The 57,671-nt window shown below is 53.9% G+C and carries 54 protein-coding genes and 2 pseudogenes (1 of these 56 running past the window's edge); 36 read left to right on the forward strand and 20 right to left on the reverse strand.

The genetic code is table 11. The features are described from left to right. Positions 1–38 precede the first annotated feature (38 nt). The 3 genes from benA to Q0775_RS00015 all read right to left on the reverse strand — a co-directional run bounded on the left by benA (position 39) and on the right by Q0775_RS00015 (position 3,563). A complete protein-coding gene (gene benA, locus Q0775_RS00005; protein ID WP_298856900.1) occupies positions 39–1,427 on the reverse strand; it encodes a benzoate 1,2-dioxygenase large subunit in 1,389 nt (462 codons plus the stop codon). Between the two features lie 54 nt (positions 1,428–1,481). After that, a complete protein-coding gene (locus tag Q0775_RS00010; RefSeq protein ID WP_298856903.1) occupies positions 1,482–2,630 on the reverse strand; it encodes a muconate/chloromuconate family cycloisomerase in 1,149 nt (382 codons plus the stop codon). 741 nt (positions 2,631–3,371) lie between these two features. Beyond that, positions 3,372–3,563: a ribbon-helix-helix protein, CopG family gene (locus Q0775_RS00015; RefSeq protein WP_298856905.1), complete on the reverse strand. Its 192-nt coding sequence runs from the start codon at positions 3,561–3,563 to the stop codon at positions 3,372–3,374. Between the two features lie 105 nt (positions 3,564–3,668). Between Q0775_RS00015 and Q0775_RS00020 the strand changes: the two genes are divergently transcribed. From Q0775_RS00020 to Q0775_RS00035, 4 genes are all read left to right on the forward strand, one after another. Next, a complete protein-coding gene (locus Q0775_RS00020) occupies positions 3,669–4,145 on the forward strand; it encodes a hypothetical protein (RefSeq protein WP_260000958.1) in 477 nt (158 codons plus the stop codon). 73 nt (positions 4,146–4,218) lie between these two features. Next, positions 4,219–5,235 (forward strand): hypothetical protein, encoded by a 1,017-nt coding sequence (locus tag Q0775_RS00025; protein ID WP_298856914.1) that lies wholly within the window; start codon positions 4,219–4,221, stop codon positions 5,233–5,235. A gap of 45 nt (positions 5,236–5,280) precedes the next feature. After that, positions 5,281–7,509 carry an AAA family ATPase gene (locus Q0775_RS00030; RefSeq protein WP_298856916.1) on the forward strand — a complete coding sequence of 743 codons (2,229 nt, stop codon included), beginning with the start codon at positions 5,281–5,283 and terminating at the stop codon, positions 7,507–7,509. Positions 7,510–7,903: 394 nt separating this feature from the next. Next, on the forward strand, positions 7,904–9,205 hold the full coding sequence (locus Q0775_RS00035; protein WP_298856917.1) for a Mob protein: 1,302 nt from the start codon (positions 7,904–7,906) through the stop codon (positions 9,203–9,205). Between the two features lie 297 nt (positions 9,206–9,502). Here Q0775_RS00035 and Q0775_RS00040 read toward each other — a convergent pair whose 3' ends face one another. The 3 genes from Q0775_RS00040 to Q0775_RS00050 all read right to left on the reverse strand — a co-directional run bounded on the left by Q0775_RS00040 (position 9,503) and on the right by Q0775_RS00050 (position 12,324). Further along, positions 9,503–10,378: a hypothetical protein gene (locus Q0775_RS00040; protein ID WP_298856919.1), complete on the reverse strand. Its 876-nt coding sequence runs from the start codon at positions 10,376–10,378 to the stop codon at positions 9,503–9,505. 258 nt (positions 10,379–10,636) lie between these two features. Further along, complete coding sequence (locus Q0775_RS00045; RefSeq protein WP_298856921.1) at positions 10,637–11,173, reverse strand: GIY-YIG nuclease family protein; 537 nt, start codon at positions 11,171–11,173, stop codon at positions 10,637–10,639. After that, positions 11,170–12,324 carry a DNA cytosine methyltransferase gene (locus Q0775_RS00050; RefSeq protein ID WP_298856923.1) on the reverse strand — a complete coding sequence of 385 codons (1,155 nt, stop codon included), beginning with the start codon at positions 12,322–12,324 and terminating at the stop codon, positions 11,170–11,172. Before Q0775_RS00050 ends, Q0775_RS00045 begins: the two co-directional genes overlap by 4 nt. A gap of 423 nt (positions 12,325–12,747) precedes the next feature. Here Q0775_RS00050 and Q0775_RS00055 point away from each other — a divergent pair, with 423 nt between their 5' ends. The 7 genes from Q0775_RS00055 (at position 12,748) to Q0775_RS00085 (ending at position 22,982) form a co-directional block, all read left to right on the forward strand. After that, complete coding sequence (locus tag Q0775_RS00055; protein WP_298856925.1) at positions 12,748–14,772, forward strand: AAA family ATPase; 2,025 nt, start codon at positions 12,748–12,750, stop codon at positions 14,770–14,772. A gap of 8 nt (positions 14,773–14,780) precedes the next feature. Beyond that, the gene (locus Q0775_RS00060; RefSeq protein WP_298856927.1) at positions 14,781–16,655 is read left to right on the forward strand and encodes an ATP-dependent helicase; all 1,875 of its coding nucleotides are present in this window, start codon (positions 14,781–14,783) and stop codon (positions 16,653–16,655) included. A gap of 330 nt (positions 16,656–16,985) precedes the next feature. Further along, the gene (locus tag Q0775_RS00065; RefSeq protein WP_298856929.1) at positions 16,986–18,683 is read left to right on the forward strand and encodes a site-specific integrase; all 1,698 of its coding nucleotides are present in this window, start codon (positions 16,986–16,988) and stop codon (positions 18,681–18,683) included. 86 nt (positions 18,684–18,769) lie between these two features. Continuing rightward, complete coding sequence (locus Q0775_RS00070) at positions 18,770–19,960, forward strand: DUF262 domain-containing protein (protein WP_298856931.1); 1,191 nt, start codon at positions 18,770–18,772, stop codon at positions 19,958–19,960. 1 nt (position 19,961) lies between these two features. Next, positions 19,962–21,008, forward strand: a complete 1,047-nt coding sequence (locus Q0775_RS00075; protein ID WP_298856933.1) for an MAE_28990/MAE_18760 family HEPN-like nuclease — start codon at positions 19,962–19,964, stop codon at positions 21,006–21,008. A 428-nt stretch (positions 21,009–21,436) separates the two neighbouring features. Continuing rightward, complete coding sequence (locus Q0775_RS00080; protein ID WP_298856935.1) at positions 21,437–22,558, forward strand: plasmid recombination protein; 1,122 nt, start codon at positions 21,437–21,439, stop codon at positions 22,556–22,558. Between the two features lie 229 nt (positions 22,559–22,787). Beyond that, positions 22,788–22,982 (forward strand): hypothetical protein, encoded by a 195-nt coding sequence (locus tag Q0775_RS00085; RefSeq protein ID WP_298856937.1) that lies wholly within the window; start codon positions 22,788–22,790, stop codon positions 22,980–22,982. A 669-nt stretch (positions 22,983–23,651) separates the two neighbouring features. Here Q0775_RS00085 and Q0775_RS00090 read toward each other — a convergent pair. From Q0775_RS00090 to Q0775_RS00100, 3 genes are all read right to left on the reverse strand, one after another. Next, a complete protein-coding gene (locus Q0775_RS00090) occupies positions 23,652–24,056 on the reverse strand; it encodes a hypothetical protein (protein WP_298856939.1) in 405 nt (134 codons plus the stop codon). 397 nt (positions 24,057–24,453) lie between these two features. After that, positions 24,454–24,831 (reverse strand): MerR family transcriptional regulator, encoded by a 378-nt coding sequence (locus Q0775_RS00095; protein WP_298856941.1) that lies wholly within the window; start codon positions 24,829–24,831, stop codon positions 24,454–24,456. Between the two features lie 11 nt (positions 24,832–24,842). Then, positions 24,843–25,145, reverse strand: a complete 303-nt coding sequence (locus Q0775_RS00100) for a hypothetical protein (RefSeq protein ID WP_298856942.1) — start codon at positions 25,143–25,145, stop codon at positions 24,843–24,845. A 742-nt stretch (positions 25,146–25,887) separates the two neighbouring features. On the opposite strand from Q0775_RS00100, the gene Q0775_RS00105 reads away from it, so the two are divergent. Continuing rightward, the gene (locus Q0775_RS00105; protein WP_298856944.1) at positions 25,888–26,178 is read left to right on the forward strand and encodes a hypothetical protein; all 291 of its coding nucleotides are present in this window, start codon (positions 25,888–25,890) and stop codon (positions 26,176–26,178) included. Between the two features lie 92 nt (positions 26,179–26,270). Further along, a complete protein-coding gene (locus tag Q0775_RS00110) occupies positions 26,271–26,633 on the forward strand; it encodes a VTT domain-containing protein (RefSeq protein WP_298856945.1) in 363 nt (120 codons plus the stop codon). Between the two features lie 50 nt (positions 26,634–26,683). Here the strand turns inward: Q0775_RS00110 and Q0775_RS19950 are convergent, their stop codons facing one another. Beyond that, positions 26,684–26,749 (reverse strand): integrase core domain-containing protein, encoded by a 66-nt coding sequence (locus tag Q0775_RS19950; RefSeq protein WP_366863415.1) that lies wholly within the window; start codon positions 26,747–26,749, stop codon positions 26,684–26,686. Positions 26,750–26,958: 209 nt separating this feature from the next. On the opposite strand from Q0775_RS19950, the pseudogene Q0775_RS00115 reads away from it, so the two are divergent. Next, positions 26,959–27,075 (forward strand): annotated as a pseudogene (locus tag Q0775_RS00115) (integrase); the annotation flags it as partial. 275 nt (positions 27,076–27,350) lie between these two features. On the opposite strand, the pseudogene Q0775_RS00120 reads toward Q0775_RS00115, so the two are convergent. Next, a pseudogene (locus Q0775_RS00120) lies at positions 27,351–28,292 on the reverse strand (PhzF family phenazine biosynthesis isomerase). Positions 28,293–28,336: 44 nt separating this feature from the next. On the opposite strand from Q0775_RS00120, the gene Q0775_RS00125 reads away from it, so the two are divergent. From Q0775_RS00125 to Q0775_RS00155, 7 genes are all read left to right on the forward strand, one after another. After that, positions 28,337–28,651, forward strand: a complete 315-nt coding sequence (locus Q0775_RS00125) for a metalloregulator ArsR/SmtB family transcription factor (protein WP_298856947.1) — start codon at positions 28,337–28,339, stop codon at positions 28,649–28,651. Between the two features lie 54 nt (positions 28,652–28,705). Continuing rightward, complete coding sequence (locus Q0775_RS00130) at positions 28,706–29,758, forward strand: permease (protein ID WP_298856949.1); 1,053 nt, start codon at positions 28,706–28,708, stop codon at positions 29,756–29,758. Further along, a complete protein-coding gene (locus Q0775_RS00135) occupies positions 29,755–30,222 on the forward strand; it encodes a universal stress protein (RefSeq protein ID WP_298856951.1) in 468 nt (155 codons plus the stop codon). Before Q0775_RS00130 ends, Q0775_RS00135 begins: the two co-directional genes overlap by 4 nt. Positions 30,223–30,320: 98 nt before the next feature. Then, positions 30,321–31,016, forward strand: a complete 696-nt coding sequence (locus Q0775_RS00140) for a LuxR family transcriptional regulator (protein ID WP_298856953.1) — start codon at positions 30,321–30,323, stop codon at positions 31,014–31,016. 165 nt (positions 31,017–31,181) lie between these two features. Beyond that, complete coding sequence (locus Q0775_RS00145; RefSeq protein WP_298856955.1) at positions 31,182–31,586, forward strand: nuclear transport factor 2 family protein; 405 nt, start codon at positions 31,182–31,184, stop codon at positions 31,584–31,586. A gap of 44 nt (positions 31,587–31,630) precedes the next feature. After that, positions 31,631–32,011, forward strand: coding sequence for a VOC family protein (locus Q0775_RS00150; protein ID WP_298856957.1), 381 nt, complete (start codon positions 31,631–31,633; stop codon positions 32,009–32,011). 890 nt (positions 32,012–32,901) lie between these two features. Then, complete coding sequence (locus tag Q0775_RS00155) at positions 32,902–33,378, forward strand: hypothetical protein (RefSeq protein ID WP_298856959.1); 477 nt, start codon at positions 32,902–32,904, stop codon at positions 33,376–33,378. Between the two features lie 269 nt (positions 33,379–33,647). Here the strand turns inward: Q0775_RS00155 and Q0775_RS00160 are convergent, their stop codons facing one another. After that, on the reverse strand, positions 33,648–33,938 hold the full coding sequence (locus Q0775_RS00160; protein WP_298856961.1) for a hypothetical protein: 291 nt from the start codon (positions 33,936–33,938) through the stop codon (positions 33,648–33,650). Positions 33,939–34,028: 90 nt separating this feature from the next. On the opposite strand from Q0775_RS00160, the gene Q0775_RS00165 reads away from it, so the two are divergent. From Q0775_RS00165 to Q0775_RS00185, 5 genes are all read left to right on the forward strand, one after another. Next, positions 34,029–34,442 carry a hypothetical protein gene (locus Q0775_RS00165; protein ID WP_298856963.1) on the forward strand — a complete coding sequence of 138 codons (414 nt, stop codon included), beginning with the start codon at positions 34,029–34,031 and terminating at the stop codon, positions 34,440–34,442. Positions 34,443–34,488: 46 nt separating this feature from the next. Next, on the forward strand, positions 34,489–36,606 hold the full coding sequence (locus tag Q0775_RS00170; RefSeq protein WP_298856965.1) for an AAA family ATPase: 2,118 nt from the start codon (positions 34,489–34,491) through the stop codon (positions 36,604–36,606). 1,030 nt (positions 36,607–37,636) lie between these two features. Beyond that, positions 37,637–37,861 (forward strand): hypothetical protein, encoded by a 225-nt coding sequence (locus Q0775_RS00175; protein WP_298856968.1) that lies wholly within the window; start codon positions 37,637–37,639, stop codon positions 37,859–37,861. 33 nt (positions 37,862–37,894) lie between these two features. Continuing rightward, a complete protein-coding gene (locus tag Q0775_RS00180) occupies positions 37,895–38,305 on the forward strand; it encodes a hypothetical protein (RefSeq protein ID WP_298856969.1) in 411 nt (136 codons plus the stop codon). Positions 38,306–38,679: 374 nt separating this feature from the next. Next, positions 38,680–39,162, forward strand: a complete 483-nt coding sequence (locus Q0775_RS00185) for a hypothetical protein (RefSeq protein ID WP_298856971.1) — start codon at positions 38,680–38,682, stop codon at positions 39,160–39,162. A gap of 407 nt (positions 39,163–39,569) precedes the next feature. On the opposite strand, the gene Q0775_RS00190 is transcribed toward Q0775_RS00185, so the two are convergent. Next, positions 39,570–40,775, reverse strand: a complete 1,206-nt coding sequence (locus Q0775_RS00190) for an MFS transporter (protein ID WP_298856973.1) — start codon at positions 40,773–40,775, stop codon at positions 39,570–39,572. Between the two features lie 78 nt (positions 40,776–40,853). Further along, positions 40,854–41,798, reverse strand: coding sequence for a GlxA family transcriptional regulator (locus Q0775_RS00195; RefSeq protein WP_298856975.1), 945 nt, complete (start codon positions 41,796–41,798; stop codon positions 40,854–40,856). Positions 41,799–41,876: 78 nt separating this feature from the next. Here Q0775_RS00195 and Q0775_RS00200 point away from each other — a divergent pair, with 78 nt between their 5' ends. Genes Q0775_RS00200 through Q0775_RS00210 form a run of 3 tightly spaced genes read left to right on the forward strand, consistent with a single transcriptional unit; the run spans position 41,877 to position 45,854 of the window. Next, positions 41,877–43,037 carry an acyl-CoA dehydrogenase family protein gene (locus tag Q0775_RS00200; RefSeq protein ID WP_298856976.1) on the forward strand — a complete coding sequence of 387 codons (1,161 nt, stop codon included), beginning with the start codon at positions 41,877–41,879 and terminating at the stop codon, positions 43,035–43,037. Positions 43,038–43,043: 6 nt separating this feature from the next. Then, positions 43,044–45,059 carry an acetate--CoA ligase family protein gene (locus Q0775_RS00205; protein ID WP_298856977.1) on the forward strand — a complete coding sequence of 672 codons (2,016 nt, stop codon included), beginning with the start codon at positions 43,044–43,046 and terminating at the stop codon, positions 45,057–45,059. Between the two features lie 3 nt (positions 45,060–45,062). After that, positions 45,063–45,854: a carnitinyl-CoA dehydratase gene (locus Q0775_RS00210; RefSeq protein WP_298856979.1), complete on the forward strand. Its 792-nt coding sequence runs from the start codon at positions 45,063–45,065 to the stop codon at positions 45,852–45,854. Between the two features lie 7 nt (positions 45,855–45,861). Here the strand turns inward: Q0775_RS00210 and Q0775_RS00215 are convergent, their stop codons facing one another. Continuing rightward, the gene (locus tag Q0775_RS00215; protein WP_298856981.1) at positions 45,862–46,863 is read right to left on the reverse strand and encodes an aldo/keto reductase; all 1,002 of its coding nucleotides are present in this window, start codon (positions 46,861–46,863) and stop codon (positions 45,862–45,864) included. A gap of 39 nt (positions 46,864–46,902) precedes the next feature. After that, complete coding sequence (locus tag Q0775_RS00220) at positions 46,903–47,850, reverse strand: glutathione S-transferase family protein (RefSeq protein WP_298856984.1); 948 nt, start codon at positions 47,848–47,850, stop codon at positions 46,903–46,905. A 288-nt stretch (positions 47,851–48,138) separates the two neighbouring features. Here Q0775_RS00220 and Q0775_RS00225 point away from each other — a divergent pair, with 288 nt between their 5' ends. The 4 genes from Q0775_RS00225 (at position 48,139) to Q0775_RS00240 (ending at position 52,292) form a co-directional block, all read left to right on the forward strand. Next, complete coding sequence (locus Q0775_RS00225; protein ID WP_298856986.1) at positions 48,139–48,834, forward strand: phosphatidylserine decarboxylase; 696 nt, start codon at positions 48,139–48,141, stop codon at positions 48,832–48,834. Continuing rightward, positions 48,831–49,565 carry a phosphatidylcholine/phosphatidylserine synthase gene (locus tag Q0775_RS00230; RefSeq protein WP_298856988.1) on the forward strand — a complete coding sequence of 245 codons (735 nt, stop codon included), beginning with the start codon at positions 48,831–48,833 and terminating at the stop codon, positions 49,563–49,565. The genes Q0775_RS00225 and Q0775_RS00230 overlap by 4 nt, the downstream gene beginning before the upstream one ends. A gap of 101 nt (positions 49,566–49,666) precedes the next feature. Further along, positions 49,667–51,052 carry a DUF1800 domain-containing protein gene (locus tag Q0775_RS00235; RefSeq protein WP_298856990.1) on the forward strand — a complete coding sequence of 462 codons (1,386 nt, stop codon included), beginning with the start codon at positions 49,667–49,669 and terminating at the stop codon, positions 51,050–51,052. Between the two features lie 4 nt (positions 51,053–51,056). Beyond that, positions 51,057–52,292: a DUF1501 domain-containing protein gene (locus Q0775_RS00240; protein WP_298856992.1), complete on the forward strand. Its 1,236-nt coding sequence runs from the start codon at positions 51,057–51,059 to the stop codon at positions 52,290–52,292. Between the two features lie 57 nt (positions 52,293–52,349). Here Q0775_RS00240 and ndk read toward each other — a convergent pair whose 3' ends face one another. Then, positions 52,350–52,772 (reverse strand): nucleoside-diphosphate kinase, encoded by a 423-nt coding sequence (gene ndk, locus Q0775_RS00245; protein WP_267166556.1) that lies wholly within the window; start codon positions 52,770–52,772, stop codon positions 52,350–52,352. 104 nt (positions 52,773–52,876) lie between these two features. On the opposite strand from ndk, the gene Q0775_RS00250 reads away from it, so the two are divergent. From Q0775_RS00250 to Q0775_RS00260, 3 genes are read left to right on the forward strand one after another with little or no spacing between them, the layout of a single operon-like run. Next, positions 52,877–54,739, forward strand: coding sequence for an ABC-F family ATP-binding cassette domain-containing protein (locus Q0775_RS00250; protein WP_298857000.1), 1,863 nt, complete (start codon positions 52,877–52,879; stop codon positions 54,737–54,739). Next, entirely contained in the window at positions 54,736–55,386 is a 651-nt protein-coding gene (locus Q0775_RS00255) for a MarC family protein (protein WP_298857002.1), read from the forward strand. Before Q0775_RS00250 ends, Q0775_RS00255 begins: the two co-directional genes overlap by 4 nt. Positions 55,387–55,429: 43 nt before the next feature. Beyond that, positions 55,430–56,011 (forward strand): TIGR02281 family clan AA aspartic protease, encoded by a 582-nt coding sequence (locus tag Q0775_RS00260; protein ID WP_298857004.1) that lies wholly within the window; start codon positions 55,430–55,432, stop codon positions 56,009–56,011. Positions 56,012–56,018: 7 nt separating this feature from the next. On the opposite strand, the gene Q0775_RS00265 is transcribed toward Q0775_RS00260, so the two are convergent. The 3 genes from Q0775_RS00265 to Q0775_RS00275 all read right to left on the reverse strand — a co-directional run. Then, on the reverse strand, positions 56,019–56,369 hold the full coding sequence (locus Q0775_RS00265) for a DUF6614 family protein (RefSeq protein WP_298857006.1): 351 nt from the start codon (positions 56,367–56,369) through the stop codon (positions 56,019–56,021). Positions 56,370–56,446: 77 nt separating this feature from the next. Next, a complete protein-coding gene (locus tag Q0775_RS00270; RefSeq protein WP_298859884.1) occupies positions 56,447–56,905 on the reverse strand; it encodes a DNA polymerase III subunit chi in 459 nt (152 codons plus the stop codon). 5 nt (positions 56,906–56,910) lie between these two features. After that, a protein-coding gene (locus Q0775_RS00275) for a leucyl aminopeptidase (protein WP_298857008.1) crosses the window boundary here: on the reverse strand, positions 56,911–57,671 show its 3' portion. Its footprint extends 715 nt past the window's final position; 761 of the gene's 1,476 nt are visible here — the last part of the coding sequence; its start codon lies off the right edge, out of view — the gene reads right to left on this strand; its stop codon occupies positions 56,911–56,913.

Genomic DNA, 57,671 nt, shown 5'->3' on the forward strand with positions numbered 1-57,671 from the left:
GTCTTCTCGAGTGTTGCAGTTGTCATGATCTTATCTCCTCATTCAGCCGCAACTTGGACGCTGGCTGCGTTTTCGCGCTCCTTGGCAACGGCTGCTGCCATGCGCTCGGCCCATTGAGTGTGCTGGATCACGAACAATCCCTCGTCCTCGGTGCGCGCACCTGACATGATCGGGTTGATCCCCAATGCCTTTGCATCCTCGTCCGGACCCTCGATCCACTGGGTTGCACCCCGGCAGATGTCGTTCCATTTTGCATGTGCAGCGCCCGCATACCCGCGCTGGGTCGCACGGAATTCTTCGGTATCATCCGGTGTCGCCATGCCGGAAGCGTTGAAAAAATCCTCATATTGGCGAATGCGCAAGGAGCGTGACGCCTGATCTTCGCCCTTTGGCGCGATGCAATAGATCGTGACTTCGGTCTTATCGACACTGATCGGGCGAAATACTCGGATCTGGCTGCTGAACTGGTCCATCAAGAAGACGTTGGGATAGACGCAGAGGTTGCGCAGCACGCCGACCATCCATTCGGCCTTGGCCTTGCCGTAGGTCTCGCTCCATTCGTCCAGACGGGCATAATTCGGGCGTGTGGTTGGGTTGTCCCATGTGGTCCACAGCAGCAAATGGCCGTTCACATAGGAATGAAAACCACCCTTCTGCTTGGCCCATTTGGAGGCATCAGTCGCTTTGATGTTGTCTTCTTTGCCGTCCACGGTGCGGTGCGATGTGGTGGCAACATAGTTCCAGTGTACCGCCGAGACGTGATAGCCGTCCGCGCCGTTCTCGGCCTGAAGCTTCCAGTTGCCATCGAAGGTATAGGTGGAGGAGCCGCGCAGCACTTCCATGCCGTCCTCGGACTGGTCAACGATCATGTCGATCATCTTGCAGGCCTCGCCGAGGTATTCCTCAAGCGGTGCAACATCAGCATTAAGCGAGCCGAACAGGAAGCCGCGATAGTTCTGGAACTTCGCCACTTTTGTCATGTCGTGGCTGCCGTCTTTGTTGAACTGCTCGGGGTAGCCCGCGCCTTTGGGGTCTTTGACCTTCAGAAGCTTACCCGTGTTGGCAAAGGTCCAGCCGTGGAACGGGCAGGTAAATGTCTTCTGGTTGCGGCGCTTGAACCGGCACAGCATGGCACCGCGGTGCGAGCAGGAGTTGACCAGTGCGTTCAGCTCACCGTCTTTGTCTCGGGTGATGACAACGGGCGTGCGGCCCATGTGCAACGTGAAATAGTCACCGGGGTTCGGGATCTGACTCTCGTGGGCCATGTAGATCCAGTTGCCCTCATAGATGTGCTTCATCTCCAGCTCGAACAGTTCTTCATCTGTAAACATGTCACGGCGGGCGCGGAAAACTCCCTTTTCTGGGTCGTCTTGCACGATGCCGTCAAGGCGGCTTTCAAGCTCGTCGAGATTTGAATGGGTAAACATATTCAGTCCTCCTCTGGGTGCCGCGCCTTTGTGGCTGTCGGCGTTTTGATGGTGTTAAACTTCCGCGAGATGCTTTTGCGGGGTGCTCCTGTTACGGTCGAAATAGGCGACCTTGTCGTCGTCGAGCGCCACGCCGATGCCCGCGCCTTGCGGAACCTCAACGCAGAAATCACTGTATTTTATCGGCTCTGCCAGAATATCGTCGGTCAGCAGAAGTGGGCCAAATAGCTCGGTGCCCCAGCGCAGTTTCTCGACGGTGCAGAAGAGTTGTAGCGCCGCCGCCGTGCCCAATCCCGTCTCCAGCATGGTGCCTGCGTAAAGGCCAAGGCCCGCCGCCTGCCCGATGGCGACAACCTCGGAGGCGCGCTTGATCCCGCCCGACTGCGCAACTTTGACCGCGAAAACATCCGCCGCCGCATTGGCAGCAATCTCAAGCGCGTCCTCGGGGCCGTTCAGCACCTCGTCCGCCATGACGGCAATCTCGTATTTCGCTGTCAGCTCGCGCTGCGCCTCGACATAGCGGCCCTGCACTGGCTGCTCGACCAGCTCGCATCCGGCATCCTGCAATCCCTTGAGGCCCCAGCGCGCATCGTGCAACGACCACGCCTGATTGATGTCCACCCGCACGGAACCTGCATCGCCCACAGCGCGTTTGATGGCGGCAACATGGGCTACATCATCGCGAACAGAACGTTTGCCGATCTTGAGCTTGAAAATGTTATGGCGGCGTGTCTCGATCATCTCCAGCGCCTCGGCGATATCGGTATCGGAGGAGCCGGACGCCAGCGTCCATGCAACCGGCATACGCGTATGGACCTGCCCGCCAAACAACTGCGAAACCGGGACACCAAGGCGCTTGCCCAGCCCGTCCCATAACGCGATCTCGACTGCCGCTTTGGCAATCCGGTTGCCGCGCACGAGTTTGTCCATCAGCTGTATCGCGGCGTTCACATCATCCGCTGCTTTGCCTTTCAGCGCAGGTGCGATGTAGGTATCGATGGCAGACTGAATGCTCTCCGGGCTTTCGACACAGTATGTCAAACCACCGATCGTCGTACCCTCACCGAGTCCGACAGACCCGTCCGAGAACCTGATCCGCACCAGAACGGCCGTCTGCGAACGCATCGTCGCCATCGACAGAACATGACCACGAATGGTCGGGACATCGACAACGACAGTTTCAATCTGGTCAATCTTGGTCATGCAGCGTCCTCTGGTAGCAATGATGCTTCGAGGATCAGAATGCGCAGGAGAATGGATTTTCGGCGATACACGGACAGGTCTTGGTTGATACCCTTTGCGGCAATGCCGCCTGCCAAAGCTCGCGCCTGCGCCGCATCATTGCTCGGACCATCAGCTGATCAGTGAGCATTGCACAGTCTTGTGAATGTCAGCTTTCGAAATCGCGAAGTATCTCGTTTTTGGCCACAGCGAATGACCGGTTCCCGCCCTTGCTGTTCTTCGCTGCTAATACGGCATGCGAATAGCAGCCATTCGTCGCAAATCGTCAATTGTCGGCTTGGTCCGCATTGCAGACCTCAATACCTCAATAATGCTGCGGCAACGTATCAATGTCTGCTTCTGGGAGCTGCGCCGCAGCGTACGGGGCTAACTGGAACGGTAGTTTTGGGCCGTTCGCGCGACTTTGCAAAGTACACTAACTGCGCATAGCGGACCTTGGTGCGCAGCGCAGCATGGGGGCTTTGGTCTACTACGGCTTGAACGGCCGCTTTTGCAATTCTGGCACAGGACCTTCGCAGACGCAGCTAAGGTCCGGTTTCCGCCCTTATTGTCGAGTGCTGCCTGTTCAAGGTAATAGAGTTTGCAACCGCAGCGAATGGCAGAAAGGTCCCTCATAGGCGACGAGGTACGCCTAATACCCGCCTTCTGATCAAAAATTATCGTTCGGTCAAAAGACATTTCTTATGAATCACAAAAATTCGATTATTCAACCTTCTTCGGGTTCTCTTCAGCATGCCGGTCCAACCAATCATCAATCATCCTGCGGATCATCTCCGGCCTGCTGGGCAGATCATCCTCTGATCTGCGCGCTGCATCTATGGCTTCAATAGTATTGACCAGCAGTCTCACAGTGACCTGCTCGGTGTTTTTTGATGGGCGCCCAATTTTTTTCATATCACCGATTGACTTTTTAAATTTATAAAGTTAATTATAGCGTGTGAGAGACGGAGGTGCAACTCCCTCTCCCACACTTGTCACAACGATCCTTAGGAGATCCTCATGCCTATCAACACGATTACCACGCGCGCCGCGCATTCCGCCACCCCCTCCCCGTTTTCTCTCAAGGCTTTTGAGGAGGTGCTGCATCATATGGAGCGCACCATCGCGCTGGACCAGGATGTGAAGCACATGCCGCATCTCGACTACTCCGCCGTCGAGAGTGCGGGTGAAGCGACGGCCGATGCCTGGGTCGCGACCGAAGCGTCCGCTTTTGCGTTTCTGCGCGCGCATGCAGGTGCCACTGCTGTTCCCCTGCTTATCGAGACGGTGAAGGAGCTGGTGTCACTGCTCGATATCGAGACGGGCGATCACCCCACGCTGAGTGAGACGATGGAAGCGGCAATCGCTCGTCGCGCATCTGCGCCGCGCGGCACAGACCTGCGCAACCTGTTGGACCGGGCGCTTCCTCTGTTGTTCGGGATCGCGTCTATGCAAGCCGCGTTTTTCGAGCGGGATCACACCCTGCACGCTGCCTGATCTCAAGCACACGGACCGCGTCTGACGCGGTCCTGACCCTCCCTTTTCAAATCACATATAGGAGCGCCTCATCATGATGCTGCCCCCCGTCACCCCTATGCCTGCCGAGCACACATCCACCCATGCCGCACTGTTTCCCGACTATGTCCGGCTTTCTCGCTCCGCCACCCCGACTTACGCCCCTTTCGACGGAAAGGTCCCAGCAAAATGGCGGAAGGCCGCGCGCAAAAAGGGCTTCACCATCGTTGATCGCGTCAAAGACCGACTGCATGTTGCACTGCTCTGTCATGACTGCGGCTGCACACATGCAAAACGCGTGAGTGTCGTTCTCGGGCATAGCCCCGAATGCCCCCATTGCATCAAGCACCAGCGCATTGAGCATGCACGGACAGTAGGTGCAGTGCTCTTGGGGCGTGCCCCCAAACGCCGCCACTATGGGTTTTACCAGCTCTCCTGTGGGCATCAGGTGCGGCGCCAGTTCCACCGGGTAGCACTCGCGGCTGACGGAGGGCACGGTCTCGGCTGCAAGACATGCCGCGAAGAGCGCTATCGCGCGCAAGCACGCAAATTCGGCTGGGACCTCGTTGGTCCCGCCTCCAGCGGCAAACCGAGCTATCGCAGCTATCGTCACACCTGCGGACAGACGCAGGACATTATGGTCGGCAACATGGTCTGGGGCGATTGCGCCTGTTCGGGCTGTAGTCTTGGCAGAACGGCTCGGCCTTCCCACATCTACATTTTTCGGATTGATCTTCCTGGACGACCCGTTCTCAAGCTCGGCTACAGCGCACGTCCGGCAAAGCGCCTCCGGCACCAGCTGGGCATCGACAAAGGCATCACCACGGAGGTGCTGCGTGTCGTGAACCTGCCGACCGGACACGACGCCCGGGCAGAGGAGGAACGCGCGCACAGGACGCTCACCGCGCAGTTTCCGGACATGGTTGTGGCCAAGGCCGAGTATGGCGATGCCATCAACGTCACACGCGAGATCTATCGCCCCGACGCCGCCCCCTTCATCCACCGCCTCCTCGACGAGATCGAAACGCGTTTTCCCGATACCAACAGTCAGGTTCCAGACATCGCCGCCTGACCTTTCTTCTCTCCCCTTATTCATTGAACAAAAGGAGGCATGCCAATGCCCCACCATTCTATCGCTCGCGATAGCGCAACTCCCGCCTTCACTCTCGACCTGATGCAGGATGTCCTCCGGCGCGTCTCTGCCGAGAACCACCGGCGGACCAATTCTCCCGTCCGGTTTACGCCTTCCAAGCACCCCTTCGATGACGGGGGTGATGCCGCGTTGATGGATTTTCCAGACACGCCCGAGGACGTCCCCACCCTGCCCTCATACCAGACCACGGCCGCTGACAATCTCGGACCCGAAGAGATTGCTGAGTGGCAGTCGCGCGGCATTGACCCCTATGCCACCGCAGCCGATGGCACTACCCGCCTTCAGCAGGCAAAGCTCCCGCTGACCCGTTTGATCTTTGCCGCACGCTTTGCGGCCGTCTTCAACACGCCAGAGATGGCGCGGTCTCTTGTGTCACCACAAGCTGTTACGTTGCTGTCAATTCCCGACGATGCAGAGCGCGAGCTCTTCTTCGAAATGTTCCCAGACATCTTGGAACAGACCGCACAGGCCCTTGATGAGGCAGGCATCCACTTACATGGCATCGCTGTTGCGGAGCTTCCGAATGTTCAGGCCGCATCAAGCCATCGCGGCCGCAAGGAGTTCAACGACAAGGTTGACCGGCTGATCGCTAAAGGGAACAACGTGATCGTTGTCGCCAGAACCCGCGATGATCTGCCGCGCAGCGGGCAGCTGCTATGCACGCGGACTGCTACCTTGCCCCCAGTCACGGGCGATATGGTCATCGAGATTTTGCGGCAGACCCATTCCGTCACCGGAAAGCTGTCAGACGCCGCGATCCGCGGTCGCTTCCCCAACGACGCTGCCTTGCAAGAACTGCCCATGCCGCTGGTCAAAAGCGCGTTTGCAGAACAGGCTACGCTTGAGGTTGCAGATCGCCTCCTCGCACTGACCCGCCGCCTCGGCACAGGCAAAGTGGCGCGCGGCCCCTCTCTTGATGCCATCTATCTTCCGCCCCAAGCGCAACAGGACATGAAGCATCTCCTCAGTGACCTCGGCCAGTGGCAGGCAGGCAATCTGCCTTGGTCGGAGGTCACGTCATCGGTGCTCCTCTACGGCCCTCCCGGAACCGGTAAAACGCTTCTCGCCCAGGCCCTCGCCGGCTCTGCCGGTATCCCGCTAATCGCCACCAGCTACGGTATCTGTCAAAAAGCGGGCCATCAGGGAGATTTTCTGCGGACCCTGTCCGAGAGCGTGGAAAACGCTATCGCTTGCGCCCCCTGCGTTTTCTTCATTGATGAGCTGGATTCTTTTTCCAAGCGATCTGTCTCACACCGCAATTCTGGCTATGTCGCCGCAATCGTCAACGCCCTGCTCGAGCACCTCACAAAGCTCAATGACACTGCTGGTGTAATCGTTCTGGGCGCAACAAATCTGCCAGAGAACGTGGACCCTGCAATCATCCGCCCCGGGCGTTTTGATCGGCATACGGCGTTGGAGAACCCCAACCGCGCAGGGATCAAACGGATCTGCGAGATTGAGCTGGGCGCAAGTGCTCAGGATCTCGATCTTGCAACTGTCGCCGACCGTCTTCTTGGTATGTCAGGCGCGCAGGTCGCGGCCGTCGTCCGCGACGCACGGGGCAACGCCCGTCATAGCAACACGACGCTCTGCAACCAGCACCTCCACGCAGCTGTCGACCATGTTGCGCCCGAGGGACGCCAGGAGGATTTGCATCGCATCGCTATCCATGAAGCGGGCCATGCCGTTGTAGCACATATTCTCGGCCTACCCTTGCCCGACATGGTGCGCATCACGGCCCGCGGTGGGGCCTATCTCGGCAAGATCCCCTTTGCCGCGACAAAGAAAAACGTCTGTGACCAGATCGCCGTCACCCTGGGGGGCCGTGCCGCAGAAGCCGTCCTTCTCGGATCGGTGTCGAACGGCGCAGAGAGCGACTTGGAGCAGGCCACGGAAATTGCGTTCAAAGCAAGATATTCATGGGGGCTCTATCCAAACAACCTGCTCTCCCTCAGTTCCGTGAAGCTGACCCACCTCGATCCCCTCGCCCCCCTCGGATCGGTCGTGAACTCGGATATCAGAGGACACTATCTGCGCGCGAAAGAAATCGTTGAGGACAACGTAAAACTGGTGGAGCGGGTGGCAGCAGCCCTCTTGGAGCAGCGGGAGATCGACGGGGACGCGTTGGCCGAGGTACTGGCCGCGCACAACATCACGAACTCTGATCGACCAACGGAGGCGTTGATTGGCTAACCTTCAGGGCCGTCTTTACCAGTGCGGCGAGCAAACACGGACAAGGTATGTTCTCCACGAGTGAAGCCGATTGGTCGACAAGCTGGTCGAAGTGTAAAACAGGCAGAGACTGCAATAAGCAGAACGATCACCGTGATTGTTTAACGATCAAGCAAGAGACGCAGTCTCGCGCAGTTGTTTTGGTACAAAACGACGGAGCGCCTCCCCGGCGCAAGGGGCAGACAGGTAGCTCTTAGAGCTACCTATAGTCTGTCACTATAGGTAGAGCTTCGCGCTGCAATGATCTGTTTATCCACATAAAATGAATATCAGACGGGAGCCTTACGGGAAAGAGTTCTTGGTTTCGAAAAACCAAGCGCCTACCTCCTAAAAAATAGGATCAGGAGCAACCGCCGTGTCATACCAGTTCATACATATCGAAACGTATTCAGAAGCCACCAAAAAGGTGAGCGGCACAGACGGGCATTTCAATTCCGCCGCGCAGGTTCTGGGGGAAGCGTTACGCGAGCCGGAATATTCTAAACATGTGGCAGAGCCAGGCCCGGTGTATAAAGTCGGTGGGACTATGTCTGTCCGGCAACTTCAAGAAAAACGCACCACTATTCTGGAGGGCCTGCGCGAAACCGTAACCCGCACAGATGGCACGACATACACACGCAAACTGCGCAGTGATGCCGCGACGCTGTATACAGAAATCCATTCGCACCCCCTGCCCGCTGCCGATCTTCTGTCAGACAAGAAAGCGCATGGCTCTGATATAAGAGAATGGATCAACCTTGCGTTGGCTGATTTTACGGCCCGCATGCCGGATGACATTGATTGGTCTGCGGTGATGCATTTGGATGAGGGCTTTGTCCATTTCCACATCATTGCCATCAATACACACGACCCCAAACTGGACGCGAACAAACTACATGCTGGCAAGGTGGCTGCAGCAATGCTGCGTGATGAGTTGGATACCCCTACGGCCATTCCATCACTACCCAAGCCCGCGTTAGAAAAGCGCCCCAACAAGCCCAAGCAACCCCGCCCCTCTAAAAACCGCGAGACCCAGAAGAAGAACAAGATCAAACGAGAAGCACAATTGGCCGCGTGGGAGGTGACCTGCAAGGAGGTCGCAGCACGCAACGCTGACCTAATGACGCAATGGGAAGCCGAGAACGGTGAGCACCTCCAAGTGGCGCGCAAAACGCGTGGCCCTATCCCAGAAAAAGAAGCCTATTCTGCAGCGTTAAAACAACTCCAAGACCAATACTATGAGAAGGTCGGCAAGCCTTGTGGTCTGTTGCGCGATGGTCCACGCAAGCAGCGCCTGTCTACTCAACAACACGCAGCGCAAAAAGCTGCAGCCAAGGATATGAAAAACAGCATCAAGGAGGTCAAAAGCAACTTGGTGCGCGCCGAAGACAATGCTGGGCACGCGTTAGACGTAAAAGAACGCTACTTGCAAAAAGAAGCCGAGCTGGACGCAGGAATCGCGGCAATGGATGAACTGGTGACACAGATCGCGTCGGGAGACGCAGAAGTCACCGAGGACGTCATAATCATGAAGGACACGCCCACATTCATTGAACGCCTGTTTGGACCCAAGCCATCAAACACAAAAATCGGTAACTTATTTCGGAAATTTGTCAATCTCATCGGGCGCGTGAGCGAAAGCGAACAACGTGGGCCAGACCAGTCATCAAGGCCATGACTGTTCAATACGGAAAGGCCATCATATTCCCAATGACACGAACGGCCCTAAGCCGACCTCTAAGACCTGCTCAAGATGCCGCTGTGCAGCCCATCATTGCTATCATTCGTACAGAGCGCAGCGTTTTGACCGGTGAAACGGCGATGCGCGAATTTTACTACCGTTCAACTCAACGAAACCAAAAGTCACTCTGCAACCATTCCAAACATTTCAGTCTCGTATGGATTTGATCATGCGCTCAATCCGGATCTCTTCGTGCCTTCAGTCAGTATAAAAAACAGCCGAAAGAACAATCATCTAAAATACAACTCTGTTCATTTGACGCGTAATAAAATCGGCGCTGATGACACGTCCATATCGAGATTCCATTCCACCGCGAACGACTATGCCAAGCCATTTCACTCGGAAAACCCCATTTTCACGAACAACCTCGAATACAGGAGAGCCGCTCATACCGTCTTCAATATATCGATCCTCCGCGACGGTACGAATAACATAGACGTCATCCGTTGTTGTCTTTTCGACCAGCTCTACAAAACTTGACACGAGGAGTAAGTCAACTTCGCCCATATAGTAATCAACGTTCTGAAGTCTGGTCGGATAGCCCAGGTTTAGGGCAACTTTTCCGACTGATGCGGTAACCCCAGTGTTTTCGTTAACCTCGAAAAACTGAGAAGTTAGCGTTCGGTATGGGTATTTTGATGGTTCAAACTCATAAATGACAAAATCAAGGTTGTCTTCACGCTCGTCTTGATCGGTGGTCTCGACAGTCCACATGATGCTTGGAGTAATCACCGACTGCCCAGGATCGCACACGATCCCAACTTGGCCCTCGCTTCCAAGTTTTCGCTGATGCTCGGTAGAGATAACAAAGTATCGCCCGCGATATTTTATTCCCGACGCACTACCAATATGCTGGAACTGATAAACTTCATCATCATTACAACTGACAAACCGCTGGGCGTACCGGCCAAGGTGCATTTGAAGCTCTTTCGGACGAACCCAGAGTGAACCAATTTGGATCGCCGTTTCCAGCGCGTATCCAGTAATTCCAAAGTGCTTGAGTAAGTTGATATTACCTTGCAACGTATGTTCCCTTAGAGGCGAAGAAATGCGCACCACATTTCTTGAACTTCGCCAGCGGTTAAATTCGCATACATCTTGAGGGGCCACTACCTCAAACTTGCGGTCGTCGGTGAAAGTAAGCAACCTAGATTGGATCAATCGCCGAGCCCATGAATGGAGCTACAACGCAGAACAATAATATCGCGTTCAGGATGAACATTAACGCCACCGAAAGCCGACATTCGATGCGCGTCGCACCAAAGTCTGCTTTTCCATCGTAGCCCCTGTTCTGCTCATTTTTATGACATCAAAGCCAGCCTATCCAACCCACACGATTCTTCCAATGGCAGTTGCTCGAACCCGCGCTCAGTTCAGGAACTTTTCATGGTAATCCGAAAGCCGCGCAATATGCGCCGACAGAGACCGTTTGAGGTGCGGTGCATCTTTCACGGTCAGGATATAGTCCACCAATCGAAGATATTGCGAGATTTGTCGCGGCAAGCGCACCGAGGGGACTAACCGGTTCACACGTTCGTCCTCCTCGATTACCTGAACGATGCTCTTATCAGGGAGGTCGGGCAAATGGCCTGCCGTCAAAGTTTTGCCGTTCATAAGAGGTTTCTGCGCATCGAAGACTGCGAACAGATGACCCTCCAACGCTGGAATTTGCGTCACATCAGCGACAGGCCAAGCCCAGACAAAGGCGATCTCCCAAACATCAATCTGGCGGTTCGCGATGATGTCAGAGCGTGCCGAAGTCAGATGCCTCCGCACCCGCGTCCGTATGCCATCGACCGATTGACCGATGTAAATCGGCACCCCGTCCAGATCACATAGCGCGTAAACGCCCGTCTCATCAGTGAGGTTCTTCAAAGCGGCGGTGCGGAAATCCTGCGGGGTCATGCGACAACGCTCAGCTGTTGGCCGCATAACAAAGGGGTGATTAACGTCTTGCACAGGTGAGCGACGACAGGCACCGCGACCCCGTCGCCGGCAAGTTTGTACGCGGCATTGTAGTTGTCAGGCAGGATGTAACTCTCAGGCAGCCCCATCAACCGCGCAACCTCACGGCGCGATAGCAATCGTGCTTTTGTCTCGTTACCTTTGACGAAAACTACAATCTGACGTGACGAACCACCAGCCGGTGTTCGCAAACACCCCGCGATCCCGTCATTGCGCAGCTCAGCACGTTGAATAGTTTTCCCATCCGGGCCCGGGCGCCCCCGTTTGTATACGGTACCAATCGACCAACCCCGTCCCTTACGAAGCTCATCGAGCTTAGCACGGGAAGGTGGTGACATCAGGTTCAACATCGCATCGACTTGTTTAGCCGACTGCCAAGGTTGCTGCGTGCGTGGCTCAATCAAGTCTTGTAAGGTTTGGGTCCGCGAAGGCAGCAATCCGATGTCCCACCACACCCAGGACTGCGCAAAACTGCGCGGTTGGCGAGCGACGAAATCGCGGATCGCTTTGGAATGGTACTCGGGGTTCGGCACGCTCGCCTTCAGGTTGGGTGTCAAGGGCGCGTCGGCGCGGACGGCCACCACAAACAAGCGCGGGCGACTTTGTGGCAGAAAATGCTTGGCATCCAAACTCAAGGCACCTACTTGGTAGCCGCGAGTGGTCAGGCTTCTCAATACATAGCCAAAGTCGCGGCCCTTGTTGCGGGTGATCAGCCCAGCGACGTTCTCGAAACAGATCAACTTCGGAGTACGGCCCAAGGCCATTGAGCGGCCTAGAACGTCGATCCAATCCTTAAAAACGCCGGATCGTTCACCGTTTAAGCCCTGCCCATTGCCCGCCAGTGAGAAATCCTGACAAGGCGACGAGGCCCACCACATATCAACGTCGGGCAAAGCCACATCCGGCAGCTTGGCAACGTCGCCTTCATACAAGTGATCACCGCCCCAGTTGGTCCGGTACGTGGCACATTTTGCTGGGTCGATATCATTTGCAAAGGTGCAGGTGAGCGCCTCTCCAAGTCCCGCACGCGCCATACCTCCACCCGCGAAGAATTCGGCAAAAGTTGGATTTTGGGCAGGTGTGTTTATCATGTGCGCAAAGTTATGCGATCCTGTGAAGAAGGTCTACCAATCCCGCGCAAAATTACTGAATCTCGCTCGTCGGACTGGTCAAACAGTATATCAAGAGTCTGGCGTACGGTAAAAGCCGTTCGACAGATTGTATCTGATGTTGATGCACTCTGCGCCGCAAGTCGTTGGGGTGTACCACCATCCAAAACGATCCGCGTCACTATATTGGCGGAGATTGCGGCCATCGGATACAATGCAGCATCCGTTACAAAATCATCAGGTGGCTTGCTGCGAACGGCCTACTTCTGCCCTTGAGAACTTCTTAAAATGCTGCGGCGTGGCGCTCAACGTCTTGCAGAGAAAACTGAAAATGGCGGTTTGGCCTTCTCACCGCAGAATGACCGGTATACTCAAGCCTAAGTTGTATTTTTTTGGATTTGCTCGATGTATATTAGAGAATTACGTCTCAAGAACTTTCGTTGTTTTGGATCAAAGGAGGAAGTCATCATTCTTGATCCAGAGATGACCGCTTTCATTGGAGATAATGGAAGCGGTAAAACGACCGTCTTAAAAGCCCTTCAAAGGATTTTCGGCAGCACATCCGCCGAGCGAAGTCTGAGACGAGATGACGTCCACTTTGGCGCTGGTGAAGTTCCCGGTCCAGCTGCCCAAAGCGACGATACGAAAGCTATCCTCCTTGTAACCAGCAGGGAAGTTTACATTGAAGCCATAATAGACTTCCCCGAGCTGGTTAACCCGGTTGACGCGCCGTCCGGCAGCGCACTTGATGTCTCTGTCGAAACATTCCACGCAATGTCATGTGCCGGACCAGGAAGCCCCCTACAGGCCAGAATCAGGCTTGAGGCCAATTGGGAGTTCGGGATCGATGAAGACGACATTGACCAAAAAATCTATTGGATTACCACCACTGAAGATGTTCCCTTTGGTGACGACGACATTGCCAAAATTCCTATGCCTGCGGCGCAACGCAGGCGGATCCAGCTGAAGTACTTACCTGCAACGCGAAATAACTCTGCTGTGGTTAAGAGCGCTATGAAAGAGCTTCTCGTTTGGCTTGAAAAATTTGGAGATCTATCCTCTGGGAAACAGCAACTTGAAATCCAGAGAACCGAGTTGCAAAAAATATTTAACGATCTCCCTGCCGTTAATGGGGTTGTTAGCGAGCTATCAAAAAACTGGGGCGAGCTGTTCAAGGGTGAATTATATTCGGAGGCCAAGCTTAGCATATTGGCACAAGAAATTCACAAGGCCCTTCGCGATCTGACTTTGAAACTGAGCCCTTCGGAAACCGGTGCAGAATATGCAATCGAGGACCTGAGTGAAGGTCAGGCATCACTTCTATACATCTCTATTGTCGCAAGTATCATTCAGCTAAATGAACGCCATATTGGTAAGTCTGTTGAAGGCTATCGTGATGTCCCGGAACTTAAACCTTGGCTGACAATCATTGCCCTTGAAGAACCCGAGAACCATCTATCGCCGTTTTACTTGTCTCGAATGATAGCACTGATGTCCTCCTTGTGCGCGAGTGATAGCGCAATGGGAATATTGACGTCGCATTCTGCAGGAGCCATTCGGAGGGTCAAACCCGAAAAAATCCGCTACATGCGGCATGATGAACAAAAGCGAGTGTCATATGCGAACAGTATAACCCTACCGGCCAAGACCGACGAAAAATACAAGTACATTTACGAAGCCGTGCGCTCAAACCCCGAGCTGTATTTCGCGAAGCTGGTTGTGTTGGGTGAAGGTCGTTCCGAAGAAATAGTAATTCCAAAATTGGCAAAAGCATTTGATCCTCAACTGGATTTGGATCCTGCGTTTGTTGCATTCGTTCCTTTGGGCGGTCGCCATGTGAATCACTTTTGGAAGCTCCTAAATGATCTCAATATCCCTCATGTGACCTTGCTCGATTATGATTTAGGACGACATAATGCGGGGCCGTTGAGGCTTAAGTATGTGACAGATCAGTTGTTATCAATCGGTACCGAGAGTCCTTTTGATAAGCTCAAAAACGCTGCAGCTTGGAGAGGCTTGGGTAGGACTGAGCTAAACAAACGATACCAATGGGCAAAAGAGAATGGCGTGCATTTTTCGCTCCATCTCGATCTTGACATGATGATGTTGAAGGCGTTTCCAGAACAGTATCAATCTATTTCAAGAATCAAAGATGTGTCTGAACTTGATGCAGATGATTACGTAGAGAGTGTATTTGGAAAATCTGGAAATGGTCTAACCGACTATAAAAAGAGTTCCCCAACCGCTACGGAATTAGCCATTTACGACGACTTGTTCAAAAAAGGGAGCAAGCCGATTTCGCATATCGAAGCGATTGCATTATTGACTGACGAAGAGCTAAAGGCACAATGCCCCAAGCCACTTCAAAGACTTTTCGAAGACTGTGCCGCTCGCCTGGGGATTGACCTGAGCCCCGAGGCTTCCGAATGAGGTTCGTTTTGCCAAATGAATGGTGCCCAAGCGATGGCATCCAACTCGATCGAGACAGTTTAGATGTCGTTCGCAGTCCGATATCCCAAGCTGTTCAAGCAGGTCCAGGAGCCGGGAAAACAGAACTACTGGCACAAAGAGCAGCATTTCTATTGCAGACGAATACCTGTCCCGCACCAATGAAAATTTTGGCCATTAGTTTTAAGCGAGACGCTGCAAAAAACTTGAAGGAGCGTGTAGCAAAAAGAGTGGGGTCAGAGCTTTCGGGACGTTTCGATTCTTATACCTTTGACGCGTTTGCAAAAGGAATTTTGGACCGCTTTCGTGAGGGTTTGCCCGACTGGGTTCAGCCCGATCGCAACTACGAAGTTGCGTTTCCAGACTGGCGAATATGGAAAGAATTTGGTGACCGGCCCAACCTGAAGGCACCCTTTAGTCAGGAAACCTTTCATCAAGACACTGTGAAAAATAGTCACGCTTACTTGGGCAGCGCGCCATCACCTTTTCCAATGAGAAGACCGGAGCCAGTATCAGCCGTAGAAGCAATGACTCTTAGCTGGTGGTCAAGTCAGCTCTCAAGAACCCCTCAAACGCTTACTTTTGATATGGTTAAGGCGCTTGCGCATACAATTATCCACCTCAACCCGCCTATCAAGAGTGCGTTCCTAAACAGTTACACCCACGTATTTCTGGATGAGTTTCAAGATACAACCTTACCGCAGTACGCCTTGCTGAAGGAAATATTTGGTGGATCGAAGTCAATTTTGACTGCAGTTGGAGACAACAAACAACTGATTATGACATTTGCAGGAGCGACAAGTGAACGATTTCGGCAGTTCTCGACTGATTTCAACGCTCAGGATGTAGCCCTAGCATCCAACTTTAGATCCAATCAGCGGATCGTGGATATTGTGAATTCAATGGCAAAGGCAATTGTGCCCGATTCAATCACTGTCAATTGTTCGAAAACGGCTGATCCAATTCCAACCGTTTCTGATGGCATAGTAGTTTTTCCAAGCGATGATGATGAGCGCAAGGGTCTTGCTGAATTCATCCTTCGCGAGATCAAAAATGGCTGTTTGAATGCCAATGATTTTATTATTTTGGTCAGGCAAAAGGCGGATGAACACGAGAATGATGGCCTTAGAGCAGCTTTTGAAAAAGAAGGCTTAGCGCTCAGAAATGAAGCGCGAACCATCGGTGAAAGTGGTATTTCGTTACAGGATCTATCTTCAGAACCATTGGCCCAAGCAGTTGTTCTGTTTATTCAAGTTGCAACCGGTGATCGTCGATATCGGGCCTATCCCGATCTCGTTCAACTGATGTCTACTTCGCATGGCTCAATGGGTGAACGAAGCGCAGAGCAGTTTGGACTTGAGCAAATATTGCGAAAGGCGACAAAGGCGTTTCATGAGTTAGCCACGTCATCCGATGGCTCATTCTCTTGGGATGTCATGGTCAATTTGATCACAATGCAACTCGGAGAGGACAAGCTTCGTAGGTTAGCCCAAGAATATAAGAACCCTAAACGGGTTTCCAAAATCAAAAACGGCATCTCAGCATTTCTTGCTGAATGTTCAGAGGGAGCTAAAACTTGGCAGGAAGTTATCGATAGGTATCAAGGCATCAATCAGGTTCGCCTGATGACAGTTCATAAAAGTAAAGGACTGGAGGCGCACACGATCATTTTCTTCTCCCTAAAGGATCGCTCATTTTACTATAAAGCGGATATAGATGAAGAAGCACTGGCATTTTTTGTCGCTGTATCCCGGGCAGAGCAAAGAGTGTTTTTTACAAGAGGTCGCGGCGGGATCGTAAAATTGAAGCCGCTCTATGAGCTACTGACACAGGCCGGCGTTCCAAACATCCTTGAATTTCCATAGAGGGGGCGAATTCTTACCCCGCCGACTGTATTTTGCGCCAGCAGCGAAAGTCTGATTTCCGCCCGTCATGTCGACTTCTCTTGCTTGCCTCAATACCGAATGTGTCATACTGAATAGTCATATATTCACTTTCACGACACCGAAGAGACTTGAAATAACAAAGCAACATCAGGCACTTATGAGATGTTAGCTCCGACCCCTACCGTCGGAGCCATTTCCCTCATAAGCACTTGTTATATAAGCCCTTATGAGGGAAATGGTCTTTAACTGCGGCACCGCAGTGTTCCACCACCTCAGCCATTTGCGTTCCATCCGTTTTTAGAGAACGGAATGATGATGAACACACAGCCCCACCTTTCGAAACGCGGCGACGTTTACCAATGGCGGCGCAAAACCAGACGCTTTTCCACAGGAAACATCGATATCAAGCTCTCCTTAGGGACGACAGATCGCCAGCAAGCGCATATCCTGGCTCGGAAAGTCAGTGCAGAGAGTGATATGATCATGGAGCAAATTGTTGGAAGTCGGATCACACCAGAACATGGTCGGGCGTTTCTGTCTGAGGTGATCCGTAAAGAACGGGCGAAGATCGCACAGCTTAGCTTGCTCAGCCGCGTGGACAGCCTTGATCCGGTAGATGATGCCCGCCACGATGCCGCTATGGCCGAGGCATGGCAACGTGTCTCGTCGCATGGCATTAATCACAACGTTTCGGAAGAAGCCTCCGATCTGGTGCGCGATAATATCGATTTGATCCGCAGTGATCTGAGCAGCCATCCCCGTAGGCAGGCAATCCTGCGGGTTCTCCAAGAACAAACAGGGCAGGATCAGTTGTCAGCGCTGGAATATATCCAGGTTATGGACCTGTTTGTGTCCGGAAAAGCAGAAGCGTGGGCCGATGACCGCCCCAAAGAGGCCCTGACGACCAAGGCATTGCCTGGTGCGCCCAATAGTGACCCCGCCCTGCCCTCTTCTACCCTGCGGGCCATCGTTGAGCGAATGAACGCCATCAAGCGCACTGAAGGCATCGAGGAAAAGACGCTACGCCAATACCTGAGCTTTGCGGCGCTGTTCACGATGCTAACCGGACATGACGACATTACCCAAATCCGCCAACCTGATGTGAAGGCCTTCCGCGCCGACCTCGCCCAGATGCCGAAAAGTTGGGGTAAAAGCCCCAAGGATCAGGCTTCAACACGCGACGAGGTAATGGCGAAAGCTGCTTCTCTTCCCCTTGATAGGGTTGGCCTGTCAGTCGGAACCATCAACCGCCACCTTGATCACCTCAATCAAATTGCCGATTGGGCGCGGGATGAAGGCTTGGCCGTTGACCTGAATCTGAAGCCTGCCAAGCTGCGCCGCAAAGAAACAGTCCGCGCCCGTGACAAACGCGATGCCTTCTCCGTCGAGCAGCTCCATGTGGTTTTTCAAAACCCTGTCTGGACCGGCTCACATTCGGAGCATCACCAGACGAAACCCGGACAAGAAGTCTTCAAGAACGGCATCTACTGGTGCCCCTTGATTGGCGCATATACGGGAGCACGCAGAGAAGAAATCGCGGGCCTTGCCCCATCTGACATTGTCGAAAGTGATGGCGTTGCCTGCTTCTCAATCGAAGATTCAGAGCTGCGTCGGATCAAAAACCTGTCTTCACGCCGTTTGATCCCCGTCCATTCCCACCTGATTGATCTTGGCCTTTTGGATCATGTGCAAAGGGCGGAGCGGAACCAACAAAACTGCCTCTTCCCCGAACTATACGAAGCTGGAAATGACGCGTTTGGCCGCAAGGTGGGCCGTCGCATGCGTCAAATCATTGATCAACAACTCGGCGCGAAAGGCGAAAAGCTCTCGTTCCACAGCCTGCGGCACTATGTGCAGAACGAACTTGATCATGCAGGCGTTGATGACAAAGTTGTTCGCGATATCATCGGACACGAAGGCAAAGACATCCACGATAAGGTCTACCGGAAGCCGTCACTACCACCCACACTTAATCAGGCCATCAATACGCTCCCAAAAATCAACTGAATTCAACCGTAGGCAAAGGCGACTTGCCATACACTTCGCAACATCTGTAGTCATACTGCAGTGAGTGGCAAATTGAGGTCTTGAACATGTCTATGCTAATTGAAGAAACAAAAATGTGGAAGACAACCAAAGTTGAATCAAAAGCCAAACTAAGTGATGCAGAGATAAATGATCGTTACTCAAGAGGTGAAGGACGGATCGTCGTTGAAAATAACCGAGAAAAGCTACATGGTTTTGTGCAGCAACTATCCGACGATCAGTATATGGACCTTCGGCCATTCTACCAGAGGCGCCCACGATGGGATCCCGTCAGACAAAGTCGATTGATAGAATCATTTTTGATCAACTTACCTGTGCCTCCGGTTTTCCTATATGAAAGAGACTTCAACTCATATGAGGTGATGGATGGTCAACAAAGGATTACCGCTATCAAAGATTTCTACGACGGGAAATTAGCTTTGACAGGCCTTCAATACTGGCCCGAACTTGATGGTCGATACTATCATAATTTGCCAAAAACAGTAAAAGCTGGGATTGATCGGCGTTCAATATCATCAATTGTAATGCTCAAAGAGTCAGCTCCTGAAGATGAAGAAGCGCTCCTGCTTAGGGAAATTGTATTTGAACGCCTCAATACTGGTGGTGTCGCGTTAGAGCGACAGGAGATCAGAAATGCCTTATTTCAGGGTCAGTTCAATGAAACGATCATGGACCTTTCTCATCATAATACCATACGCAAAGCTTGGAAGCTTCCGTTGTTCGACCCCGAAGAGTCTGCGAAAAATGATCCTAAGCTTGTTAAGTCAAGCTTTTACCAAAAAATGGAAGATGCTGAATTAGTATTACGCTTCTTCGCACTTAGAAATGTTGATCATTACAAAAAGGGAATGCAAGGATTTCTGGACTTGTACATGTTAAAGGCAACACGTCTTGATAAAAATATCGTACAAAAATTGAAAACTCAGTTTCTATTGGTTATGGATACGGTAGAGGCTATTTTTGGTGACGTCGCTTTTCAGCCGTATCTACCTGCAAGTGATGAATTCCTTGGCAGACCACAAAAAGCATTCTTTGACGCCGTCACCGTGGGGATTGCCCGAAACCTTGATGACATTCAGATCCTAATTGATAGAAAAGATCGAATTCTGGAGCTTACGAAAGAACTATTTCGAAACAATGAGGAAGGTACATTTACGGGTCGTGGAAATACAAAAGCTGACATAAAGCAGAGAATTGATCTGTATTCTGATATGCTGGCAAGTGTCGCGGCAGAGTGAAATGTATTCAGATCAATTTGAAAAACTATGTAAAGAACTAGAATCCATTATCGCTCACTGGCAGGTGAATGCCCGGATGAGAGGTATTCTGTCTCGAGTCGAGAATAGTTTAGAATTGAGTCCCTTAGAGCACGATCTTTATGACTTAAAGCAGAGTTCTCCATTGGCAATGGAATGGCGGGTGATGGATCATTGCTCTGCGATCGCGCGCCTTTATGCAGTGTATGAGCATTACTGTGAAAGCATACTACATGACTGGCTCCACTTTTTAACATCACGCAAAACTTTCGACGAATTACCAGACAAAATAGTCAGGGATTACCCTAAAGGGTTTTCCTATATTATTGGTCTGTTGCCCAGTTCCAGATACGATCAATTATCGGTTGAGGATATGGTAGCAGGTTACAATGCAGCATTGGCTTGCAATCCCCAATATAACTTGGTGGGTGAGTGCTTAACACGCCATCGTATGAATCTTCGCTGGGAAGAGCTATCTGAAATCTATCAAAGGTTCGGAATTTCGAATGTAGCGGATTGGATATCTAAAGATGCTGAAGTCATTGATTTCTTTGCAACTGCAGGGCAACGAACCACCGAACAGATTTCGGCTAAGTTAGCGGAACTGGTGCAATACCGCAATGATGCCTCTCACGGGGCCGTCTCGGTCGATGAAATTTTGGGGCAGCAGCAATTTTTGGAGTTTGCTCATTTCATTCGCATTATATGTTCAAGTTTAAACAATTTGCATCACAGCTACGCTCTTGAGCTACTACTAGAAATAGGTGAGGCCAAAAAAGTTGGAACTGTAGCCGAGCGGTTTCGCGATAATATTGTGATATGCAAAATGGATAGCGGAACGGTATTCAAGGGGCAGAAAGTCTCATTTTTGGCTGACCGTTATTGCGTCGAGAGGCGAATTATGTCGATGCAAGTCAACGGTGTTGAGGTCCAAGCTATGAGCTTTATCGGAGAGATGGAGTTGGGGATCAAGCTCGACCAACCTATTACAAGAAAAAAAGCAGCACTACTGACAAATTCGGCGTGGTAGTGTTCATTAAAATGCACAGAACTTTCGGTATTGACCTCGTCGAACACTGGCGTTGATGAAACGCAAAATTACAGTAGATCAGTCAAGAGCCCAATATTTTTTCAACACAGAATTCACGCCTCATGCACCTTGCAAAAGGTAAATGTTGAAGGGTCCCCTGATATATTTCCAATTCGTTTTGGCCTGCGGACCACCAGCAAACAGACACATAGCTGACGCTAGGGCAAAATGCGGTTTTTTTCTGGGTTTCCAAAGGGCGAAGCGGCCTTGGCTTGGGGTTTCAAAAGGGGCAGCGCACCCCTTTGCCGGAAAGAGGTAACCTCCCCATCGGGGTGGTTAGCGCTAGTAGGTTATAAATCAAAGAAACTGATTTTGTACTTTCGCGGACTTGGCGGATCATGGGGTAACCCTCCCCAAGGAACCCAATTATGTCCGATCAAGAACCATCAAAAGCCATCTCCGTCCGTGTAAAACACACGCACCGATCCAAGTACAAGAACCAGCGCCGCCATGATCTGCGCATCGGACTTACACCAAGCTACGTCCAGGATGAACGCTCTGAGCTGAACCGTGTGCTGGTTGAGCTGCCAATGCCAGCCGCAATCACAGCACGGGCAAAAGAACTGCGTGAAAAGACCAGCCCAAGCCGTGCGTTGCGAGCAGATGCAGCCGTAGCCACTATCGGCATCATTACCTTTGGCCATGCAGCTCAACCAATCTTTGAGGCTTTGACAACGGCACAGCAAGATGAAGCGTACCTTGAGGTCGCCCAGTGCATCGCTGACGAATACGGCACAACCATTCGCGGTCTGGTCGTTCACGCGGATGAAACCGCTCCTCATGCGCATGTCGTATGGGACTGCCGTGACCATGAAGGGGTGCCGATGTCGCGGGTGATGAAGGGATCAAGGTTGCAAGATATCGCAGCTGAGGTCATTCAGAAACATGCTTCTGGTATCGAGCGAGGGGTTCGTAAATCCGTGCGCATCGCCCATGGCGATCAACCAAGCCAAATCTACAACCGTTCAGTTCAACAACTGCACCAAGACCTGCCTCTTGAACTGGAAGCCAAGCGCCAAGAGGTCAAGCAATTCAGTGATCGGGTCGATGAAATGCGGGCGCGTGTCGAAAAGCTGGAAGCGAAAGAGGCATTGAACGCGAAGGAAGCCAAACGGTTGGCAACTTACCGCAATCGCCTTGCAGCAAGGTTGGAAGAATACACCGAAGCAAAGGCAGTGCTGGCCACCATGGTTCAGGCCACTGACCAGCGGGAGGAAGCCCTGAACATCAAAGAGCGCGTTCTCGATAAGGCAGAAGAACAGATGGATGAGCGGGAAACAACAATTGATCAACGCGACACTGAGTTGTTGGTCCGCGAGAAAGAAGTCGTTCGCCGTGAAGGCATCTTGGATCGAATTACGGATGAAATCGGCAAGCTGATTAGCGACGTTGCGGATCGCCTTGGCGTCGGTAAATCACTTCGGGCCATTCGTGATCGCCTGACGTCCGTACGAAATGAGTTGGCTGATGACGGGCCATCGCTTGAGTGACGTGGCATCGCGCCTGCCCTGCCCGCTCCCAAAAATAAATCTCGGCTCCAGAAACTCTCCATTTTCCAGGGCGTTCAGCCACTCCAGCACGGGGCACTAAAAAGGGAGACATGACAAAAGGTAACATTGGACATATGCAGCACTTCGCAATGCTCGATAGCGTCTAAGTTTGAATTTCATCCAGCCAGTCATTAGGCTACCTCTGTCTTAGAGCATTGGAGAGCATCGCATGGCAGTAGGCACAGACGTAACAATCCGCGTTTGGTACGACGAAGATCAAGACGTGATTAAAATGCGCATTGATGGAGAGCTTACCAGCGTAAACAACAATCCTGAAAGCAAAAGAGGCAACCCAAGCATGTACAAAAAATTGGCAGGTGTACTTCGTGACGCAGGCGAAAAATTCCCATCTGGAGTTTTGTAAAATGAGTGATGCTAAGACGTAAGAAGCGCACTGATTATGCCATCGTACTCGCCTTAATGATCGACAGGATTGGAGATGGTTATCAAACTGAGAGAACGCCCTATGATCAGATTCGCTTGAGGTCAGGTTAATTCTTTCCTAAAAGTGTCCCACCAGACTGCGGCACCGCCGCCGGATGGACGCTTTGATAAGTCTTGTAATGCAAGGGCTTATGAGACCCGATGACATGGCTTCGATCCCTACCGTCGGAGCCATTTTACTCTTTATGTTCAATGGCATAGCCGTTTAAAAAGAAACGCAACCTCGCCACGGAAAATCTACGGAAGCATAGCGGAAGCAGGATGCTGGCGAATATTTTGTTGCTCTTTTGCAACGCAACCTAGCCAAACGAACCTTGGTACAATCTAATCAACCGTTTTTTGGCAAATTGGGCAGCGTCGATTGCACGGCAGGAGCATTGTAAACACACAACCGTCCCTTGCCGACCTTCGCGTTGGGTTAAAACGCTTTAGCGCTTCGTGACCAAGCAGCCATTCGTAGTTTGTACAGCATTCTTACCGCACAGAGGTCAGCTATGCGGACTTTGCTGCCGTCTACAATTAGAGAATATTGGCTGCTTCGCCGCGTTTCTATACTTCAAACGTAAAGTAGACGGGCTGTAAGCCAATTTCATTGTCTTTCCCCAAGCGGCATGCATTGAGCGGCAAACGGAAACACGTCATCAACCCAAGAGGCCCGTGGGTTTTGCTCACGAACATTGAGACCCGGTCTCGAAAGAATTCGCATTTGCACGCCATCGCCCACGTCAAAAAAATAGAACACGGCGTCCCACTCCCCATCAAATCGGCTGTATCTTTCGTAAGCGCCATCACCCACGCGGACGAACCTTTGCGGTTGCCCTTGCCCTTCTTCATATCGTCTCACCGCGATTTCACCGTAAAATTCCCATGTCCGTGGGCCGACGAAGGATAGGCGCTCGCAGGATAAACCAGTCAGGTCTGCAGGTTTAGATTGTGCAGGGGTGCCTGCAATCGATGCTATTGATAACAATATAAAATGGAATGCTGTTCTCATATTGGACATGCTACGAAACTCAACGTTTAAAAGAAACCATATTGACTGCCTTACAGCTCTGTCAAAAGACATGTCCGACGTGGCATTCTCTCCGAACCAATCGCACAAGCTTTGGTAGGACCGGTCAAAAGCAGACTTTCATGCGCCACGAAGCAACCGTCGCTTTCGACTCAAACGTGCCGTTCGCTGCATTGCAGAGCAACAGCAAGTGCCCGCATTGAAGCTTGTCCGCTTCCGGCCCAGAGCCGCCATTGATCAGATACCCAATTGCAGCATCGCAGCTTCTCCGAAGCAGACATTGACCCGTTAGCGCAGCATTTTCACTTGCTGGATGACGGCATCGCGGGACGAAGCTGCCCTTGATAGGAAGCCGCAAAAGGTCTGCTTCCGCCTTCCGTCAATCAACCTGTTTGCACCGAGCGGCATTCATATTGCATTCGGCAAAGTTATTACAATGACACATTTCAAGCGATGAAAGGACCTTGTCGATCCTTTTCAGTGCAGCGATCCGCTTACGAACGGTTTCGCGATGTGCGGAGGCGACTATTGCCATCTCTCCTTTGCTCCATGAGCCCTGCAAAAGGGTAGATATTTCACCCAGTGTAAGTCCAAGCGACTGTGCATCGCGAACAAACTGAATTGCACGGACATCACTCTGGGAAAACGAACGATCCCGTCCATTTCTATTTGGTTTGGGAATGATGGCTCTTTTTTCGTAGTAGCGGATTGTCGATATTGGGATTCCTGTCTGATCTGCCACATCTGATATTCTCATAAAAACACCCCTTAACGTTTCGATTTTACATAGTTCACTAACAAATACCCAAGCCCCAGCAGGGCCGAGACGATCAATGCAACTGTTGATCCTGCGCTAAGATAAGCTCCAGTTGTGATGCCGATAAAGCCTAGAGCAATGAGCACTGGAGGAACAGCACAACAAAGTGCACAAAGTACGAAGAATCCCGCCCCGAATTTTACAGTCTTAACTGTTTGAGATTTTCTTGCTCCTGCGCAGCCACAGGAAGGATCAGACGACCCTTTGGGCGAACAAGTACCAGTGCAATCAGCGATGGAAGACGCGTCGATCATATTGATCTCCTTTTGATGACCAATAAACCTCTAACCTATGAACCTTGGTTCATAGCAAGCCAAAAACCAAGGAGTAGTCCTGAAAGCCGACATCTGCGCATTACGCAGCATCATGCACTCTAGGCTCAAACCGGACTTGCGGCGGTGCGGCATGCAAATCTTGACCTTGCAGGCTTCGGCGCGACCAACCGGATGACCGGTCCCAGCCCAAAACGGACATGGCTGTTCTACACATTGGGCGGAAACCGGACTTTCGCCGCATGTGCGAAATCGAAAAGGCAGCGCGAAGAAAGCGGACGCTCAGGGCATCAGCCAGTTTTTCTGTTGTGCAAATGCGGCGAATGGCGGCTTGGAGCCCACTTTACCAGATGCTGCACAGCGCACGGACGTCCGCTTTTCAGGATGCGGCCAAAAACGTGACAAAATCAAACCGAGTTTTGCCCATGGTTTGTGACAAAAGAGTTTTTATTGTTTTCGGGCCCGTCGCCGTCAGTAACAAAAAAGACCGTTTCTAGACTCAGCCCCGAAGGGAATCCCGAGGGGAATGTGTATTCAATCCAAACCTGCGTGCGCCTTGCTCATTGTTTTTCATGGTAACCGAACCTACCTTAAGGACATAAAACCATTCGAGCGAATATCTATACCAGACGAAACATCTGATTTTGGCCAAGCTCATTTTCGAGCCACAATTGAGTTTTCTCAGATTCTTATCCGAAGCCTGATCCTCCTAAATGGTGGCGCTGTGTTGGCGATCCTCACGTTCATTGGCAACTTCGCTGAGCGCCCTGAGATGCAGGGCCAACTCGCCCAAATCTCTGGATCAATCGGCAGTTTTGTTGTCGGTTTGGGCTTGGCTCTCGTCGGCACCCTCTTGGCCTTCTTAACGATGCTATTCCAACGAGGCAGACTCGGTGAAGGCGCGTCCAAGGCTCTGCATGCAGGGGCGTGGATCGCGGGCATGCTGACGCTGATCGCAAGCTTTGTCTATTTCGCACTTGGAGCAGACGGAGCGCTAGCGGCCTTTGGCCACTAGCCAAGATGGCACTATTCCTTGCGGCCGTATTCTTAGACACATTCTTGCTCACAGGGATTGTCTTTTTCGGAGTTGCAGTCGGATCGGCGCTAATGACGGTACCCGAGACCGAATTCTTGATCCTAGCATCAGTGATTTTCTTGGGCACCACTATTGCCTCCTTTACCAACTATTTTTTGGGCAGGATGATCGCCACAAGGACCAACTGGACCCACTCGTCGATGGAGCGGCTAAAACGTCAACTTGATGGGACACTTAGCTTGTTTGCGGTTTGTGCGTTGGCAAAATTCGTTCCCTTCACTCGCCCCCTCTTCGGTGCTATCGTGGGGCTTCTTCAGGTTCCATTACAACGGCTTCTGTTTGCCGAGCTCACTGCATCGTTGTTTTGGAGCATTTATCTGGCAGCGTTCTTTGAGCTACTCCCAAATTTTTTGACAGCGTTTGGCGTTATTTAGGATACTCTTTGCACCGGCTGTTCGGGGTTGGTTGTTGTGTTTCGCTGCCATTAGACAACGGCAGGTGGTTTTCCGCCAAGCGCAGAATGTGGGCGTTTGTGATTGTAGAACTCGATCTACTTCCTGATGCCATGGGCACATACGACCGTTTTTGGGAGGGTTCACCATACCGGACATTGACGCGCATTCTATGAGCGGCAGCTTTGTCCGCGTAGCCGCCATCAGCGTGTAAAATTGAATCAACCAATCTTCGCAAGCGCAGCGAATGGCAGGAAAGAGCCCAACCCGTACCTTGCATTTTCTCGATGCGCGTGCTCGCGGCGTGGGAAACCTGCGTGCTGTTCAGCTGTCGCGAGGCCACACAAATGTTGATAGCACTGTCAGATTTTTGAGGGTCGAGAGCGAAGACGCGCTGAGCATTTCCGAGAAGATCGACATCTAAGAAGTTTGACGAACGGTAGGTGCCGTTCGTATTTTCGAAGCGGTCGTGATCGTTTGATACTTCTTACGGCCTCTCCGGGCCCAATCTGTGAAACCGTATTTCGTGTCGCTTGCGCACGTGGCACTGAAAATGCTGCAGGCATACGAATTTCAACGTTGCTTTACTGCAAATCACCAGTCAGTCACGCAAGACGCAGCGGAAAAAAAACAAGCGTATACACACATCTTGGAAAGTCAATTTTGACATCAGTCTGTGTCTTTCTCAGCAGACGAACTTTAAGGGGCATTGAACGTCATGCTAAACACCTTCACGGCATTCCCCGATATCGTCACTGATTTCGGAGAGTTACCTTCTCGTACGACATCCACATTGATCTGCCCCTTTCGGCCCATGGCAACACCTTGGACACCAGAGAACCGAAACGGTCCTTCGTCATCGGCTGCAAAACTGTGCTTTACAAGATAAGCACCCACGGGGCCGTGCGCGTTACCTGTCACGGGGTCTTCAGCTATGCCAATCGCCGGAGCAAACATACGCCCATAGACCAGATTTTCGTCAGACGTGATGCAAAAAGCGAAGTAGCCGTTGCACTTGATCTCTTTAGATATTTTCGTCAAGGCAGCCATGTCGGGTGTTAGCGCATCGACCTGTCCTTTATCGACCAGAGGAACCATGACTTTAGAATGGCCCGTTGAAACGATCTACATTGGAAAGTCATCTTGAAGGCTTCCATGCCCTTTCAGGGCCTGCACGACGCGTTTGGCAATGGCTGGAGCAAGAGGAGGTTCAAATGTGGGTGCCGCTTGCGTTATCGCAATCCACAGCTGGCCGTTCTGCGAGGTGATGCGGATTGGCATGAGGCCAGCACCGGTTTTCTGCACCAGTGTTTCATCGGTTACACCTCCCTCTAACGCGCGGACAAAATGGGCCGCGATTGCTGCATGCCCGAATGATGGCACTTCTGTCGTCGGCGTAAAAAACCTGATGCGGATGTCATGATCTGGCCCTTTGGGGCGAAAGATAAATGCTGTTTCGGAATTGTTGAGTTCACATGCAATGCGCTGCATCTGGGCCGAACTCAGACCATCAACATTGGCGATGAACCCGGCGGGGTTTCCGCTAAACGGTTGTGTAGTGAACGAGTCTATTGGTACCCTCGAAGTTTCATGGAAACGACCTTTCAAAAACGTGGCTGGGGTTTCTTTAATAAATATCAAACACCACTCTTGATTAAAACTATCTTTTTGGTTATGTAGTTTTTATGAATACCACATCTCAAACTGCACAAGCACTTGCTGCTCTAGGCCATGAAGCCCGCCTCGATGTCTTTCGCCTCCTCGTTCGGGCAGGTGAAGACGGTCTAATTGTTGGAGACATCGCAGCCCACACCAAGCTACCGCTTTCCACGCTATCACATCACCTCCGGACCCTCGTCACCGCTGGCTTGGTCAATCAGGAGCGTCGCGGACGCGAGGTTGTGAACCACGCTGACTTTGCCGCGGTACAATCTGCATTGGCTTTTTTGACTGCTGAATGCTGTCAGGGTGTTTCACTCGTTCAGGAGGATGCAGCATAATGCTTGATGCTGCTTTTCTTACTCAAATATAACTATAAAACTGGATATGACGTTATGACAGATATTTCCCAAATTCAATATGGACGTAGCGCAATGTTCGCCCGTCGCCTGTGGTCAGACTATCGCGTCTGGCTGACAGCTGCTTTCATCCTTGCACTCGTAACCCTTCTTGATCCGGTTCAAGGTGCCGCCAGCCTCGGCTTCATAGCGAAAGCGCTGATGACAACCGCACCCTACCTTTTGCTGTCAATCGGACTTGCCGCTTATGCGGGGGCCACGGGGGCCGATGGCCTGATTGCCAAGGCTTTCACGGGCGCCCCTATCGCGATGATCTTTGTGGCCGCTGTTTTCGGTGGGCTATCGCCGTTCTGCTCATGTGGTGTCATTCCGTTGATCGCAGCACTGCTTGTCATGGGCGTCCCCCTTTCAGCGGTCATGGCATTCTGGCTGGCATCGCCCGTCATTGATCCATCCATGTTCGCGCTGACGGTTGGCGTTCTTGGGTTTGAGTTCGCCGTTGCCAAGACGATAGCCGCCATCGGTTTGGGAATTTCAGGCGGCTTTTTCACACTAATCCTGACGCGGTACGGGGCCTTTGCAGATCCCTTGCGTGAAGGCGTTGGCAATGGTGGATGTGGCGCATCAAATATACGCAATCCTAAACCGCCCGTTTGGGTATTCTGGCACGACGTTGATCGCCGCGCAAAATTCACGCGCGAGGCCGTCGGCACAACGCTCTTTCTTGCAAAATGGCTCACCTTGGCGTTCCTACTTGAGTCGCTCATGGTCGCCTATGTGCCCGCCAATCTGGTCGCTCAAGCAGTTGGAGGTGAAGGCATCGGTGCAATCCTTACCGCAACTCTGGTCGGTGTACCTGCCTATTTGAACGGATATGCAGCACTTCCTCTGGTGTCAGGGCTGGTTGAACAGGGTATGGCACCCGGTGCTGGCCTTGCCTTTCTTGTCGCAGGCGGGGTCACATCGTTACCTGCGGCCATTGCAGTCTGGGCACTGGCCAAACGGTCGGTCTTCTTCCTGTACGTTGCTTTTGCACTGTCAGGATCACTGGTTAGTGGCTTGCTTTTCCAAGCATGGGTGGGATCATGAGCGCCCCCGTTAAAACCGAACCCTTCACACATATCTTGTGTTGGGTCGACGGGTCCGATGAGGCCTGCCGCGCAGCAGAGCGGGCGGCGCATCTCGCCCAAAATATGGGGGCAGACCTGACATTCGTTGCCGTCGGCAAAGAGCTTGGATTTGATGCAGGCTTCGCGGATTATGCCCAAATTGAGGGAGTGTCAGGCCCGATGCCGCCAGTCACCCAAGGCGATGTCGATGCCTGCCTGCAACAAGCTATCGCCATTTCTGCAAAGATCGGGGTTCCAGACGCAAAGCGCATGGTCACAAGCGGCGACGCGGCCGCCGCAATCTGTAGCATCGCACGATCAAGTGGCACCGACCTCGTTGTCATCCGCAGGTATAAGTCAAATCTTGTCGAACGTCTTTTAGGTGCATCCGTCGCTGATACACTGTCCGACGGATGCGGGTTTTCTGTTCTGTCGGTGGGCTAAAGGTTAAGAGCATCGCCCCGCTGCTGTACTTGAGTGAAGACCCGATAGCCTGTTTATGTTAACGGTTTTCAAACGAATTTGAAAAGACGAGGCAAACTATGGGACTGAACGGAATTACATATATATCTGATTCAGTTGAAGACTCTGTCTTATCGATCGCGCGCCAGTTTGGCGTTGATTACGTCACGCTTCATCTTTTTCGGATCGGGGATGATGCCAAAAACAGCCCATACGTCAGAACGAATTATCCTGACGCATGGGTCAGTCGATATCTGCTCAACGATTTTGTACGGATTGATCCAGTTTTGCAAAAAGCAAAAACGACAACAGAGCCATTCTGTTGGTCCACGCTCGTTTTTGAGCCTGAACATCTGGGCATGATGGAACAAGCGGTCAAACATGGTGTGAGTGCGGCAGGCTTTAGTGTCAGCCATGTCGATGACATTGGCTGTCGCAGTGTGCTGTCATTCAACGCAGAACACCCGAAAGGCAACAAAACGTGGGAACCCTTCTTGCAAGAAAACCGTGATCATCTGCGCCTTCTGGCATCGGAAATGCACGAAAAAGGTTTGTCTGAACTTTTTGATGACGGCGGCCTGCGGCCGCACTTATCACGGCGCGAAACGGAATGCCTCAAGTGGACCGCTGAGGGCAAGGTTCATACCGAAATCGCAATTATTCTCGATTTATCCGAGCACACGGTGCGTGGCTATCTCAAGGAGGCGCGCATCAAATTGGACAGTGTGTCACTCGCCCAAGCGGTGTCTAAGGCCTCATCGCTGGGACTAATCTAAGCGATCCTTCGGCGCATAGCGCCTCCTTTTCCCCACCAGAACTGACAGCCCCCTCATCTGAGGGGATTTCGACACTGATCTGTCTCACCTAACTTCTGACAGGTAGCGCACGACGCTCTCACTCTTTGAGCACTGTGCGATCAAGTCAGAAAGGGAGGTTTAACCATGACTATTCAAACTACACTTCTTACCGCGATCGAGACTTATTTTGACGCTATTCATCACTGCGACATCGAAAAGTTGAACGCAGTGTTCCACCGCCAATCCAGCCTGTTCGACGCCGACAATGGTACCGTCTTTGTGGAAACGATCGACAGCTTCAGCCGCGATGTTGCGAGCCGGCAGTCCCCAGCCAGCGCAGGTCAATCCCGCGAAGCCGAAGTGCTGATGATCGATTTTCTATCCCCGATTAGCGCAACTGTAAAAATCCGCATTCGCGCGCATCAAAGCATCTTTGTCGATCACTTAGCTTTTGTGAAGGGCGCAGACGGCTGGCAGATCGTGTCCAAAGTTTGGCATCTGGAAAGCACCTCTGATGTGGATGACCAAACAACAACCAACGCAGCCTAAAATCAGCAAATCAACACCTAAAACCACTCAAAAAGGAATATCAAATGACCAAAATGAATGCAGTCGGATGGTTCGACATTTACGTAGATGATCTAGATCAGGCCGTTGCCTTTTATCAGGAAATGCTTGGAACTAAGCTTGAACCAATGGGGGATCCAACAGGCGAGTCCCAGATGATGAGCTTCCCCGCAGAAATGAGTGCCTATGGCGCAAGCGGCGCCTTGACCAAGGCCCCCCACGGCAAACCTGGTGTCGGCGGAACGATCGTTTACTTCATGACCGAAGATTGCGCCGTACAACAAGAGCGCGCAATCAAAGCTGGTGGCCAAGTTATCAGGCCAAAATTCTCAATCGGAGATTTCGGCTGGGTCCTATTGTGCCAAGATACCGAGGGCAACATCATCGGTTTCAACTCTATGAAGTAGCATGATCACTGCCGTCGGCATTGTGGGCAACCCAACGGTTGCCCACTTTGTAAGTTAGCTTACCATAAGCCTAGAGTAGCCTTTCGTTCGCATACAGCGAAAGCAAAATTTGAAATGCGCGGCGATCTGCTTCACTGAATGGCAGCGACCACGACATAAGCTGCTTCGTAGAAAAGTAGTCGATACAAATGTGAGGAGATGCTGCGTCAGCAAGAGATGCATCTGCACATGTCCGCTTCTAATTGGATCCAGCATCGCGCAGCGAAAGTAAAATTTGGCTTTGGCCTTTACCATCTCGCTCGAACGGACGCTTTAATGAGACGTGCCGCATGGTGGTAAAAAATTCGCTGCGCTCATGAATAAATGCTGCGTCAGCGAAGGCAGCAAACCGAACGGCGGCTTTGTCCGGCACAGCAGACCTATATACAAGCTGCAGCGAAGGTCCTGTTTCCAGCGCATTGCCTCTGCTGCGATATTGGGTGCTATGAAAATCACCACAGCCCCAACCAGCAATCCTATTCTACCCATTCACCTATTTCATAACCCTTCTCTTTCAGAGATGACTTCACCAGCCTACGGATCATCTCTGGCCTACTCGGATCATCCCCCTCTTTCGCTATAAGATCGTCGATAGCGTCAAGTGTTTTGGCGTGCATGCGTACGAGAACGCCAGTTGTGTCTCTTTTTGGAGGTGCCATGGTTTTCCTGTTCAAGTGGTTAGTGATATTAATATCAAGAGCAATGCGCGTTGCAAGTTAATACAACCCAAACTCAACGTAATGCGCAATTTACATTTCAATATTGATATCAATATAATACCTAGATAGCAGATGCCGCGCCAGCTGTAACTGACACGCCATCTTAATCACAGCGATCATCAGGAGATCTCAATGACTAATTTTGCCAATAACACGCGCGCAGCGCTCCCGACTACCCCCTCCCCATTTTCCCTCAAGAATTTTGAAGAAATCTTGTTTCATATGGAGCGGACCATCTTTTTTGATGAAGAGATGCGGCATATGCCCCATCACGACCCTGTCGCAGTCGAGCGCGCTGGTGAAGAGACTGCAGATGCTTGGGTCGCTACAGAAGCATCAGCACTCGCCTTTCTCCGAGCGCATTCAGGTGCGACGGCCGTGCCGCTGCTGACAGAGACCGCACACAATTTGGTCTCCCTTCTCGACATCGAGACGGAGGATCACCCCTCTTTGTCCGAGACTATGGAACTTGCCATTGCACGTCGCTCGAAAGCAGCCCGAGGTACCGAGGTCCGGCGCCTACTCGACCGCGCAGTTCCGCTCCTTTACGGCATCGCCTCTCTGCAAGCCGCATATTTTGAGCGCGCGTTTGCTGAGATCTTGCTCTAATGGGCCGCGCTTAAAACGCGGTCCAAAGGCTTCCCCATATTAATAATCTATTGAAGGAGCACATCATGACGATGTCGCCCCCTACCCATTTTGCGCCCTTACTGCGTGTCTTTGACACTGTTCCGGTCTTTGCCGATCTTGTCCGGTTTTCGCGCTCGGCGAGTCCAACTTACCGCCCTTATAAAGGAAAAATCCCGCCAAAATGGCACTCCGCCGCCAGAAAAAAGGGCTTCACGATCACGGAATGGGTCAAAGATCGGCTACACGTTTCACTGCTGTGCCATTGCTGCAATCGGACACATGCGAAACGGGTTAGCGTAATCCTCGCACATTACCCTGAATGCCCCCATTGCATCCAGATCAGACGCGTTGAGGAAGCTGGCGCCTCGGGTGCCCGATTGCTTGGGCGTGACCCCAAGAGTCGCCACTATGGGCACTACCGCCTTGCATGCGGACACCAAGTCCAGCGCCAGTACCACCGTGTCGCACTGGCTGCGCAAGGAGGGCATGGGCTGGGATGTGAGACCTGCCGCGAACAGCGTTACAAAGAGCAAGCGCATAAGTTTGGCTGGAATCTTATTGGACCTGCGCAAAGCGGAAAGCTGGGCTATCGTAGCTTTCAGCACACCTGTGGTCAGGTGCAGGACATCATGATCGGCAACATGAACTGGGGCGACTGCGCATGCAAAAAATGCAGTTCTGGTCGTGCTTCGAAGCCCTCGTTTATCTATATTTTTCGGATCGGCCTTCCCGGACAGCCTGTCATCAAGTTGGGCTATAGCGTACGTCCTGAAAAACGCCTGCGCTATCAACTGGGCAACGACAAGAACGTAGAAACCGAGGTTTTGCGGGTCATCCACTTGCCCACAGGTCACGATGCCAGATGTGAGGAAGAGCGCGCACATAAGACGCTTGCAGCGCTGCATCCCGAGCTTGTCGTATCAAAAACCAAGTATGGCGACGGCGTCAATACTGTTGGTGAAATCTACCGACCTGAAGCCGTCGGTATCATCCACCGCTTACTCGATGAAATCAAAAAGCGATTTCCGGACATCGCTGCCTGATCCATCTCCACATCCCTTACTCACTGAACAAATAGGAGGCATGCCAATGCCCCAGCTATCTCCTGCGCGCGCCAGCGCAACCCCTTCATTTTCCATCAGCATTATGCGGATGGTCCTGCAGTTGATTTATGCAGACGCAGCAAGCTACCGGAAGCCTCTGGTACGCTTTGAAACCGACAATCACCCCATCGACAATGACGACGAGTTGATGGATTTTCCGGACATGGACAAATGTACCCCACCGGTGACTGCAACTTCCGGAACCGCCGCAGACGGTCTTAATCGTGCCGAGATCGCAGAGCGCCACGCTGCGGGACATGATCCGTTTGCGACAGGGAGCGATGGCAGCGTTCATCATTTCCTGCGCCACCTCCCAATTGACCGCATGATCTGCGCCGCCCGCTTTGCCGCTATCTTCGACAATTCGGACAAAGCCACATCGTGGATGGCCGCACGGGCCATTACCTTACTGACACTGCCCGATGACCAAGAGCGCGCTGTGTTTTCAGACAAGTTTCCGGACATTCTTGAGAAAGTCGCGAACGCCCTGCGTTGTCACAATATTCATTGGGATGGAATCGCGATTGCTGCATTGCCAGATGTGCAAACATCATCGAGCACCCGCACCCGTGCGGAATTCAAAGCCAAAATCGACAGTATGATTGCCAAAGGCGAAAGCATCATCGTGGTTGCCACCCATCTGGACGACCTACCAGTGAGCGCCAAGGTGCTCTGCAATTCTGTCATCACCTTGCCGATGCTTACTGGCGAGATGCTGATTAAACTTTTGCGCCAGACCCACTCCGTTACCGGACAAGTATCAGAGCGTGAGATCCGTGACCGCATGCCCGACGACGCTGCGCTCCAGCGCTTGCCAATGCCGCTGCTCAAAAGCTCCTTCTGTGCGGCAACAACCTTCAAAGTCGCCGATTGCCTGAGCCGTCTTTCCCGGCGCGTTGGACCCGCTCCAGCGGCTCAGGGGCCCACTCTGGATGGTATCTACCTCCCGCCCAAGGTCGACGGGGATATGGAGCACCTTGTCAAAGATCTCACACTCTGGCGCGAAGGCAATCTGGACTGGTCAGATGTCACCTCGTCATTTCTCCTCATCGGCCCGCCCGGAACCGGCAAAACCCTCCTCGCAAAAGCACTTGCTGGCTCGGCTGAAATTCCGCTCATCGAGACCAGCTATGCCATGTGTCAGAAAGCGGGACATCAGGGTGATTTTCTTCGGACACTGTCCGAAAAAGTCGAGGATGCCATCCGTAAAGCACCGTGCGTTTTCTTTTGCGATGAGCTGGATAGCTTCAGCAAACGCTCGATTTCATCCCGCAACAGCGGCTATGTCGTAGCAATCGTCAACGCACTTTTAGAACACCTGACGCGACTCAACGACACCCCAGGCATCGTTGTTCTGGGTGCCACAAATTTTCCTGAAAATGTAGATCCCGCCGTGATCCGCCCTGGCCGCTTCGACCGGCATCTGCCTCTTGATAATCCTTCCCGTGCGGGCATTTTTCGGATTTTCAAAATTGCCCTGGGTGAGCGCGCAAACAATCTAAACATTGCGAATGCAGCTGACCGCATGGTCGGCACGTCAGGCGCGCAAATTGCTGCCGTTGTCCGGGATGCGCAGGGAATTGCGCGTCATGAGAATGCCGATCTTTGCAATGCGCATTTCGAAGCCGCACTCGATAAAGTGGCACCCAAAGGCCAGTCTGAGGAACTCTACCGAGTGGCGATCCATGAGGCTGGCCACGCGGTCATCGCCCATGTCCTCGGCCTACCACTTCCAGCGATGGTTCGTGTCACAGCTCGTGGCGGAGCATATGTCGGTAAGCTTCCTTTCGCCTCGACCAAGCAGATCATTTGCGATCAGATTGCCGTCACTCTCGGCGGTAGAGCAGCAGAGGCAGTCATTCTGGGGAGCGTATCCGATGGTGCGGAAAGTGACCTTGCGCAAGCTACAGAACTCGCATTTTGGGCCCGCCACACCTGCGGCCTTTATCCAAGCAACCTCGTATCTCTCAGCACAGCCAAGCTCTCGCAACTTGATCCCCTCGCCCCGCTTGGGTCGGTCATTAATGCTGACCTCAAGAGCCACTATCTGGTCGCAAAAGGCATCGCAGAGAGCAACGCCAAGCTGATCACGCATGTTGCGTAAGCACTGTTGGAGCAGCGGGAAATGGATGGAGATGCACTGGGAGCGGTATTGGCCGCGCATATGGTTAAAAGCTGCAATCATCCAACCACTTCCCAAAGCGGGTGACCATAAATCAGTAGACCTTCCTACTGACGCAAGATATCGTTCGGGTCTCACAAGAGGTTACACACAAGGTTACACGAATACCAAAATTGACAATCATCGCGGGAAATTAAAACACTTTATATCAGTGCCTTAGGCGTAATAAGTGAATTCAACTCCGATCCCTACTGTCGGAGCCATTTTGCCTTTTAAACACCTGATTTAAATGGTACTCTTCTCTGCTAATTCTGAGAGTCAATTTATTTGCGTATATGCTGTTACTCCTTCTGCCACAGCCGCCGGTACAAGAGATGCAATCATGCATATCCAAATCATGTCTTATGAGCATCTCAAATGCCAAGAAGCTGGACCCAATCGGTGTAGGCGAATGCCGCAGGCCTTGATTGCGAGCGGCGTCAGTTGCTAGATTTGCCGTCACGCGGAGCAAATCAATCATCAGCAATTGGATGAGCAGCAAGCGATGCCCTCTTTTCATAGGCTCAGGCACAGTATGGAGGGCACACTTTGTCATGCTATGCTGGCGCTAAAAACAAATCTGAACGCAAGAGCACCGGACACAAAGGCAAGAGCATCCGCGAAAAGGTTTCGGAGATTGGCTCCCCCGCTAAACGTCTAGTCGCCAGTAAAGACCCTTGAATAACCTGACCGCGCCTACAAATCACTTTGAAGGGACGAATATTCTCGCGGGGATCAGACTGTTGCGCCCGATGGCGTTGGGCTCTGCAATGCAGAAAAGGCCGACGGTCAATGATCAACGAGAACAATAGCACGCAGTCGTCCTCCATTCTTATCCTGCACTACATTAAAAAATCACAGATTTTACAGTTCGATTGATATTTGTTAGTTTGAGCGCCTGAACACACATCGCAATAGACGAGTGTAACGGCACCTTCGATCGGTTAAGGCATCCACCGAAATGCAAGAAGTCATGTCTGATCAAGAGTTCCCAGATGATCCAAATGCAGAATACGAACTGTATAACAACTTGATCCTGCCGAGCCAAAATAAAGCATTGGACGGGAAGTATGTTCAGGATTTGCTCAACGGGACTGTTAAGTTCGAGGGCCAAACTGTCGTAATTGAAGATACAAATCTCGATGCCGCGATTGATCTTAAAGATCTGCCCAATCCGAATGAGAGCGCTATCAATTAGGGCATCGCGAACAGCGACGACTAGACGGTACCCATGAAGGATAATGGCAAGCTGCTGTACCGTAAGGGTAATGCGATGAAACGGCCCAATGATGGGCGGTTGGAGGCATCGCTTGAGACGCATGATGAATGGGACGAGTTGGACGAAGGCACAGTTTTCAAGAAACGCTATTCCATTTCAGAAGCCGAATTGGTGATGCTCCACACGATTGCAAACAATCCCAATGATCAGGTGTGCTCCGAGGATTTTGAAAACGAATCTGCCATTGATACTTTGCCAAATTATGGCATCATCGAAAACTATCTGGGCAAAGTCGGTCGGACTGTTTGCGCCCCCACTGATGACTACTATGCTGGCGATGGCACGCAATACGAAGCAGGAAGAATTCTGCGTGCAATCGGCGCAGATGCTACAGATCTCGAGCTTGGCTTTACCAACGCATAGTATGCCACCATGGATCGCGAGCCGTTCGAGCCTGAGCTTAAAGCAGACGGCACCGAATAAACACAGGATTCCGCTGTAGACTGCTGCCGGATAAATACGGTCAGGATCTGCCAAGTGTGGTCATCCTGATTGATCCTAGCAGAACGCGGCCAACCCAGAAAGCAGAAGAAAAGCACGAATAGGGCGCCGAAACGCAAACCGTGCTGAACCTGCTTGATTGGGTAACGGATGGTTAGCCTCTGAATATCAGTGTCGGTTGGCAAGACAATGCGGGATCGGTTTCCGTCAACGATTTGAACTTGACTGATGGTTTTGATGTCGCGGATTAAGTCAAAGGGGATACCAAAGCCGCTACTGTTTACAGCGCGAAGTCGGTGGTCGAGTATGATGGGATTAAAGTTCAGGCTCAGGGAACTGGCGTCATTGGCTCCGCAGGTCACGACTACCTTGTCGGCGTCGGAATCAACAGCTTCACGGGCGGTCTTGGTTCAGATTTTTTTGTCCCGTCCCATGGAACGTCACTGGCGGGTGCGATCACAAGCAGCACATTTTCCGACTTTCAGGTCGGATCTGACAAAATCGGTCTTATCGGGTTTGATGAAATGATTGATTTTGAACCGGAAGTTGTCGAAAAATCAGCCCTGATCAGCAAAGATGTTTCTGGCGATTATCTGACAGATTCTGTTGGTGGTGAATTGGTTGCAACCCCAACAACTAGAAAGGCGGCAGATGCCGTCACTGTAGAATTCTCGGAAAATACTTCGACGGGGGCAACTTTCTACCTTGAACAGCCAGAAGGCTATGATGTTAAGCACGTCCCAGAGGAAGTTACTCTTATTGCTCTTGAGGAAGGATAATGGACACTCGCTCATGGAAGCTATTTGCAGGTTGGCACTTCTGTTTCGCAAGCAGGTGCAAAGGGAACATTCCCCACCGCTGAAGAGGTGACTGGTGTCGCATTGGTCAACAGCGGCCTGCTTATCGGAACTGAAATGACATCGGATGACTTGCTGTTTGCCTAACGAGCCCGACCACACGCACCATCTGCAAGCGGTCTCACTTTGAGGTCGCCGGTTTTTTTGATAATCATATTTTGGGAGCCTTTTGAGCATCACGAGCCTGCGCCGTTGTCATCTAAAGATATGCCGGCAGTCCGAATTTGTGCCATTCAGTGTGGGTCACTCCGACAACATGACTGCCAAACGGCCTATTCCCTAAAAATGACAGCGCCTTGGGAAAATACGTCCCCCCCAAAAAACGGGATTCAGCGAGATTTCGAGGGGTTTAGGCGCGTGATCAAAGGAGCAATCGCGAGGATAAGCGCAGCAGCAATTATAAAAGGCGCTCCAGGGAAATAGATGCCTTCAGCGTTTACGAACCGCTCGAACACCCCTGTCAACGCCAGCGGTGCGATGACAGCGGCCACCGATGCCAGTGATGCAATCACCCCCTGCACCAAGCCTTGGCTATCCTCACCCACACGGTTTGCCGCAAAAGCGGTCATAAGCGGGGGAGCCATATCGGCCAGTGTCGCCAGTGGCAGAACCAGCGCCACAGCCCAAGCCGCCGTTGAGAATCCAAAGCCCAGCAGCCCGACAATAGCAGCCCCCGTGGCGAAAAGCAGCGTGTTATAGTCTCCATACCGCTTTGTCAGTTGCGGCAGCACCCCCGCCTGCACCACGGCGATCAGGATGCCATAAGCAGACAAGGTCAGGCCAATGGTAAAGCCGTCCCAGCCGAACACCTCCCGCCCCCAAAACGCCCAAAGCGTCGGATAGACCATATTGGCAAATTCAAATACGAAGATACAAACCAACGGCACCGCCAGACCCGGTATGGCAAAAGCCCTGATGATCGTACCGAAGGGGTTGAGGTCACGCCGCCCGAACGGCCTGCGATTTTCCTCTTTCAACGATTCCGGCAGGATGAATATGCCAAATATCACGTTCAGCGTGGAGAGCGCCGCTGCGATCCAGAACGGCGCCGTGATGTGCCATCCCGAAGCAACACCGCCTAAGGCAGGCCCGAATACAAAACCGATGCCAAAGGCCGCGCCGATCATTCCGAACGCCGCACCCCGCTCCTGCGGTTTGGCGATGTCAGAGATGTAGGCCGTTGCCGTGATATACGTAGCCCCTGCCATGCCCGCGATGACACGGCCCACCAGCAAAACCCAATAGGATTGCGCCATGGCCATAATCGCATAATCAAGGGCCAGCGTTGCCAAAGCGGCAATCAGTACAGGTCTGCGCCCGAAAGCGTCCGAGAGGCTCCCCACGATAGGGCCGAACAGAAACATCGCCCCCGCGTAGGCCGACATCATGATCCCCCCCCAAAGGGCCCCTTCGGCAGTTGAACTTGCCCCCACACGGTCCATTAGATCGGGCATGATCGGAAAGACGATGCCAACACCGATGGCGTCAATCATCAGCGTGGCGAGAATAAACAGAAATGGACCGTTAAGCTTCATGGCCTCACCCGACACGTGATCCGCACCACTTACAAGACCGAAGGCAGGTTATCTCGGCTCAATCTAGGGACCACAGCCCTATCCGCCTATGCGCAAACCGCGCGGCGTCTCCTGAAATTCGGCTTTGAAGGCCCGCGTCATTGCACTTGCGTTCTCATAGCCACATCGCCCCGCGATCTCGGACACCGATTGATCCGTCTCCGTCACCAGTTTGTGCGCATAGGTCAGGCGCAGCATGCGGTAAGCGGTTTGCGGCGTCACATCCAGCTCGGTCCGCATCCGGTTCTCAAGCGTCTTTTGCGAAATTCCCACCGCACGCGCCACAGCGGCAATACTGAGCGGCTTTTCCAGATGCTCGGACATCACCGTGATGGCACGGTCCACCAGCTTGCCCTTGCGCGAGGCAAAAGGAATCGGTCCGCGGGCGCCTTCGGTGCGCATGAACAAATGCGCCACTTTAAGGGCCAGCAGCGGACCATGCGCCTGCCCGATCAGATGCACCACCAGATCGAATGCAGCCATTGCACCCGAACAGGTGATCCTGTCGCGATCAATGACAAAACGCTCACGCTCCGCCCGCACTTGCGGAAATGCCTCGGCAAAACTGCTCCATTCATCCCAATGGATCGTGGCGCGGTATCCCTCCAGCAGCCCTGCATGCGCCATCAGCCAACTGCCCGTATCCAGCCCCGCCACCACGCCGTACCGCTTTGCTGCGGCGCGCAACTTTTGCGTCGTCGCCCATGTGGCAAAGCGGCGAAACCCATAAGACGGCATGATCACCAGCGTCGAACCGCGCCCTTCCTTGAGCGCTGAATGCGGCGTGACCTGCATCCCGCTCGAACTCTCCACTAGAGCCCCGTCGAGCGAGACAAACCGCCACCTGAACTGTGCATGGCGCGACAGCCCGTTTGCGGCGCGCATCGGCTCGATGGTATTGGCAAGGCAATGATTGGAGAACTGGTCAAACAGCAGAATATCGAAATCCTGATCAGCACTGTCTACATTTTTCCAATTCTGCATGATCAATGACTAACCCTGCACGCCGCATCTGTGCAAGCCGATGTTTGATACCCCAAACCCATCCACAGGAGCCGCCCCATGCAATTTGGTCTGACCGAAGAACAACAAATGATCTCCTCCACTGTGCGCAGCTTTGTCGAGAACGAGATTTACCCCCATGAGGCTGAGGTAGAGCGCACAGGTCACGTCCCCCTTGAGCTGGGCGAATCTATCAAACAAAAATGCATTGATCTGGGCTTTTACGCCTGCAACTTCCCCGAAGTAGTGGGCGGTGCAGGCCTAAGCCATATGGACTTTACACTGGTCGAGCGGGAGTTGGGCCGCGGCTCCATGGCGCTCACGCATTTCTTTGGCCGCCCGCAAAACATCCTGATGGCCTGCAATGACGAGCAGCGTGAGCGTTATCTGCTGCCTGCCGTGCGCGGCGAGCGGATGGATGCGTTGGCCATGACCGAACCCGACGCTGGATCAGACGTGCGCGGCATGAAATGTCAGGCGATCCGCGATGGCGGCGATTGGGTTGTGAACGGCTCAAAACACTTCATCTCTGGCGCAGAACACGCTGATTTCTTTATCGTTTTCATTGCCACAGGCACCGACGACACACCCAAAGGACCCAAGCGGCGGATTACCACCTTCCTCGTGGACCGTGGCACGCCTGGCTTTGAAGTGCGCGAAGGTTACAACTCCGTCAGCCACAAGGGGTATAAAAACTGCATCCTGACGTTTGACGATTGCCGCCTGCCCGATGCGCAGGTCTTGGGCGAAGTCGATGGCGGTTTTGCGGTGATGAACGAATGGCTCTATGCGACGCGCCTTACCGTTGCTGCCTTCTCCGTTGGCCGTGCGCGGCGTTGCTTTGACTACGCGCTCAATTACGCCGCCGAGCGGACCCAGTTCGGCCAGCCCATCGGCAAGTTTCAGGGCGTGAGTTTCCAGATCGCAGATATGATCACCGAGATTGACGCCGCCGACTGGCTCACCCTCGCCGCCGCATGGCGCCTGGATCAAAAGCTGCCTGCCAACCGCGAGATTGCCTCGGCCAAGCTCTACGCCTCCGAGACACTTGCACGCGTCACCGACACCACTTTGCAGATTTTCGGTGGCATGGGCCTGATGGATGACTTCCCGATTGAACGTTTCTGGCGCGATGCGCGGGTCGAGCGGATCTGGGACGGCACGTCCGAGATACAGCGCCACATCATCTCGCGCGACCTGCTGCGTCCCTTGGGTGCCTGACCTTCCATGACCCACGCCCTCACCCGTCTGTTCCAGCCGCGCAGCATCGCCGTCATCGGCGGTGGCGTGTGGTGTGAGCAGGTTATCGAACAATCGCTCAAGATGGGTTTCGAGGGCGACATCTGGCCCGTATATCCAAAGGCGGACCAAATTGCAGGCCTGCCCAGCTACAAATCCATCGCCGATCTACCCTCCGCTCCCGATGCAGTCTTTATCGGCATCAACCGCTTCGCCACTGTGGCGCTGGTGGCGGAGCTGTCGGCGATGGGCGCAGGGGGAGCGGTCTGTTTCGCCTCAGGTTTCTCCGAAGCCGCGGCAGAAGATGATGCCGCCACTGACCTACAGGACCAACTGGTCGCCGCCGCAGGCGGGATGCCTATTCTCGGCCCCAACTGCTACGGCTTTATCAATGCCCTTGATGCCGCCCTGCTGTGGCCTGATCAACAGGGCTGTGCGCGGGTAGACAAAGGCGTGGCAATCCTCACTCAAAGCTCCAACATCGCGATCAACCTCACGATGCAGCAACGCGCCCTGCCCGTTGCTTACGTGGTGGCGTGTGGCAACATGGCCCAAACATCCCAAGCACAAATCGCAAGCGCTCTCATCGACGATCCCCGGGTGACTGCGGTAGGCGTGCATATCGAAGGCTTCTCTAACCTGCACGACTGGGAACACCTGGCCGCCAAAGCTCACATGCGGGGTGTCCCGCTCGTCGCGCTCAAAGTCGGCGCATCAGAGCAGGCGCAGATGGCCACGGTCTCCCACACTGCTTCCCTTGCAGGCGGCGATGCGGGTGCGTCGGCATTTCTCGCCCGGCTCGGCATCCCGCGCGTGCACTCCCTTCCCGATCTGCTGGAAACGCTTAAACTGCTGCATTGCTATGGCCCGCTCAAAGGCAATCGCATCGCCTCTATAAGCTGCTCTGGTGGCGAGGCCAGCCTGATCGCCGATACTGCCGTGGGCACATCCCTCCTCTTCCCGAAACTCACCCAAGACCAAAGCACGCAACTGCGCGAAGCCCTCGGCCCGATGGTCGCCCTCTCCAACCCGCTGGATTACAACACCTATATCTGGCGCGACGAGGATGCGATGACTGCTGCGTGGGCGGGCATGACGGGCAATGACATTACGATGACTTTCTCCATCGTGGATTATCCTGTGACCAATGCTGGTGACTGGATCTGCGCCACAGCTGCCGCCCTCAATGTCCGTGCGCAGACAGGTGCCAATTTCGCCGTGATAGCCACTCTCCCCGAACTCATGCCAAAAGATGTCGCAGCAGCGTTGATGGAAGGTGGCGTTATCCCCTTCTCGGGCCTCACTGAGGCGCTCAACGCGACCGAAGCCGCCACCCGTTACCACGCACCCGATACCCTGCCCGTCTGGCTGCCCGTCCTGACAACAGATGCGCAAACATTGACGGAGGCGGCGTCCAAATCGGCCCTCGCCGCCCATGGCGTAGAAGTTCCGCAGAATAGAACAACCCGCAGCGCCGATGACATCGCCCAAGCCATTGCCGAAATGGCAGGCCCCTTCGCAGTCAAAGGTGTGGGTCTCGCCCATAAATCCGAAGCAGGTGCCGTGCGTCTGGGTATCGCTTCGGCAGATGTGGCCTCGGTCGCCAAGGATATAGGCACACCCGAAATCCTCATCGAGGAAATGCTCACCGACGCCGTGGTTGAGCTGCTCGTCGGCGTGGTGAGTGACCCCGCACACGGTTTCGTCCTTACCCTTGGCGCGGGCGGGGTGCTAACCGAGATGCTAAAAGACACGACATCGCTGCTGTTGCCTTCCACTGCCACCCAAATCGAGGGAGCCCTCAACAGCCTCAACTGTGCGCCCCTGCTGCACGGCTATCGCGGCAAACCATCCGCGAATATCCCCGCGATCATTGACGCCGTGCTCGCCTTGCAATCCTATGTCGAAGCGCACCGTGACACGCTTAGCGAAGTAGAAATCAATCCGCTGTTTTGCACGCCCCACAGGGCGGTCGCAGTGGACGCCCTCATCAGAAAGGCCTGAGCCATGAGCAATGACACCTCCCCCATCAAGACCCGCCGCGAGGGTGCAATCATCGAGATCACACTCGACCGCCCCAAGGCCAACGCGATTGATTTACGCACCAGCCGCCTCATGGGCGAAGTGTTCCGCGACTTCCGTGATGATCCCGAATTGCGTGTGGCGATCCTGACGGCGAGTGGAGAGAAATTCTTTTGCCCCGGCTGGGACCTCAAGGCCGCCGCAGATGGCGATGCGGTCGATGGCGACTACGGTGTGGGCGGCTTTGGCGGCTTGCAGGAATTGCCGCAGATGAACAAACCCGTTATCGCGGCTGTGAACGGCATCGCTTGTGGTGGTGGGCTGGAGCTGGCCCTCTCTGCCGATATGATTATCGCCGCCGATCACGCGAGCTTTGCTTTACCCGAAATCCGCTCTGGCACCATCGCGGACGCGGCCAGCATCAAACTACCCAAGCGCATCCCCTATCACATCGCCATGGAATTGCTGCTCACGGGGCGCTGGTTCGATGCAGAAGAAGGCCACCGCTGGGGCCTCATCAACGAAGTTGTCCCCGCCAATCAACTCTCAACCCGCGCTTGGGAGCTTGCGCGTCTGTTGGCCAGTGGTCCCCCCCTCGTCTATGCCGCGATCAAGGAAGTCGTGCGCGCCGCCGAGGACAGTAACTTTCAGGACATGATGAACCGCGTCACCAAAAGCCAGTATGCCACCATCGCAACGCTCTACACCTCCGAGGATCAACTCGAAGGGGCCAAAGCATTCGCGGAAAAGCGTGATCCCGTTTGGAAGGGTAAATAGTACTGGCTCAGCAGTACCGCTCAGGCCCGTTCCACTGCACAGCGGAATAGCGGTCCCCATGGGCCCACCCCACAGGCAGGATCGCTTCAATCGCACTCAACTCATCTTGCGTTAACACACGATCCGCCCCCTCCAAAAGCTGGGCAAAATGCGCACAGGACCGCGTGCCGGGAATGGGAAGGACATGCTCTCCCTGCGCCAGTAACCATGCAATCGCCAACCCCGCCGTGGAGATCCCCATCTCGGCAGCCAGCGCCTGAAACGGCGCCACAGCGGCGATATTGGCGCTATAATTAGGCGCCATAAACCGTGGATTAAACTCAAGAAATGGCAAACCCTGCGCCGCCTCATAGCTGAGCGGCGTATCTGTCAAAAACGAGCGCCCCACAGGCGAGAAGGCCACCAGTGCCACCCCCAGCTCCGCACAGGTCTGAATTAACCCCAATTCGGGCGCGCGGGTCGAGAGGGAGTATTCAGACTGCACCGCCGCCACGGGATGCTCTGCATGCGCACGGCGCAGGCTGCTCGGCGCAATCTCCGAAAACCCGATTGATTTCGCCTTGCCCGCCTTCACAAACCCCGCCAACGTCTGCGTGACTTCCTCAATCGGCACGGCTGGATCGCGGCGGTGCACGTAAAACAGATCAACCGCCTCCACACCCAAACGGGTCAGACTGCCCTCAAGCTCGCTTTGCAAATGCGCAGCCGAATTGTCATGAATGTTGCCCACCCCGTCGGGGTTTCGCTTGATCGCTGCCTTGGTTGCGATGGTGACATGATCACGGGCCGCTGGATGCGCCGCCAGATAGCTGCCGATGACACGCTCCGACGTGCCCATGCCGTAGACATTGGAAGTGTCGATGTGATCCACACCAGCTGCCATTGCCGCGTCCAGAATGGCATGGCTGCTACGCTCGTCCGTAGATCCATAAAAGTTGGTAAACGACATCGCCCCGATGCCCACAGGATGCACAAGCGGGCCGTTTGCACCCAATTTACGGTGTTTCATATCTCTCTCCCTTAATCTCTCGGCAACGCATGGCGGCCTTCAATCCTCAATATCCACGCGGTATCCCGCTCTGGGGAAGTGAACACAAATCTCGCCCACTTCAGGCTCATGTCTGCGCACAGATACCGTATCACAATCGGCCACAATAATTTCACCTGCAACAGGCTGCTCGCCTCCGTCCAGATCGGGCGAGACGGTGACGCGCATCCCCGACTTCAATCCTTGCGGATCACGCGGATCGGTTCGGGACACAGTGACCGGTTCGCACGCCGCCGCGCGTGCAATCGCCTCCTGCGCGGTCATCCCTGTCATGGTTCCGTGGCCAAGGGCGGCCACGGCCGCCTCCCACCGCACCAAATGCGTGAACTGTGACAAAAACGCAGGCCCCTGATCCCAGCGACCACGCAAGAACCACACCAAATGAAAGAGCTGTGCATCAATCGATGCTGGTGCATCGCCCAGCAAAAAACCACGTCCGTCGCCAAGTTGCCTATTGGCCCAGCTCAGCGGCGCACGGATTTGTGCCGCCAGATGCGGAATTTCTTTGTTCGCAGAACGCAATCCTTCGGCCCAATCCTGCCCCAGATAAAGACGCCCGCGATCTTGCGCGAAATCCTGCGGCAGCGCATCGCCCGCTGATCCCAGCACAATTTTAACGGCCAAGTCGAAAAACGCACCATCCGTCCAACGGCTCAAACACCACATTAGCCCCGCATCATCCGTCGGAAAAAACGTAGGCTGTGGATGGCGCTGCTCAAGCGTGCGTAAAATACACTGGGTGTCACAATAAATATCCGCCCCGATCTGCATAACGGGCGTGCGCCTGTAGCCGCCTGTCAGCTTTGTCAGCATCGGCTTGGGCGCTAGCCGCGGTATCTCGACCGAGCGCCACGCGAGCCCCTTGATCCCGAATGCCACCCGCACCTTCTCCGCCACAGGCGATTGCGGATAATTGTGCAGGATAATCTCGTGGACAGGATCGGTCATTTGCGCGGCTTTCTGTTGGGCTTTGCCGCACAACATACGCAAAGCGCCCCGAATGCCAGCCCCGATGTGAAATTTCCGCCCTCACAAATGCCTATGGCACGCGTGCACATTCCCACGTATATTACGCGAAAATGTAGCGTTGACCATTCACCGCCCTAATGAGAAGAGACATGACACGGACCGCCCGCGCAAGGGGCAGGTCCCGCGTCAAACAATCTCTGCTCTGCGCCCTTTGGCGTATGTGGGCGCGGCACAGGTCGCGTTTTATCCTGATCTGAAAGTTATCTCATGAATATGCTCAAAATCGTCGCGGTGCCCATGCACAAAGAGGGGCGCAAATTTGTTGCGATCTTTGCCGCCATTACTGTCGTTCTGGGCCTCATCTGGGAGCCGCTTTTCTGGCTTGGTGTCGGCGCTACCGTCTGGTGCTATTATTTCTTCCGCGATCCGGTTCGCATCATCCCGCAACAGGACGGCCTTGTCATCTCCCCCGCTGACGGTGTTGTCTCCCTCATCGAACAAGTCGTGCCTCCCGTCGAAATGGACCTTGGAACCGAGCCGCTGACCCGTGTCTCGGTCTTTATGAATGTGTTTAATTGCCACGTGAACCGCGCTCCTGTTGCTGGCAAGGTGGTTGATATTACCTACCACCATGGCAAATTCCTAAACGCTTCCTTGGACAAGGCCAGCATTCACAACGAGCGCAACAGCGTTACTTTGGAGACAGCAAGCGGCACCCGCATCGGTGTGGTACAGATCGCAGGCCTTGTGGCGCGGCGCATCGTTTGTTTCGTCGAGGAAGGGCACACTGTCCATGCCGGCCACCGCTTTGGCCTCATCCGCTTTGGCAGCCGCCTTGACGTCTATCTGCCCCACGGCATCGCCCCCTTGGTCGCTGTTGGCCAAACTGCTGTGGCGGGTGAGACAATCCTCGCCGATCTGGTGGCCACCGCGCAAACGCCGCAAAGCGGCCAGCCCGAATGAACACCCCGTCCCGTATCAAGCTGCGCCATATTGTGCCCAGCATGGTCACTGTCTTTTCCATTTGCGCAGGCATGACCGCCGTCAGGATGAGCCTTGAAGGACGGATCGAGCTCGCGCTCTATTTCGTGCTACTGGCCGTGTTTCTTGACGCCGCCGACGGCAAGCTGGCGCGCTTTCTCGACAGCGCCAGTCCCTTTGGTGCCGAGCTTGATACGCTGGCGGATTTCTTCAACTTCGGCATCGTGCCAGGCATGCTTCTTTATAATACGTTATATATCGAAACGCCCTATGCCAGCCTTGGGTGGCTCGCCACACTTATCCTTGCGGTCTGCTGTGCGCTGCGACTGGCGCGGTTCAACCTGTCCATGCGCGGCGATGTCGTGACCCTAAAACAGGATGATTTCTTTGTCGGTGTCCCTGCCCCTGCATTGGCCTGTCTGGCCTTGATGCCGATATTTTTGCACCTCAACGGGATGGAAAACACCAACCTGCCGGTTCTGCGTGCGATTTATATCATCGGTGTGGGCCTTCTCGCCGTGAGCACAATCCCCACCTTCTCCATCAAACATGCAAGCATCCGCCGCGCCCATCTACCCTTCGCTATTGTGGCCGCCGTTGTGATGGTTGTGGGCCTGATGGTCTATACTTGGCCTACGATGATCATCGTGAACTGCGTCTATCTGGCTTCGCTGCCCTTTTCCTACCGCGCCCAGCTCAAGCAGTCAGACTAAAGCCGCGCGGGCGGAATTGTGCCGCCCCGCGCCATCTGCCCCCTGACGCAAACTGAATTTGTCATTATATCATCCTCAATTGGCAGAAGGACTTCGACAAGATGCGTTTTGACCCTCCATTGGCTGACATACGGTTCGGATGTGGCCTGTCGCCAAATCTCGCGTCGCCACAAAGCGTTCAGGCCATGCTTGCTACCCTCGTCACCTCCGATGATACTGCCACGCGGTTTCCTGTAGAGACATTCGAAACCTTTGGCCTTCGCATCGCCGAGCGTATCGAGCTTACCAAAATCAGGCGCAAGGATCGCGGCTCTCCTGAAGCACTGCGAGCCAAGAAAGCGGCCCGTGTGCTCAACAAGGAGGCCCGCATCGCGCAGGCCGCATGGATGGGCCAGCACCTCAACCGCTGGGTCTGGACCCCAGCGCCCCTGCGTGAGCGTCTTACGATGTTCTGGGCGGACCATTTCACCGCCACGGGCAAAGCAGGCATTCTCCGCCGCGCCGCCACCCCCTATGTGGAAACCGCGATACGCCCGCTCATCACGGCCAAATTTGAAGATTTGCTACTTTCGGCCGTCCTCCACCCGTTGATGATCCACTATCTCGATCAGGAACGCTCTATCGGGCCCAATTCCCCCCAAGCGGCCAGAGGCAAAAAAAATGCAGGGATGAATGAAAACCTCGCACGCGAAGTGATGGAGCTGCACACTTTGGGTGTCGGCGGTCCCTATACCCAAACAGATGTGACACAACTGGCCGAGCTTTTGACAGGGGTCACAACAGCCAACCCTACCCGCCTGAATTTTCGCAAGAATATGGCAGAGCCGGGACCGGAAACCGTGCTTGGCAAAACATATGGCGGGGAAGATGCGCACATCCGCGACGTGCAGGCCGTGCTGCGTGATTTGGCACGCCACCCTGCGACCGCACGCCATATCGCCCAAAAGCTGGCAGTTCACTTCACTGCCGATACCCCTGACCCCGACCTTGTGCGTGCAATAGAGGTTCGTTTCCTAGAGACTGGTGGCGATCTGGCCCAAGTGACCGAAGCCCTGCTTACGCATAGTGCCGCATGGGTGCCCGAGCGCAGGAACGTCAAGCAACCGTTCCACTTCATGGGCTCGGCTCTGCGTGCCTTGGCTGTTCCGCCCGCTGCCTTTGCAGCACTGGACGAACGTGCATTGCGCCGCATCATCGCAGCACCTTTGGTCCAAATGGGCCATGTCTGGGAAAAACCCGCCGGCCCTGACGGTCTGCCTGAAGAAGACAGCGCATGGATCGCCCCGCAAGGCATTGCAGCGCGCCTGCAATGGGCAATAACCATGCCACAACTGCTGATGGAGGAACTGCCCGACCCGCGCATCTTCGTTGACACAGCACTTGGCCCTTATAAGACACCCGCAGTCGCTTTTGCCGCCGAAGCTGCCGAAACGCGCTGGGACGGGGTTGGCCTCATCCTCGCATCCCCTGCATTTCAAAGGACATGAGACCATGACCGATGCCCTGTCCCGCCGCGCATTTATGTCCCGCTCTGCGCTTATCGGCTGCTCGCTTGCGGCCAGTCCCCTGCTCACCCCGATCAGCTTTGCCGCGACACCCGGTGAAAACCGCCTTGTGGTGATCTTGCTGCGCGGTGGCATGGACGGGCTGGATGTGGTGCGCCCCTACGGCGATCCTGCCTTTGCTGCCCTGCGCCGCGATGCGGGATTGGAGGCGGAAGATCCCGCAATCGACCTCGACGGCTTTCACGCAATGCACCCCGCCTTGCGCCCGCTCTTGCCGCTTTGGGGAAACGGCCAGCTCGGCTTTGCCCATGCCGTGTCCACGCCCTACCGTGACAAGCGCAGCCATTTCGACGGTCAGGATTTGCTAGAGGCAGGCCTGAGCGATCCAGGCAACCCCTCAACCCGCGATGGCTGGCTCAACCGCGTGCTGCAACATATGGATGGCACACAGGCCGAGACGGCCTATGCCATTGGCCGCGAGCAGATGAGTATCCTTAGCGGCCCTGCCACAACCCAACGCTGGTCGCCCGAGGCCGATATGATCCTCTCCCCGCAAGCAATCAAACTTGCCCGCCTCATCATGGCCGAAGACCCCGCGTTCGATGCCGTATTTAGCCAAGCCATGGAAATCGCTGATACGGACGGGGACACTGTCGCGATGAGCGGATCGCAAGATGAGATGATGATGATGGTGAACCAAAACGCCAACGAGGCAAACAAGGGCAGCGCTGAGCGGCGCATCGCAGAATTTGCGGGGAAACGACTGCGCGAAGAATGCCGCATCGCCTCTTTCTCCATCAACGGTTGGGACACCCACCAACGCCAAGATCGCTCCTTGCCAAACGCACTTGGTCGGTTGTCGGATACGATACTTACCCTGCAAAAAACACTCACGGGCCCCATCTGGAATAAAACAACCGTCGTGGCCGTAACGGAATTTGGCCGTACAGCGCGGATCAACGGATCAGGCGGGACAGACCACGGCACTGGCGGTCTGATGATCATGGCAGGCGGCGGCCTACGCGGCGGACGCGTGATTTCCGATTGGCCCGGACTGGACGAGGCCCAACTTTATGAGCGACGCGATCTCATGCCCACCCGCGACCTTCGCGCCCATATCGGCTGGCTGCTGCACAGCTTGTTCGGTCTGCCCACTTCCACCATCGAGGCCAGCATCTTTCCGGGACTGGACATGGGCGCAAATCCCATTCTCCTACGTTAAAATAAAAAAAAGGCCACCCCGAGAGGCAGCCCTTTGATAATCAAAAGTCGATTAGGCTTAGCCCACCAACTCCAGACCGGAGAAGAAATACGCAATCTCTTCTTTTGCAGTTTCTGGCGCGTCGGACCCATGAACAGAGTTCTCACCAACTGATTCCGCGAACTCAGCGCGGATTGTGCCGGCTTCTGCGTCCGCCGGGTTGGTTGCACCCATAACTTCGCGGTTTTTCGCGATGGCGTTTTCGCCTTCAAGGACCTGAGCAACGATTGGCGCGGACGCCATGAATTCGCACAGCTCGTCATAGAATGGACGCTCGGCGTGTACTTTGTAGAACTCGCCCGCCTGCGCCTTTGTCAGGTGAATACGCTTGGATGCGACGATGCGCAGACCTGCGTCTTCGAATTTCTTTGCAATCGCGCCTGTGAGGTTACGCTTTGTTGCATCTGGTTTAATGATCGAGAATGTGCGCTCAAGAGCCATGGGTCGTCTCCAAATTGGTGTTAAATTTGGCGCTCACTAACATGACCCCCTTGGCTTGAAAAGCGGCGATTGACGCCAAGCCTTACATGGTTCAAACGCAGCCCATGTTACGTATATCAGAGATCAACTATTCCGTCGAAGGCCGCCCTCTTTTCATAGAGGCAAGCGCCGTCATTCCTGATGGCCACAAAGTGGGCCTGGTCGGGCAAAACGGGGCTGGCAAAACCACGCTCTTCCGCATCATCCGAAAGGAGCTGGGGCTGGACGCAGGCGAGATCATCTTGCCGTCACGCGCCAAGATCGGCGGCGTGGCGCAAGAAGTGCCCTCCTCCGAGATGTCGCTCATCGACACCGTGCTGGAATGCGATACCGAACGCGCCGCCTTGATGCTTGAGGCGGAAACAGCCACTGATCCCACCCGCATTGCCGATATTCAGGCGCGTCTTGTCGATATCGACGCATGGACCGCCGAAGGACGCGCGTCCTCGATCCTCAAGGGTCTGGGTTTTGATGACTACGACCAACAACAGCCCTGCTCCGCCTACTCGGGTGGCTGGCGCATGCGTGTGGCGTTGGCGGGCGTTCTGTTCGCCGAACCCGACCTGCTGCTCCTTGACGAGCCGACAAACTACCTCGACCTTGAAGGCGCGCTCTGGCTTGAGAACTACCTGTCGAAATACCCCCATACGGTCATCATTATCAGCCACGACCGCGGCCTGCTGAACCGCGCTGTGGGCGGCATCCTCCACCTTGAGGATAAAAAGCTGACCTATTACCAAGGTAACTACGACCAGTTCGCCCACATGCGCGCCGAAAAGCGGGCCCAACTGACAGCCGCCTCCAAAAAGCAGCAAGCGCACAAAGCGCATATGCAAGCCTTCGTTGATCGCTTCAAAGCCAAAGCGTCCAAGGCCAAGCAAGCCCAGTCGCGCATGAAGGCTATTGAAAAGATGGTGACCATCACGCCACCAGAGGAAGCAGCCCGCAAGGTATTCAACTTCCCGCAGCCAGACGAATTGTCACCCCCGATCATCTCAATCGAAGGCGGCTCTACAGGCTATGATAACGGCGTACCCGTCCTGTCGCGGCTCAATCTGCGCATCGACCAGGACGACCGCATCGCCCTGCTGGGCCGTAACGGCCAAGGTAAATCGACGCTCTCCAAACTGCTGAGCAACCGTCTGGTCCTCTTTGAGGGCAAGGCCGTAAATTCCAACAAACTGCGCATCGGTTTCTTCGCCCAGCATCAGGTCGACGAGCTGATCGTTGATGAGACACCGCTCCAGCACATGATCTCTGCCCGTCCTGGCGTGATGCAATCCAAACTGCGTGCACAGCTTGCCGGTTTTGGCCTTGGGCCTGATCAGGCAGACACCGCCGTTGGCCGCCTGTCTGGTGGCCAAAAAGCACGCTTGTCGCTCCTGCTTGCCACTCTCGACGCGCCTCACCTGCTGATCCTCGACGAGCCGACAAACCACCTCGACATCGAAAGCCGCGAAGCATTGGTCGAAGCGCTTACCCGCTACTCGGGCGCCGTGATCCTTGTCAGCCACGACATGCACCTGCTGTCCATGGTGGCTGACCGTCTCTGGCTCGTCTCCGACGGCACCGTGAAGCCTTATGAGGACGATCTGGAAGCCTACCGCAAGATGCTGCTCACGGTCGAAAAACCCGTCAGCAAAAACGCACGCCCAAAAACTGAAGCCCCCAAGGAAAAGAAGGCCTCCCGCGAGGAAATTATGGCCCTCAAATCCGAGGTACGCACCTCTGAGGCCCGCGTGACCAAGATCAACGACATGCGCGACAAGCTGGCCAAGAAACTCGCTGATCCAGCCCTCTATGAGAAGGACAAAGTCGGCGAACTTGAAGTCTGGAACAAGAAATACGCCGAAGTCATGGCCGCATTGGAGCGTGCTGAAAGCCTCTGGATGGATGCGGCAGGAAAACTAGAGAAGGCCCAGAAATGACCATCGACACCGCTTATATGATCACTGCTTTTGTGACCATGCTGGTGGTCATTGATCCGATTGCGATTGTGCCGATTTTCCTTGCGCTCACGCCAGGCATGACGTCGAAGCAACGCGCTCGTATCGCCCTGCGTGCAGTTCTGGTTGCCGGGCTGCTTCTGGCACTATTTGCCTTCTTCGGAAAAGCGGTTCTTGGTTTTATCGGCATCTCGATGCCCGCCTTCCGCGTGGCGGGCGGTATTTTGCTCTTCCTAACGGCCATGGATATGCTGTTTGAGCGGCGGACAAAACGGCGCGAAGACAGCAGTGACCCCGATCACGGCCATCCGCATGATGATCATAACGACCCTTCTGTCTTTCCCATGGCAATACCGCTAATCGCAGGTCCTGGTGCCATTGCGTCCGTAATCCTGCTGGTCGGGCAAAAACCGGGCGGTGAAGGGCTGGTTTCTATCCTTTCCATCACTGCCGTAATTTTGCTGGTCATGTATATCTTTCTGCGTCTCTCCAGCGTGCTGGAACGCGCTATGGGCAAAGTTGCAATTAACGTGACCACCCGTGTGCTGGGGATGCTGCTTGCCGCCCTATCGGTTCAATTTGTCCTCGACGGTCTGGCTGAGTTCGGTTTTGTCGCCGCTATTGGATAGCGAAAAAATCCTCCTATATTACAAACAACATCTAGGAGCAGCTATGACCGGAGATAACATTGCAAGCCTGATTTACCTCGTTCTTTTGGGCTGTGCTGTGGCTGGATGGCTCTTTATGTCGGGCCGTGACAGCATCGGGAAAACGCTGCAAATGGCGATGATCTGGGGCTTTATCTTCCTTGGTGTAGTCGCAGGTTACGGCCTGTGGAATGATGTGCAGCGCCAGACAACAGGTGGACAAATGCTTCAACTGGGCAGCGGCATGATTTCGGTCCCGCGCCAGTCTGACGGCCATTATTACCTTACTCTCGCACTCAACGGTAAAAACATCCGCTTTGTTGTTGATACAGGTGCCACCGATATGGTCCTCAGTCTGAGTGACGCTCGCCGTGCTGGTCTTGACCCCGATACACTTAACTTCATCGGAACTGCCAACACCGCAAATGGACAGGTGCGCACAGCGCCAGTGCGCCTCGACACGGTGCGTTTGGGGGATATCACAGATACCGACGTATTTGCCTCGGTCAATGGCGGCGAGATGGATAGCTCCCTGCTTGGCATGGGCTATCTGGAGCGCTGGGGTCGTATCGAAATTTCTGGCGGAGAATTGCGGCTCACTCGCTAAAACTTCGCTAAATCAGGGCCATACGCTCCGCCCGTTCCGGGTCGGGGAAGGGTCGATACAATGCGACGTCAACTTCGCCAACCATTTGGTGAACAGTTGTATAAAGCCGCTCCACTCCCTCTTCACTTGAAGCCGTAAAGCGGAACGCCTCATCAAGCTGGGTCATATTCTCCACTTCGATCTCCAACAGGAAATCACGTGCACGCGGCCCGCCAAATCCAAGCTTTCTGCGACATAAACGCCACGACTGAATGACACCGCGTGTCTTGAGATGGCCCATCCATGCATCGATAGCCCCGGCAAAAGCAAGCGCCTTGGATGTGTCGCGCAAATCGATCGAACAATGATAGAGATTCATAAAGTGCCCCTGAAAAACTGATTGATCCAGTCTTGCAGAGGAAACCTACCAAATGGTTATTGCCTGTCCGGTATCTGTTATGCTTCGCGCTTGAGCTCCCAACGGCCCGACTCCTCGGACCAGTATTGTGTTGGAATACCCGCCGCGGTGAGCGCTTTCCATTGGCCCCGCGCATGGGTCAGCGCTTCCTCGTCATAGCCGTCAAACAGGATAAAAACCCGCTCCATTGCGGCCACATCATCAGCGCCCACCTCGGCAGAATGCACAGCCATAACGCATTGAGCACCATTCACATTTGCAGCATCAATCCCCAGTAAAACTGGCTGCTCTGCATCATGCGCACCCCCTGCAAGGCCATGGGGAAGAAAACTGTCTTCCGGCCCCTGCCAGAGCGCATGATCAAGCGCCTCAAGGGCGCCGCGGTCAGTGCCACGGATTGCAACCCGCCAGCCCGCACCGCGCGATTTCTCTACTAGCAGACGCAGCGTATCCACCAAAGGGCGCTGCGTCAGATGATAGAATTTTACAGGCTCCACAGTTTTCACTCTGCCTCGTAATTATCTGCGATTAAACGGTTAAGTGACGAGACGCCCCAGCCGGTGGCCCCTATAGGCGCAAGTGCCGTTTCCGACTTAACCGAAGCTACACCCGCGATATCGAGGTGTATCCACGGGCAATCCTCTTTGACGAACCGCTGGAGGAATTGCGCGGCGGTAATCGACCCTGCGGCTGGTCCGCCGATATTCTTCATGTCTGCGATACGGCTTTTGAGCAAGTCGTCATAAGCCTCGCCCAAAGGCATCCGCCAAGCTCCCTCGCCCTCAGCTTCCGCCGCTTTCAGGAAATCATTGCAAAAGGAGGTGTTGTTGGAAAAGACACCCGCATTTTCATGTCCCAAGCTGGTGATGATCGCGCCTGTCAACGTCGCCAGATCAATCATCGCGGCAGGTTTATATGTCTCTTGCGCATACCACAGCACGTCACACAGCACCAAACGCCCCTCGGCATCTGTATTGAGGTTCTCGACAGTGTCGCCCTTAAGGGTCGTCACCACATCGCCGGGGCGCGTGGCGTTACCCGACGGCATGTTCTCCACAATACCCACAAGGCCGACCACATTGGCCTTGGCACCGCGCAGCGCCAGCGTGCGCATCACACCCGCCACCACGGCAGAGCCGCCCATGTCCATCGTCATATCGCCCATGTTTGCGCCAGGCTTGAGTGAGATACCGCCAGTGTCAAATACAACGCCTTTCCCGACGAGGGCCAGCGGCGCCTCATCCTTCTTGCCGCCATCCCAAC

Source organism: uncultured Sulfitobacter sp. (assembly GCF_947499945.1).
Lineage (GTDB): Bacteria > Pseudomonadota > Alphaproteobacteria > Rhodobacterales > Rhodobacteraceae > Sulfitobacter.

Coding starts and splice junctions, on each gene's coding strand:
- Q0775_RS00055 (WP_298856925.1), top strand. CDS start 12,748: ATGTATATTAGAGAATTACGTCTCAAGAACTTTCGTTGTTTTGGATCA.
- Q0775_RS00175 (WP_298856968.1), top strand. CDS start 37,637: ATGTCTGATCAAGAGTTCCCAGATGATCCAAATGCAGAATACGAACTG.
- Q0775_RS00080 (WP_298856935.1), top strand. CDS start 21,437: ATGTCCGATCAAGAACCATCAAAAGCCATCTCCGTCCGTGTAAAACAC.
- Q0775_RS00205 (WP_298856977.1), top strand. CDS start 43,044: ATGACCCACGCCCTCACCCGTCTGTTCCAGCCGCGCAGCATCGCCGTC.
- Q0775_RS00075 (WP_298856933.1), top strand. CDS start 19,962: ATGTATTCAGATCAATTTGAAAAACTATGTAAAGAACTAGAATCCATT.
- Q0775_RS00210 (WP_298856979.1), top strand. CDS start 45,063: ATGAGCAATGACACCTCCCCCATCAAGACCCGCCGCGAGGGTGCAATC.
- Q0775_RS00065 (WP_298856929.1), top strand. CDS start 16,986: ATGATGATGAACACACAGCCCCACCTTTCGAAACGCGGCGACGTTTAC.
- Q0775_RS00220 (WP_298856984.1), bottom strand. CDS start 47,850: ATGACCGATCCTGTCCACGAGATTATCCTGCACAATTATCCGCAATCG.
- Q0775_RS00170 (WP_298856965.1), top strand. CDS start 34,489: ATGCCCCAGCTATCTCCTGCGCGCGCCAGCGCAACCCCTTCATTTTCC.
- Q0775_RS00190 (WP_298856973.1), bottom strand. CDS start 40,775: ATGAAGCTTAACGGTCCATTTCTGTTTATTCTCGCCACGCTGATGATT.
- Q0775_RS00130 (WP_298856949.1), top strand. CDS start 28,706: ATGACAGATATTTCCCAAATTCAATATGGACGTAGCGCAATGTTCGCC.
- Q0775_RS00260 (WP_298857004.1), top strand. CDS start 55,430: ATGACCGGAGATAACATTGCAAGCCTGATTTACCTCGTTCTTTTGGGC.
- Q0775_RS00020 (WP_260000958.1), top strand. CDS start 3,669: ATGCCTATCAACACGATTACCACGCGCGCCGCGCATTCCGCCACCCCC.
- Q0775_RS00230 (WP_298856988.1), top strand. CDS start 48,831: ATGAACACCCCGTCCCGTATCAAGCTGCGCCATATTGTGCCCAGCATG.
- Q0775_RS00140 (WP_298856953.1), top strand. CDS start 30,321: ATGGGACTGAACGGAATTACATATATATCTGATTCAGTTGAAGACTCT.
- Q0775_RS00145 (WP_298856955.1), top strand. CDS start 31,182: ATGACTATTCAAACTACACTTCTTACCGCGATCGAGACTTATTTTGAC.
- Q0775_RS00045 (WP_298856921.1), bottom strand. CDS start 11,173: ATGACCCCGCAGGATTTCCGCACCGCCGCTTTGAAGAACCTCACTGAT.
- Q0775_RS00255 (WP_298857002.1), top strand. CDS start 54,736: ATGACCATCGACACCGCTTATATGATCACTGCTTTTGTGACCATGCTG.
- Q0775_RS00195 (WP_298856975.1), bottom strand. CDS start 41,798: ATGCAGAATTGGAAAAATGTAGACAGTGCTGATCAGGATTTCGATATT.
- Q0775_RS00250 (WP_298857000.1), top strand. CDS start 52,877: ATGTTACGTATATCAGAGATCAACTATTCCGTCGAAGGCCGCCCTCTT.
- Q0775_RS00150 (WP_298856957.1), top strand. CDS start 31,631: ATGACCAAAATGAATGCAGTCGGATGGTTCGACATTTACGTAGATGAT.
- Q0775_RS00165 (WP_298856963.1), top strand. CDS start 34,029: ATGATCGGCAACATGAACTGGGGCGACTGCGCATGCAAAAAATGCAGT.
- Q0775_RS00050 (WP_298856923.1), bottom strand. CDS start 12,324: ATGATAAACACACCTGCCCAAAATCCAACTTTTGCCGAATTCTTCGCG.
- Q0775_RS00125 (WP_298856947.1), top strand. CDS start 28,337: ATGAATACCACATCTCAAACTGCACAAGCACTTGCTGCTCTAGGCCAT.
- Q0775_RS00215 (WP_298856981.1), bottom strand. CDS start 46,863: ATGAAACACCGTAAATTGGGTGCAAACGGCCCGCTTGTGCATCCTGTG.
- Q0775_RS00200 (WP_298856976.1), top strand. CDS start 41,877: ATGCAATTTGGTCTGACCGAAGAACAACAAATGATCTCCTCCACTGTG.
- Q0775_RS00095 (WP_298856941.1), bottom strand. CDS start 24,831: ATGAGAATATCAGATGTGGCAGATCAGACAGGAATCCCAATATCGACA.
- benA (WP_298856900.1), bottom strand. CDS start 1,427: ATGTTTACCCATTCAAATCTCGACGAGCTTGAAAGCCGCCTTGACGGC.
- Q0775_RS00160 (WP_298856961.1), bottom strand. CDS start 33,938: ATGCGCTTGCTCTTTGTAACGCTGTTCGCGGCAGGTCTCACATCCCAG.
- Q0775_RS00240 (WP_298856992.1), top strand. CDS start 51,057: ATGACCGATGCCCTGTCCCGCCGCGCATTTATGTCCCGCTCTGCGCTT.
- Q0775_RS00085 (WP_298856937.1), top strand. CDS start 22,788: ATGGCAGTAGGCACAGACGTAACAATCCGCGTTTGGTACGACGAAGAT.
- Q0775_RS00100 (WP_298856942.1), bottom strand. CDS start 25,145: ATGATCGACGCGTCTTCCATCGCTGATTGCACTGGTACTTGTTCGCCC.
- ndk (WP_267166556.1), bottom strand. CDS start 52,772: ATGGCTCTTGAGCGCACATTCTCGATCATTAAACCAGATGCAACAAAG.
- Q0775_RS00235 (WP_298856990.1), top strand. CDS start 49,667: ATGCGTTTTGACCCTCCATTGGCTGACATACGGTTCGGATGTGGCCTG.
- Q0775_RS00225 (WP_298856986.1), top strand. CDS start 48,139: ATGAATATGCTCAAAATCGTCGCGGTGCCCATGCACAAAGAGGGGCGC.
- Q0775_RS00180 (WP_298856969.1), top strand. CDS start 37,895: ATGAAGGATAATGGCAAGCTGCTGTACCGTAAGGGTAATGCGATGAAA.
- Q0775_RS00110 (WP_298856945.1), top strand. CDS start 26,271: ATGACGGTACCCGAGACCGAATTCTTGATCCTAGCATCAGTGATTTTC.
- Q0775_RS00015 (WP_298856905.1), bottom strand. CDS start 3,563: ATGAAAAAAATTGGGCGCCCATCAAAAAACACCGAGCAGGTCACTGTG.
- Q0775_RS00090 (WP_298856939.1), bottom strand. CDS start 24,056: ATGAGAACAGCATTCCATTTTATATTGTTATCAATAGCATCGATTGCA.
- Q0775_RS00010 (WP_298856903.1), bottom strand. CDS start 2,630: ATGACCAAGATTGACCAGATTGAAACTGTCGTTGTCGATGTCCCGACC.
- Q0775_RS00135 (WP_298856951.1), top strand. CDS start 29,755: ATGAGCGCCCCCGTTAAAACCGAACCCTTCACACATATCTTGTGTTGG.
- Q0775_RS00265 (WP_298857006.1), bottom strand. CDS start 56,369: ATGAATCTCTATCATTGTTCGATCGATTTGCGCGACACATCCAAGGCG.
- Q0775_RS00025 (WP_298856914.1), top strand. CDS start 4,219: ATGATGCTGCCCCCCGTCACCCCTATGCCTGCCGAGCACACATCCACC.
- Q0775_RS00070 (WP_298856931.1), top strand. CDS start 18,770: ATGTCTATGCTAATTGAAGAAACAAAAATGTGGAAGACAACCAAAGTT.
- Q0775_RS00030 (WP_298856916.1), top strand. CDS start 5,281: ATGCCCCACCATTCTATCGCTCGCGATAGCGCAACTCCCGCCTTCACT.
- Q0775_RS00155 (WP_298856959.1), top strand. CDS start 32,902: ATGACTAATTTTGCCAATAACACGCGCGCAGCGCTCCCGACTACCCCC.